General features: G+C 40.2%; 37 protein-coding genes. 12 read left to right on the top strand and 25 right to left on the bottom strand.

Annotation, left to right across the window (positions count from 1 at the left end; all coding sequences use genetic code 11):
• Positions 1-83 precede the first annotated feature (83 nt).
• On the bottom strand, positions 84-611 hold the full coding sequence (locus tag HMPREF9075_RS08950; protein WP_009416227.1) for a hypothetical protein: 528 nt from the start codon (positions 609-611) through the stop codon (positions 84-86).
• A 185-nt stretch (positions 612-796) separates the two neighbouring features.
• Between HMPREF9075_RS08950 and HMPREF9075_RS08945 the strand changes: the two genes are divergently transcribed.
• On the top strand, positions 797-2,371 hold the full coding sequence (locus HMPREF9075_RS08945) for a Na+/H+ antiporter (protein ID WP_034557402.1): 1,575 nt from the start codon (positions 797-799) through the stop codon (positions 2,369-2,371).
• 130 nt (positions 2,372-2,501) lie between these two features.
• Here the strand turns inward: HMPREF9075_RS08945 and HMPREF9075_RS08940 are convergent, their stop codons facing one another.
• From HMPREF9075_RS08940 to HMPREF9075_RS08850, 20 genes are all read right to left on the bottom strand, one after another.
• The gene (locus tag HMPREF9075_RS08940) at positions 2,502-3,212 is read right to left on the bottom strand and encodes an ABC transporter ATP-binding protein (protein WP_009416225.1); all 711 of its coding nucleotides are present in this window, start codon (positions 3,210-3,212) and stop codon (positions 2,502-2,504) included.
• Positions 3,209-4,759 (bottom strand): glycine betaine ABC transporter substrate-binding protein, encoded by a 1,551-nt coding sequence (locus HMPREF9075_RS08935; RefSeq protein ID WP_369797069.1) that lies wholly within the window; start codon positions 4,757-4,759, stop codon positions 3,209-3,211. Before HMPREF9075_RS08935 ends, HMPREF9075_RS08940 begins: the two co-directional genes overlap by 4 nt.
• Positions 4,760-4,763: 4 nt before the next feature.
• Complete coding sequence (locus HMPREF9075_RS08930) at positions 4,764-5,945, bottom strand: efflux RND transporter periplasmic adaptor subunit (RefSeq protein WP_009416223.1); 1,182 nt, start codon at positions 5,943-5,945, stop codon at positions 4,764-4,766.
• A gap of 5 nt (positions 5,946-5,950) precedes the next feature.
• Positions 5,951-10,282 carry a CusA/CzcA family heavy metal efflux RND transporter gene (locus HMPREF9075_RS08925; protein ID WP_009416222.1) on the bottom strand — a complete coding sequence of 1,444 codons (4,332 nt, stop codon included), beginning with the start codon at positions 10,280-10,282 and terminating at the stop codon, positions 5,951-5,953.
• Positions 10,283-10,367: 85 nt separating this feature from the next.
• Positions 10,368-10,688, bottom strand: a complete 321-nt coding sequence (locus tag HMPREF9075_RS14080) for a DUF6660 family protein (protein ID WP_009411032.1) — start codon at positions 10,686-10,688, stop codon at positions 10,368-10,370.
• Between the two features lie 84 nt (positions 10,689-10,772).
• Positions 10,773-11,153, bottom strand: coding sequence for a hypothetical protein (locus tag HMPREF9075_RS08920; protein ID WP_009416221.1), 381 nt, complete (start codon positions 11,151-11,153; stop codon positions 10,773-10,775).
• 235 nt (positions 11,154-11,388) lie between these two features.
• A complete protein-coding gene (locus HMPREF9075_RS08915) occupies positions 11,389-12,036 on the bottom strand; it encodes an NADPH-dependent F420 reductase (RefSeq protein WP_009416220.1) in 648 nt (215 codons plus the stop codon).
• Between the two features lie 115 nt (positions 12,037-12,151).
• On the bottom strand, positions 12,152-12,742 hold the full coding sequence (locus HMPREF9075_RS08910; RefSeq protein WP_009416219.1) for a Crp/Fnr family transcriptional regulator: 591 nt from the start codon (positions 12,740-12,742) through the stop codon (positions 12,152-12,154).
• 279 nt (positions 12,743-13,021) lie between these two features.
• A complete protein-coding gene (locus tag HMPREF9075_RS08905; RefSeq protein WP_009416218.1) occupies positions 13,022-13,369 on the bottom strand; it encodes a hypothetical protein in 348 nt (115 codons plus the stop codon).
• Positions 13,370-13,511: 142 nt separating this feature from the next.
• The gene (locus HMPREF9075_RS08900; RefSeq protein WP_009416217.1) at positions 13,512-14,048 is read right to left on the bottom strand and encodes a DUF4303 domain-containing protein; all 537 of its coding nucleotides are present in this window, start codon (positions 14,046-14,048) and stop codon (positions 13,512-13,514) included.
• An 8-nt stretch (positions 14,049-14,056) separates the two neighbouring features.
• Positions 14,057-14,659, bottom strand: a complete 603-nt coding sequence (locus HMPREF9075_RS08895; RefSeq protein WP_009416216.1) for a hypothetical protein — start codon at positions 14,657-14,659, stop codon at positions 14,057-14,059.
• Between the two features lie 148 nt (positions 14,660-14,807).
• The gene (locus tag HMPREF9075_RS08890; protein ID WP_009416214.1) at positions 14,808-15,281 is read right to left on the bottom strand and encodes a hypothetical protein; all 474 of its coding nucleotides are present in this window, start codon (positions 15,279-15,281) and stop codon (positions 14,808-14,810) included.
• A 7-nt stretch (positions 15,282-15,288) separates the two neighbouring features.
• Positions 15,289-16,233: a hypothetical protein gene (locus HMPREF9075_RS08885; protein ID WP_009416213.1), complete on the bottom strand. Its 945-nt coding sequence runs from the start codon at positions 16,231-16,233 to the stop codon at positions 15,289-15,291.
• 30 nt (positions 16,234-16,263) lie between these two features.
• Positions 16,264-17,202 carry an SIMPL domain-containing protein gene (locus HMPREF9075_RS08880; RefSeq protein WP_009416212.1) on the bottom strand — a complete coding sequence of 313 codons (939 nt, stop codon included), beginning with the start codon at positions 17,200-17,202 and terminating at the stop codon, positions 16,264-16,266.
• A 36-nt stretch (positions 17,203-17,238) separates the two neighbouring features.
• Positions 17,239-19,185: a hypothetical protein gene (locus tag HMPREF9075_RS08875; protein ID WP_009416211.1), complete on the bottom strand. Its 1,947-nt coding sequence runs from the start codon at positions 19,183-19,185 to the stop codon at positions 17,239-17,241.
• A 31-nt stretch (positions 19,186-19,216) separates the two neighbouring features.
• Complete coding sequence (locus tag HMPREF9075_RS08870) at positions 19,217-19,429, bottom strand: hypothetical protein (RefSeq protein ID WP_157049244.1); 213 nt, start codon at positions 19,427-19,429, stop codon at positions 19,217-19,219.
• Positions 19,430-19,744: 315 nt separating this feature from the next.
• Positions 19,745-21,142, bottom strand: a complete 1,398-nt coding sequence (locus tag HMPREF9075_RS08865) for a peptide MFS transporter (protein WP_009416209.1) — start codon at positions 21,140-21,142, stop codon at positions 19,745-19,747.
• Positions 21,143-21,240: 98 nt separating this feature from the next.
• Entirely contained in the window at positions 21,241-23,397 is a 2,157-nt protein-coding gene (locus HMPREF9075_RS08860; protein WP_009416208.1) for a S9 family peptidase, read from the bottom strand.
• A 377-nt stretch (positions 23,398-23,774) separates the two neighbouring features.
• Complete coding sequence (locus HMPREF9075_RS08855; protein WP_009416206.1) at positions 23,775-24,854, bottom strand: hypothetical protein; 1,080 nt, start codon at positions 24,852-24,854, stop codon at positions 23,775-23,777.
• Between the two features lie 286 nt (positions 24,855-25,140).
• Positions 25,141-25,620: a Dps family protein gene (locus tag HMPREF9075_RS08850; protein WP_009416205.1), complete on the bottom strand. Its 480-nt coding sequence runs from the start codon at positions 25,618-25,620 to the stop codon at positions 25,141-25,143.
• A gap of 351 nt (positions 25,621-25,971) precedes the next feature.
• Here HMPREF9075_RS08850 and polA point away from each other — a divergent pair, with 351 nt between their 5' ends.
• The 6 genes from polA (at position 25,972) to HMPREF9075_RS08820 (ending at position 33,409) form a co-directional block, all read left to right on the top strand.
• On the top strand, positions 25,972-28,752 hold the full coding sequence (gene polA / locus HMPREF9075_RS08845; RefSeq protein WP_009416204.1) for a DNA polymerase I: 2,781 nt from the start codon (positions 25,972-25,974) through the stop codon (positions 28,750-28,752).
• Between the two features lie 11 nt (positions 28,753-28,763).
• Positions 28,764-29,597, top strand: a complete 834-nt coding sequence (locus tag HMPREF9075_RS08840; protein WP_009416203.1) for an EcoRI family type II restriction endonuclease — start codon at positions 28,764-28,766, stop codon at positions 29,595-29,597.
• Between the two features lies 1 nt (position 29,598).
• Positions 29,599-30,564, top strand: a complete 966-nt coding sequence (locus HMPREF9075_RS08835; RefSeq protein WP_009416202.1) for an adenine-specific methyltransferase EcoRI family protein — start codon at positions 29,599-29,601, stop codon at positions 30,562-30,564.
• A gap of 15 nt (positions 30,565-30,579) precedes the next feature.
• Positions 30,580-31,101: a bifunctional 2-polyprenyl-6-hydroxyphenol methylase/3-demethylubiquinol 3-O-methyltransferase UbiG gene (locus tag HMPREF9075_RS08830; protein WP_009416201.1), complete on the top strand. Its 522-nt coding sequence runs from the start codon at positions 30,580-30,582 to the stop codon at positions 31,099-31,101.
• A 24-nt stretch (positions 31,102-31,125) separates the two neighbouring features.
• A complete protein-coding gene (locus HMPREF9075_RS08825; RefSeq protein ID WP_009416200.1) occupies positions 31,126-32,427 on the top strand; it encodes a Na+/H+ antiporter NhaC family protein in 1,302 nt (433 codons plus the stop codon).
• Positions 32,428-32,494: 67 nt separating this feature from the next.
• On the top strand, positions 32,495-33,409 hold the full coding sequence (locus HMPREF9075_RS08820) for a hypothetical protein (RefSeq protein ID WP_009416199.1): 915 nt from the start codon (positions 32,495-32,497) through the stop codon (positions 33,407-33,409).
• 123 nt (positions 33,410-33,532) lie between these two features.
• Here HMPREF9075_RS08820 and HMPREF9075_RS08815 read toward each other — a convergent pair whose 3' ends face one another.
• The 3 genes from HMPREF9075_RS08815 to HMPREF9075_RS08800 form a co-directional block, all read right to left on the bottom strand.
• Positions 33,533-34,183: an HNH endonuclease gene (locus HMPREF9075_RS08815; protein WP_009416198.1), complete on the bottom strand. Its 651-nt coding sequence runs from the start codon at positions 34,181-34,183 to the stop codon at positions 33,533-33,535.
• Entirely contained in the window at positions 34,180-35,406 is a 1,227-nt protein-coding gene (locus HMPREF9075_RS08810) for an ATP-binding protein (protein WP_009416197.1), read from the bottom strand. Before HMPREF9075_RS08810 ends, HMPREF9075_RS08815 begins: the two co-directional genes overlap by 4 nt.
• Before the next feature lie 319 nt (positions 35,407-35,725).
• Positions 35,726-36,205 carry an S-ribosylhomocysteine lyase gene (locus HMPREF9075_RS08800; RefSeq protein WP_009416195.1) on the bottom strand — a complete coding sequence of 160 codons (480 nt, stop codon included), beginning with the start codon at positions 36,203-36,205 and terminating at the stop codon, positions 35,726-35,728.
• 321 nt (positions 36,206-36,526) lie between these two features.
• On the opposite strand from HMPREF9075_RS08800, the gene HMPREF9075_RS08795 reads away from it, so the two are divergent.
• From HMPREF9075_RS08795 to HMPREF9075_RS08785, 3 genes are read left to right on the top strand one after another with little or no spacing between them, the layout of a single operon-like run.
• Positions 36,527-37,306: a HAMP domain-containing sensor histidine kinase gene (locus HMPREF9075_RS08795; RefSeq protein WP_009416194.1), complete on the top strand. Its 780-nt coding sequence runs from the start codon at positions 36,527-36,529 to the stop codon at positions 37,304-37,306.
• Position 37,307: 1 nt separating this feature from the next.
• Positions 37,308-38,216 (top strand): restriction endonuclease, encoded by a 909-nt coding sequence (locus HMPREF9075_RS08790; RefSeq protein ID WP_009416193.1) that lies wholly within the window; start codon positions 37,308-37,310, stop codon positions 38,214-38,216.
• Positions 38,216-39,334 (top strand): glycosyltransferase family 1 protein, encoded by a 1,119-nt coding sequence (locus tag HMPREF9075_RS08785; protein ID WP_009416192.1) that lies wholly within the window; start codon positions 38,216-38,218, stop codon positions 39,332-39,334. Before HMPREF9075_RS08790 ends, HMPREF9075_RS08785 begins: the two co-directional genes overlap by 1 nt.
• A 43-nt stretch (positions 39,335-39,377) precedes the next feature.
• On the opposite strand, the gene HMPREF9075_RS08780 is transcribed toward HMPREF9075_RS08785, so the two are convergent.
• Positions 39,378-40,199, bottom strand: coding sequence for a leucine-rich repeat domain-containing protein (locus HMPREF9075_RS08780; protein WP_009416191.1), 822 nt, complete (start codon positions 40,197-40,199; stop codon positions 39,378-39,380).
• Positions 40,200-40,615: 416 nt separating this feature from the next.
• On the opposite strand from HMPREF9075_RS08780, the gene HMPREF9075_RS08775 reads away from it, so the two are divergent.
• Together HMPREF9075_RS08775 and HMPREF9075_RS08770 are read left to right on the top strand one after the other, a co-directional pair.
• Positions 40,616-42,724, top strand: a complete 2,109-nt coding sequence (locus HMPREF9075_RS08775; RefSeq protein ID WP_034557327.1) for a glycoside hydrolase family 97 protein — start codon at positions 40,616-40,618, stop codon at positions 42,722-42,724.
• Positions 42,725-42,831: 107 nt separating this feature from the next.
• On the top strand, positions 42,832-43,185 hold the full coding sequence (locus HMPREF9075_RS08770) for a four helix bundle protein (RefSeq protein WP_009416188.1): 354 nt from the start codon (positions 42,832-42,834) through the stop codon (positions 43,183-43,185).
• Positions 43,186-43,205: the final 20 nt, after the last annotated feature.

Genomic DNA, 43,205 nt, shown 5'->3' with positions numbered 1-43,205 from the left:
TGTAGCTCGTGCCTTATCAATGAGGATTTTACAATACATTTGATATATTTACCCCTCTTGGGTGGTGTTGCCTTCTTATTTCATTAACACAACCTTTTCTTTTCACCCTCCTCAATAACTATCAAGTTAGACTCTTCTATAGAAGCTGGAAAAGGGAAACTATTAATAATAGTTTGATCCAAACCTTCCTTTTCTTTTATAAAATCCTCTGGGGTGAGTTTTTTAGTATAAAGAAGAATGAGCGATGCAAAAACATCGTATATCATTGAAGCACATACATTAGGGGGTGTTTGTCCATCAATTAGTGTAGAGGTAACATCCAAAGATGTTTGTTTCATCGAATTAACAGCTGGTCTAAACTTAAGAACTATATATTTCGTATCTTCTGTATTAAAAATATTATCCTGAAAATACAAATACTCTGGTTTCATTTTTTTAAACCATAAACCAAAACTATAGGTATATTTATCATTTATCCATATTTTTTTAGGAACTAAGAATTTTTCTTCTATGTAATTCCATACATACTCAATAAGTTTATACGAGATTTTAGGAGTATCTCCTAAATCCTCTTTCCAAACATAATACTTGATTTTAAATTTCTGATTCATATACTTTATTAATGATGTTTTTTCACCCCAAACCCAACTTCGTTATCGCAAGTGTTTCGCTTCTACGCTCTCCTTTTCCCCTGCCAGCACATATTCACAAGTGGCACAAAGATACAAAAAAATACTTATCAATTATGATTAAAAAGTATTTTTTACTATTTTTGCCTCTTCATATTGATAAAACTATGGTACAATACTTCCCTTACCTATTACTCCTAATGGTGGCTATTATGCTACTGATAATGTTGGCTAACCGGCTGAAAGTGGCATATCCTATTCTTTTAGTTTTAGGCGGATTGGCGATAAGTCTTATCCCTAATATGCCTGCCATTACACTGAATCCCGATTTGGTACTTATCATTTTCTTACCGCCTCTTCTGTATGCCGATGTTTTTTCGCTATCACTGAAAGAGATGTGGAAGTGGCGCCGCATTATCTTTAGCCTTGCTTTTATTGTAGTGTTTATTACGGCTGCTGCGGTGGCGTGGGTAGCCAATATGGTATTCCCTGGGTTTTCGTTGGCGTTAGGTTTCCTTTTGGGGGGCGTGATAGGCTCTACCGATGCGGTGAGTGCTTCAACGATTATGAAGTTTGTAAAGGTACCCAAACGCATTTCAACTATCATAGAAAGCGAAAGTTTGCTAAACGATGCCTCTTCACTCATAGTTTTTAGGTTTGCGGCTTTGGTAGTAACTACGGGTCAGCTGGTATGGACGGATATGGCACTGAATTTCCTTTGGGTAGTTATTGGCGGAACGCTTATAGGCTTGGCAGTAGCGTGGGTGATGCGTAAACTACACAGATTCCTCCCTACCGATGCTAATATGGATGTTATTCTCTCCGTTATAGCACCTTATATAATGTATATTGTAGCAAACGAAATGGGTACTTCGGGAGTGTTGGCAGTAGTAGCAGGAAGTATGTATATGTCGCTGCACCTTACTAGTATTCTTGCTGCCTCCACACGCAACAAAGGGGTAGCGGTATGGGATATTCTAGGTTTTATACTCAATGGTCTTGCCTTTATGCTGATAGGACTTGCCTTACCTGAAGTGCTGATAGGCATAGAAGCCGAAGGCATTAGCTTACTAACAGCCACGGGCTATGGGCTGCTCATCACAGGGGTTGTGGTAGGGGTACGACTGCTATCGTCATATGGGGCGGTACTCATCACCCAAGTAATGAAACACTTCATTGCAGTAGCCGACAGGCGAAACCCTGGCTTTCGGGTGCCTTTGGTTCTGGGTTGGGCAGGAATGCGCGGGGTGCTTTCACTAGCAGTAGCCCTTTCTATCCCTCTAACTTTAGAGAACGGTGAGCCTTTTCCGCATCGCAGCCTGATTCTCTACATTACTTTTATAGTGATATTAGCAACCCTACTCGTGCAAGGACTCAGTTTGCCAGCGCTTATCCGTTGGGCTAAATTTCCCGATTATGAAGACCATATTCCTGAAGCCGAAGCCGAAAGTCTTATTCGTAAATCTTTGGCGCAAGCTGCTTTAGATTATATGCAAGAGCATTACAAAGAAGGAATAACCGATAGCTTCTTGTTGCAAAATCAAAAAGATATATGGCAATACCAGCTCGATATGCCTAAGTGCAACACTACCCCCGAAGTGCGAAAAAAATACGTTGCTATTTTGCATCATCAGCGGGAGTTATTGCACCAACTGAATAAAAACCCACGTATTGATGAAGAGCAAATACGCAATTTCCACCGACAACTGAACTTAGAGGAAGAAAAATGGGAAGTTAATTAATATTAAAACCCAAACTTACCGTTCTATATACCGAATAACTGGGTAATCTTTTTGGCATTTACACTTCTATTTGTAACTGCTGGGCATCGCCCGCTTGATGGATAACGATAGCTTTCATTTTTATAAATTACTAATTTGCCAATTGTCTTACAAATTCATTAGCAGGATTGCTTTTAATCATTTCGGGGGTGTCGTATTGCTGAATAGCACCCTTGTCCAACACCAATACTTTGGTACCCAGTGTTAAGGCTTCGGTTATGTCGTGAGTAACAAATACGATAGTAGCCCCTGAGAGCTGATGCAATGCTTTTAGCTCGTGCTGTAGCTGCTTGCGGGTGATGCTGTCTAATGCTCCAAAAGGCTCGTCCATTAGTATGATGTTAGGATTAGCAGCCAAGGCTCTTGCAATCCCCACCCGTTGTTGTTGTCCCCCTGATAGCTCGTGCGGAAAACGCTCAGCCAGTTCAGGAGCGAGGTTTACTAACTGTAGTTTTTCAGCCACAATACGGCTGATGTCGCTTTTAGGATAATTTTTTAGCACAAGCACGTAGGCGATGTTCTCTGCCACGCTCAGGTGCGGAAAGAGAATATTCCCTTGAATTACATAACCTATGTTGCGGCGCAAGGCAATGAGGTTTTCGTTCGCAATATTCTTGCCGTCAATGCGTATCTCCCCTTTGTCAGGCAATACTAGCCCGTTAATCATCTTCAGCACAGTAGTTTTACCAGAGCCCGAAGTGCCTATGATGGTGAGGAAAGTACCGCTTTCAATGGTCAGATTCAAATCAGCAATAATTTCCTTACCATTATAACTTTTGTGTATATGAGAAAAAGTAATCATCGTTGTGGGTTTAAAAGTCCTTTTTGTAGCAGAAAGTTCTTAGCCACTTCTTCAGGTCGTTTCCTTTCAGTTTCTACTAAGAAGTTGAGGTGCGCCATCGTGGCATCGTCTATTAGCAGGTTTAGCTTTGCCAAAGTAGTGCGCAGGGTGGGGTAGGTGGTCAGTAGCTCGGTGCGTACCACTGTGCCTGCCTTGTAGGAGGGGTACATATTACGGTCGTCTTGCAGTACCACCACCTCACTTACCGATAGCTGTCCATCGGTAGTGAAAACCACCATAACATCAATTTTTTTATCACGCATCGCTTGGTATTTCAGTCCGATGTCCATATCGAGTACCTTTCTAAAGTGTATCCCATATACCTCTTGTAGTGCTTTGTAACCATCTTCTCGCTCAAAGAAGTCGTATTCAGCCCCCAAGATAAGTCGGTCGCTCACCTTAGACAAGTCGGTAAAGGTTTTGAGTTGGTATTTTTGAGCCATTTCCTTGCTCACTGCCAAGCCATAAGTATTGTTAAAGCCGTATAGGTTAGCCCATTCCAATCCGTATTGCTTTTTGTAGGCAGTTTCTAATTCGGCAAACTTGTTCTCGTTGTAAGGGTCTTTGCGTTTGAGTACTGCTTCCCACGCGGTGCCGGTATATTCGGGGTACATATCAAACTCTCCACGCGCTATGGCAGGGTGAATGTTAGAGGTGCCACCTCCTACACCATTGGTCAGTCGCACCGAAAGCCCCGTGTCTTGTTCAATAAGCAAAGAAAGCATCTGCCCCAGCAAATAGCTCTCAGTCATCGGTTTGGTAGCGATATGTATATCCTTTGTTTTCTTAGGCGAAAGCACAAAGAAGAGAGTGATGAGCAGTGCCAAAATGCCTATCCCTACCAGCTTTAGCGGATTGTGCTTATAGGCAATTTCACGATGCACCAATCGTTGCTCTACTTTTGCCAAAAGAAAATCAAAACCTAAAGCCAAGAGCGCAATCAGCACACTGCCTATGAGGGTCATCGCACTGTTATTGGTAGTGATACCTCTGTAGATAGCCACCCCCAAGCCCCCAGCACCTACAAACGAGGCAATCCCTGCCAGCGCAATGGTCATCGTTACCATATTGCGAATGCCCGACATCAGTACAGGCAGGGCTAAAGGAAGTTTGATTTTCCAAAGCAGTTGCCTGCGGGTGCTACCCATTGCCTCTGCAGCTTCTACAATCAGCGGATTGATTTGGGTAATACCCGTATAAGTACTGCGGATAATAGGCAGTAAAGCATAGAGTATTAGAGCAATAAGAGCCGTGAGGTTCCCTACCCCCGTAATAGTGATAAAGAAACCCAATAAAGCGATAGAGGGGATAGTATAGAGCACATTCACAGCCCCCAAGAGCCAAACGGCATACTTGCGGTACTCGCTGATAAAGATTCCCAATAGCACCCCTACAAGGGTAGCTATGGCTATGGCGGAGAGCGAGATGAGCAGATGCTCAGCAGTCAGGTGCAGGAAGAACGGTGCTTCGTCACGAAGAAGAGAAATAAGATCTGTCAAGATGTTCATTAGTTTAGTCTTCGTCTTCGCCGCTATTGACCAAGGTAGCATTGATAAAAAAGGCGCCTTTGGTAGCGATTGTTTGCTCGGGGGCGATCGGTTTTACTGGGGCGATAGCGGTATAGCCACTTTCGGAAGTGCCTTTGGCTACTTCTATTTTCTCGAAGGTAGTTTCCTTATCGTCAGTGTGGGTGATGACAAAGATATACGATTTGCCACTATCTTCTACGATGGCATCATTGGGTACCGCAGGTGCCGTTTCTTTGTCCAGACTTATGACTCCTGTTACGTTCATTCCGCTGATAAGCCCTTGTTTGTCCCCCTCTACGTGGCAATGTACGATGATACTTTTACTTTCATTCTCAAACGAAGCCGCAATGTTATACACTTGGGCATCATATTCGCGAGAGGTGTTATTGGTAGGGTTAAAGTGCACCTGTTGTCCTACCTTAATGTAAGGCAAGTCGCGCTCATATACTTGCAAGTGCAAGTGCAGCGAACTGTTGTCGATGATCTCCACGATAGGGGTGGAGGCATCTACATAAGCGCCATTGTTAGTATATACTGCACTGATATTCCCACTGATAGGAGCTACTACGGCCAGGGTAGATTGCATCCCCTCATTGGTTAGGGTTTTGGGGTTCAAGCCCATTAGGCGTATTTGCTCTTCGAGGGCTGCTTTTTCAGTGCGTAAGGTACGTAGTTGGGGAGTGGCCGCTTGTAAGTTCTTACCCGTACCGGCATTGCCTTCGTAGAGGATCTGCTGGCGGTCAAGCTCTTGCTGGGCAAGTTCGATTTGGCTATTTACGGTGAGCAAGCGCTGTTGCTGTTGTAGAAAATCGGGATTGGAAATGGTGGCAATTACCTGCCCTTTGCGGACATAGGTGCCTATTTCTACCTTTACACTTTGGATAATCCCTGTATATATGGTCGATACCTTTGCCTGATAATCGGCAGGCACACTCAGTACTCCATTGGCTTTCAGGGTAGCGGTAAGGGCTTTTTGTTCTATATGCCCCAGGCGAATGTCTACCGTTTTGATTTGCGTTTGGGTCAGGGTGGTCGTATTTCCTTCTTCGTGGTGGTGTTCTTCTTCCGCTTCCTGGTCGTCAGTGGTAGAGGTGTTATTATTACAAGCGGATAAAGTGAAGAGTGAGATAAGGATAAAAGCGATTTTTATACTGTATTCTTTCATGTGTGTTACTGATTTAAAAGGGATTGGAGTTCTATTACTTTTTGATTGAGCGCCTCTATACTTTCAAGGAATGCCAAGCGAGTATCTACAGCTGTCTGTAGGGTATAGAGGTATTCTACATAGCTTATTTCACCGGCACTGTAGCCCAATTGGTTGGCTTTTACGATGCGCTGTGCTTCAGGGAGGGCTTCGTCTTTGTAAAACTGATACTTTTGCAAATTCAGTTGGTAGCTCTCCCACAGATTGATCCATCGGGTGTTGAGCTGTTTTTCTGTTTGCTTAGCTTGCTCTAAGGCGGCTTGCCTTTGGTATTCGTAGGCTTTTACTTTGGTGTGAGTGGCGGTAAAGAGCGGAATTGATAGCCCCACGGTGGCAAAGTGAAAGCGCTGGCTTCTATCGGCGTAGGCTTCTACTCCACCGATGGTTTGCATTCCGATGAGGGACTGATTGGTATAGCCCAAAGTAAGATCGGGTAGGGCTTGGGCACGCTCCAAATGCTGATTATTCTGGGCGATGGTAGCCTCTTGGTAGCTTAGCTGTACTAAGGGGTGCTGAGAGAGGCTGGGGGCAGAGGTCTCTTTTAGCAACAAAGGTTCGTATGCAGTGGAGGTGGCGATGGTAAAGTCCGCTTCGGTTTGCATAAGGCTATGCAGGTTGCGATAAGCCGTCTGTGCCAAGGCTTGGTTTTGCTTTAGCAAGAGGGTAATCTCTCCTTTTTTTACCTGTGCGGTGTTGATGTCTATTTTCTTGGTGTCACCTGCCTTAAAACGTACCTGGGCAATACGGATAAAATCATTGAAAAGACTATCGAGTTGCAAGAGTTGCTGCTGCTTGAAGGCTAAGTACTGCAATTGTTGGTATAGGGTACGCACCTGTTGCTTAAGTTCATTTTCCTGAAGGTTTACTTTTCCTTGTTGTAGTTGCGTCTCTGCCAGGTAGCTTTTTTTGCGCGCACTGAATACCGTAGGGAAAGGAATAGACTGGGATATACCTACCGAGAGATCTTTCTCGGGGCTGCTATACTGGCCAAACTGCCCTGTAAGTTCGGTTTTGGGAAGCTCCCAGGCGGTGCGCTCTTTGGCGGTAGCCTCTTGTAGTTTGAGTCGTTCCGCCTTGATAAGCCCATTGTTTTCGAGGGCTATTTGCTCTATTTCAGTTAGGCTGTAAACGGTTTGTGCTTGTAGGGCAATGGGGCTAAGGAGCACAGCGATAATCACCAGTCCTTTGGCTGAGGGCTTTGCCCATTTGAAGCCATTGTTAAAAGCTAAGTAGAGCAAAGGCAATACAAAGAGGGTGAGGAAGGTCGCCGATACCAACCCTCCGATGACCACAGTGGCTAAGGGGCGTTGTACTTCTGCTCCTGCTCCTTGACTGAGCGCCATAGGTAGGAAACCTAAGCTCGCCACCATAGCCGTCATTAGCACAGGGCGTAAACGCATTTCGGCACCCGTAATCACACGATGCAAAAGGTTGGTCATTCCTTCTTTTTTCAGCTGGTTGAAAGTGCCAATAAGCACTATACCGTTGAGCACTGCTACCCCAAAGAGCGCGATAAAACCAATACCCGCACTAATACTAAAAGGCATTCCCCGAAGAAGCAAGGCAAATACGCCCCCAATGGCACTCATCGGGATAGCGCTAAAGATGAGTAAGGATTGTTTTATAGAATGGAAAGCAAGGTATAACAAGAAAAAAATCAAGAGCAGGGCTACCGGTACGGCAATAAGGAGCCTATCGGTGGCTTTTTGTAGGTTCTCAAACTGACCGCCATAGGTAAAGTAATAGCCCGTAGGGAGCTTTACGCCCTTTAATTTTTGTTCTATATCACTCACCACACTCTGCACATCGCGCCCTTGCACGTTGAAGCCAATGACGATACGGCGCTTGCCTGCTTCACGGCTCACCTGTGCAGGACCTAATTCATATTTGATAGTGGCCAATTGGCTCATCGGTACCTGCCCATTTTCGGTAGCTACCATCATATGCTGTACATCGTCAATTCCGGTACGATGGAGGCTATCGAGGCGTACCACAAGGTCGAACCTTCGTTCGTTCTCGAAGACAACCCCAGCCTTCTTACCAGCAAAGGCGGTACTGAGTACCTCATTGACCTCTTGCACCGAAAGTCCGTAGTTGGCCAAGCGTACCCGATCGTAAGTAACATTGATTTGCGGAAGTCCGCTTACTTTTTCGACCTGTGGGGCGGTAGCACCTTCTGTTTTCTGGATAAGTTGGCTTACTCTTTGGGCGTAGTGGGCGAGGGTATCCATGTTTTCTCCAAAGATTTTTATCGTTACATCCTGTCTGACACCTGTCATCAATTCGTTGAAACGCATTTGTATAGGCTGGCTTTTCTCAAAGAAGACCCCAGGAATATCCTTGAGCCGCTCAATGATGGCATCTCCTAATTCCTCATAGGAGCGACCACTTTTCCATTGGTCTTGGCTCTTGAGTACGATCACAATATCGGAGGCTTCCAGCGGCATAGGGTCGGTAGGTATTTCGGCAGAACCTGTTTTGCCTATCACCATTTTCACCTCGTCGAACTCACGAATCAGGCGAGAGGCCTGCATGGAAGTCTCCAAGCTCTGCTTCAGGGAAGTGCCCGGTGGCAGAATACATTCAAAAACAAAATCGCCTTCTTGTAGTTGTGGAATAAACTCACCTCCCATACGGCTGAAAATGCCTACCGCAAGAACGAACAGTACCACGATACTGCCTATTATCCATCCCCTAAGGCGGATAGAACGGACAAAGAGCGGTTGGTAGTGACGGTAGAGCCAGCTTATCATTCGCTCGGCAAAACTGCGCTTGTCACTTACTGTTTTAGGTAGGAGCAAAGCGCTCATGGCAGGGATATAAGTCAGGGAAAGGATCAGGGCACCCAAAATAGCAAAGACGACGGTTTGTGCCATAGGGCGGAACATCTTGCCCTCTACTCCTACCAAGGTAAGAATGGGAATATACACCATCAGGATGATAATCTCTCCAAAGGCGGCACTACTGCGTATTTTGGAAGCGGAATGGAATACCTCCTCATCCATTTGTGCTTGGGTAAGTCGTTGGTGGTTCTTTCGGATCGCCAAGTGGTGCATCACTGCTTCTACCACGATAACCGATCCATCTACGATAATTCCGAAATCTATCGCTCCCAAGCTCATCAGGTTGGCACTTACTCCAAAAAGGTTCATCATTCCTAAGGCAAAGAGCAAGGAGAGCGGAATGGCCGTGGCAACAATCAGTCCGGCACGCAGGTTCCCTAAGAAAAGTACTAAGATGAAGATGACAATCAGCGCCCCCTCTAAGAGGTTTTTCTCTACCGTATGGATGGCGCGTTGTACCAAGTCCGTGCGGTCTAAGAATGGCTCTATCACTACATCTTCAGGTAGGGATTGCTGTATGGTGGGCAGTTTTTCTTTGATCCGACTGACTACCTCGTGGCTGTTTTCGCCCTTGAGCATCATCACTACCCCACCTACGGCATCTACTTCACCATTATAGGTAAGGGCACCATAGCGGATGGCACTGCCCAAGCGTACCTCGGCTACATGCTTGATAAAGAGGGGAGGGGTGTGCTTGCCTACCGCTATATTGCCTATGTCTTCAAGGGAGCGAGCCATGCCTATTCCTCGGATAAAGTAGGCATTGGGGCGCTTGTCGATATAGGCACCTCCTGTATTTTGGTTGTTCTGCTCCAAAGCAGTGAAAATATCACTGACACTCACCCCCATGGCACGGAGGCGATCGGGGTCTATAACCACCTCATACTGCTTGAGTTCGCCTCCAAAGCTGTTGATTTCGGCTATTCCTTTGGTACCATAGAGTTGGCGAGCCACGATCCAGTCCTGCATGGTGCGGAGGTCTTTGGCGGAATATTTGTTTTTGCTCTGTTCCGTAGGGCGAATGATATACTGATATACCTCCCCCAGTCCGGTACTCACGGGTGAGAGTTCGGGCGAGCCTATGCCTTGAGGGATTTGCTCCTGTGCCTCCTTGAGCTTTTCATTGACTAGCTGGCGGGCAAAGTAGATGTCCATATCCTCGCTAAAGACGGCTGTGATGACCGAGAGGCCAAAGCGGGAAATACTGCGTGTTTCCTCCAGCCCAGGAATATTGGCGATGGCTTGCTCAATAGGAAAAGTAACCAGTTGCTCTACCTCTTGTGAGGCCAAAGTAGGGGTAGAGGTGATGATTTGTACTTGGTTGTTAGTAATATCTGGAACGGCATCAATGGGGAGCCTTGTAGCACTCCATACGCCCCAAAAAATAAGCATAAGGGTCATGAATCCTACAAATAGCTTATTTTTGATGCTAAATAGTATGATTTTGTCTAACATTTCTAATAAGAATTAATGATTAGTTAATGACTAATGATGGGTGAGATGACTAATGAACAATCACTTGAGATGAAGAAAGAAAAGACTATATCTTGGGAGGAGTCCAGATATTCCCATAGTAGTTCGAAGACCATACGGTCAGGGGATAGCTATAGGAGGGAATGGTTGCGGTGGCTTGAGCAATGGTTAAGGCCTCATAAGTAGTGGGCGTGCTGATTACCATTTGGCAGCAAGTGCAAATGCAGAAAGGTGAACAGCTATCCAAATGAAAATGAGAGTGTTCCCCAGTTGGGGCTGTTACAAATTCATAAGAAGCTGAAGACTCCTCACCTTCAAGCATATCCGTACAGGGCAGCCCAGTGAGTGCCAACAGATATAAGCTGAGTATGAAGGTGAAAAATCTCATATTGGGAGCAAAGATAGTAAAACAATGACATATAGCAATCAATCAATGATAATTTTTTTGCTAATTCCCAAATTTGCTAATTACCTAATTAACATACGGGTTTATTCTTTCAAATTCTTCAATACTTATAGGCTCGGTACTGCGGATAAGATAAATATAAGTATCATACCGAAATATCCTTAAGGTTGTTTCTTCATAACAAAAGATGTTGTAAGAAAAATCGTATAAATCGTATTTGCTCTCCAACAAACCTTTGCGTTTAGTAAGTTCATAAACTAATTGATAAATGTAATACACGGTTTCTTGCGAAGACCCAAAAGAGGCTTGTTCGTATATAAAGGTACGACCACCTTGCTCAAATTTTCGCAAGATGTGGTCTTTGCCAAAAGGAAGCCAGTGCTCTTCGCGTTTGCGAAAGAGTACACTAAAGAGGATAATACCGACTATTAATATAAAAACTGCCATACTTTTACAACGTTTAATTTCACGCTGCAAAGGTACGGCAGGTTAGGGGCGAAAAACATTGAAGTAGTTCAATAAGTGCGAGCCACATAAGCAATTTGCCAATGTGTTGATGTGTTAATTTGCCAATGTGATAATGGCGCAAAGATAAAAATAATTAGCCAATTAGCCAATGTGTTATCGACACATTGGCTAATTTATAGGAGGTAGAAAAAATTCTGTTTTCTTTACTAATCAACTATTTAACCAATTGTCTTGCTTCTTCTAAAGTAACGGTTTTGCCTACAGCTCCTGCTTCGTGTAGCTCGCCGAATACTTCTATACGGATAGACTGATTGAGACCGCCTACACGTACAGGTTCAAAACCTGTGTCTTTGATAAGTTGCTCCACCACTGGGTTGATACTTACTTCATCAGTAGCGTAGAAAAGCACCTTGTGAGGGGTTGCAAAGGCATCTGCACTCAGCGACCCTGCCATTAGCGTACCTAAGGCTTTTGCTAAGTGCGCTCCTTGTGGCAAGTGTGAGGCGTTGATTTCACCTGCTGAGGCTTCAGCAGCAATTACTTTTTTAAAACCTCCGTTTTCATCGGGAGCGATAGGGTTAGATACATCTACAATTGCTTTTCCTTTGAGTGCCTCAGCGTGTTCTTTTAAAAACTCGCCTACAAGTGGAAAATAAATAGCGGGGATTACGATGTCGGCTTCTTTTACCGCAGTAGCGATGTCGGCTACTTGTACGTTTTGCCAAGCTTTAGCTACTTCTTTTACTTTGGCGGTATCTCTACCTGCTACTATAAATTTGCGACCTGATTTGTTAAGGTTTTCGGCTACTGCCTTACCAATGTTTCCTAAGCCTATAACGGCAATTTTTTCTGCGTTTTTCATTGTGATAATACGTTTAAAATTCTGGTGCAAAGGTACGGCAATACGGCAGGCGAAAGCAATAAAGTATTTTAAGAAATACCCTTAAAATACTTTAAGGTCGTAGCACGATAGGTAATTATCCATTTCTTAGCAATTCGGCTTTTACGTTGCTAAGCGATACGGGAGTGATTCCTAGAAAAGCAGCAATTTGCGTCTGTGGCAACCGCTGAAGCAGGTGGGGGTAGGCTTGGGTGAAGTAACGATATTTTTCTTGTGCCGAAGCGCTGATACTCAATAGGAAACGTTGTTGAAGCTGGGCATAGGCTTCCTCTATCAGCACGCGGAAGATGCGGTTGAACTTAGGCGAATAGCCATAAAGTTGAAATAAATCCTCTCGTTTTATCTGTAGTACAGTAGTGTTTTCGAGGGCATCGATACTGAACTCTGAAGGTGTTTCTTTATAGAGGCTCATTAGGTTGGATATCCACTCGTTTTCAGGTGCGAAATGTACAATATGCTGGGTACCTTTCTCGTTGATGGTGTACATCCGCAGGCAACCGCTCACTACAAAATTGAGCACGTGGCACACATCGCCTTCCTGCAAGATATATTGCTTCTTGCGGTACAAACGTGGCTGAAAAGCCTCAGTTACATAGGCTTTCTCTTGGGCGTTAAGCCGAATAATCTTCTCAAAATGATTGATAATTGGGGTGATATAAGGTTCCATAGTATCGTTTTAAAAGACAAAGGTACAAAATATTCATCATTAGCTCATTATTCCAGTAGCCACAATTCGTCAGTAGCCCCTTAGTCAGAAGATTATCAAGTGCAAAAGTAGTAAATAATCAGCCAACTAACAAATGTACTCATTTGCTCCGCCAATTTCCACCGGCAATTGAATTTAGAAGAAGAAAAATGGGAAATGAATTAGTTAATTTGCCGATTTGCGAATTTGTCTTGTAGGTACGAGCGTCTCGCTCGTACCCTCAGAACATATTGTTTTATATTAATCAGTTTCTTTTTCGTATTTGCCTCCGTGAAAGTAATCGTAAGCACTCACTTCCAATTCCCCCCAATCAGAAATAAGACACCCTTCTTCATCGTATATACTATAAACTTGCTGTATGTTGCCTATGGGGCATTCACCGTCTAAGCCTAATAGCACGCTGTAAAACACATCGTTTAACAACAGGTCAATCACTTCTTCTAATTGTTCTTTTTGAGTACTGCTCAGTGCCATTTCTTTTATTTTGGTATTTACAGCTGAAGGATAGTCTGGTTGTACCTGAAAGCACGACTTTAAAAAATTTAGCTTTTCAATATAAAAATTCTTTGCAAATTCGTCTGAGGTCATAATGTTAATTTGTTAATTAGCTGATATGTCTATTTGTTCGGTTTCTCCCGAAATGTATTTAGCAAAATGTTATTGTAAAGACATAAATCTATTTATAATTAGCTTATATGGGCAAAAGTTTTAAAATGTTATAAAAGAAATATCAGCCAAAAATACCAAGCCATTCCTCTATATTTTCAACCTTATTAAAGTATAACGCTCTTTCTATATCGGTATCATCAGGGGGCATCAGTTCTACATTTATATACACTTGTTCTCGTACTTGGTTGAGGGCAAAAATACCCGAGGCATCGAGTTTTTTCATCGCATATACCATAGCAGCAAGTCGGAGGTTGTATTCCTCGTCCCATTGCTCTTCATCGTTGTAATCCATAAGAGAATCACGCTCCTCAAAAAACTGCTTTACCTGCTGAAAATATTCCTCATAACCAAAAGCGTAATAAGGGCTATCGGCAAATGAGTATTTGTAGTATGGTATTTCCTCTTCGGGGATAGCATTTTCATTTACAAATCGTTCTAAAGCTTCCACCGACCATGCTGCAATACAAGGAGGAAGCGCCTCCCCCGTAGTGAGTAACACACAATAGTAATAATGCTCTCCGTTTTCAAAGAGTTTTAAAAATGCTTTTTTGGCAGCCTCAAAAATAGCTTCGCCTAACGGTTGTAGTTCAGGGGACATTTTGTTTATTAAAAAAAATCTTCTACTTCTTCTATTAAATCATCTAATTCACTTTTGAAAATCTCTTTATAGCGCTCCTCACTCTGTATCATTTGGAGCAGGCTTCTCAGTTGTACTTCGTCATCAAGTTCATAAGTGTAAGCAAGAAAATAGATTTCTCTAAGTACTTTTTCATCTAAATAATAATCTCTAAAAGGGAAGGTTGATATCTTTGTAACTACAATGTATTTTAATGTATTTTCTCTGTCTAATAGAAAGAACAAATTATCAGTTACTTTTTTAACATCCAGATTAAATATTGTACTTTGTGTGGTATAGCTAAAAATAAGCATATCATCACATAAATACTGACGAATATTGTCAATCTCCTTTCCTTCAAAGCTAAAATCTCCTCTTTTTATCTTAGAAATGGGTAGATTCTCATCTATTTCAGTATAGAAAGGTGGTATGGGAAGAGATAAAGAACCTATATTATGCAATAACTGTATTTTTAGATAGCATAATTGTTGTTCGCTGTCAAAAGCAAAGACATCTTGAAATGCTTCCACATAGTTGGTAGCTTTTCCCCATTCCAAAATGATATTTCTGTATATAATCTTATTGGTTATCATACTATCTTTAATAGTTTCTCAAAGCCATTTCTCAATATACCCCTTCCGCATTTTGATAACCTTTTAAGTATTTTATCATCAGTACTTTCCATACGATATAAGCTATTATTTTGTCGCAAAAATACACTTTTTTTGCGACAAAACAAGTTTATTTTATCGGTATAATTATCCCTACTGAAAGGCGAAATTTTCCCGTCTCAAAAGGATAGTTATCATTTGTATTGCCCCAAGGGAAAGCGTAACCTGCTTTTATGTAAAGAAAGAGAATTTGTATGCCTGCTTCAGGGGCGAAGTAGTAAGGCGAAAAATTCAGCTGTGGGCGCAATAGCAAGACAGGAATATCAACAAAGCCTCCACGCTCATTATCGGCTCTTATCCACGCCGAGAGTTGTGCTTCGCCTATAGCGATAAGCTGTTTGTTCTCACTGCGGAAGTTTCCCGCAATCCCTGCCAGTAACGCTACATTATCGCTGTCGTAATAGTTGTAATGCAACCCCAACTGCCCATAAGTAGACCCTTGTTTGAGGTAACTAGCATCTATTACGTATAGAAGTTCTTTAGAAGTTTGGGCTACAGCAGGAAGTGTAGCCCCTATCAATAGAAATAAAAAAAGTTTTCTCATTAAGCTGTTATTTTTTTAGCATCAGCATATTCACTTCTTGTATAAAAAAGTCTATATTTTGATGAAGCGAATGTATTACCGACTGCATTTGGTCGAACATCTCAGCACGGGTATGCAAATCGCCTGCATAATAGATACCCCCATCGCTGAAAAGCACTGCTTTTAGAGCCTCTTCTTTGTCGTTATCAAAAAGATTCTTCACCCACCTTTGCTGCATATGCTGCAAAATAGAACCTTCTCCTGAATTGGTAAAGCGGTGTTCGTTAATCATATACCACACAAAAGGAGGAAACTCACCATTGTTCTTTTCAGTCATAAACGAGCGCAACAAGTTGCGCGGGTGTTTTAGCATTACCTTTTTTCCTTTCGGATTAAGGGTAAGGAAACTCAGTCCAGCCCCCAGCACTCCTCCTCCTGCGGCAATAGCTTTATCCCAACCATCGTCTGCTATATAAGCTCCTGCTACCGAAACGGCAGCTCCTATAAGAATAGAAGCAACTGTAAGCCTGCTGATATTTTTATCGTTGAGGTTGCTAATAGTAGTCGCTATTTGGTCTATCCGTTCTTCTTCGCAATCCAACTCTGCAGTTACAGCATTCATTTGCGAGAAAATAGCCGTAATCTTGCTGTGGATTTCCAATTGCAGCGTGTTGCGCTTTTGTTGCGCTTCGTTAGAGGGGGCATCGTCTAAGGCCATCAGTGCCAATAAAGGTTTGTCTATATGCGAAGCGTAGGCAATAAGAATGTTTCTGTCAGATAATTTTCCGTTAAAAAGCTTTTTATTCAATGCAAATTCTTCAGCATCTATTTCTATAGGAGCTTCTTTATCCGAAGTTATGGTATATGCTGGAGGAACACAATAATCCTCAGGAACTATAATTTTCTTAGGAGAAGCACAGCCCACACAAAGCAGCAGGAAAAACAAACAAAAGAGTTTAAAGCTGTTTTTCATAACTATCTAATACTTTTTTACTTTAATATTTTAAGGAAGATTTAGTTTTTTAAGTTCGCCTGTGGGCGTTAAGAACATCACCTCTTTGTTTTTGTTTCTTTCAGGGCGATTTACACTCATTTTCATCTCGTAAACAATTTGTATAACAGGCTCGGTGATAATAGGGTTCAGTACTACATCAAAATCTTTATCAGCAATAGGCTGGTAGTACTGCGTTACCGATTTGTTAGCTTGCAGTATATTGCCTGCGCGTTTGCCTTGCAGCGAAGCACTGTTGTAGGCTTCGTAGCTTTTGTATTGCTGTGAGGGTGAAGTCTGTACAAAACCATCAATTACTTTCTTTTCAGCAGTAGCAAAGCTTTCGCCAAGGGTCGTTTCATAGAGTTTTTGCTTGTCCGCAAAAGCAGCTTTCACTTTGCTCATCAGCTCTTTTTTTACCGACTCGAGGTTGCTGGCGTAGTAATCCATTCGCACAAGGTCGTAAATCTCACTGTTAGAGAGTAAGATGATAAGTTCATTTAGCTGAGAAGCCTCTTTTATTCTGATATGGAGGTTTTGCTTCAGTTCAAAGCCCACCGGCAGTTCGTTGTAAGTACGCTTGCTGAACACTTTTTTCTCAGTTTCGTATTCGTACATAGGCACAAACGAAATCATATCTACAAAAAATTCAAAGTTTTTAGCCTTAAGAGCAGACAAGGCAGACGAAAGACGCTGAACCATCAGTTGCGTAGCTTCTTCAGCCGTTTTGCCTACTTGCACTATACTAAAAATAGCTACAAAGGCATCAGCTTTTACATTCGCCAAGCCTTTAGCCGTTACCACCATTTCGTAATTGAGCGGAAAATCAAGAGTCGTATCATCGCTATTCCAGCTATTGCGGCTTCTGTCTTTATAATTTACATTGCCAGAGGCTTGCCCAAAAGCAAAGGAAGAGCATATTATGGCAGCAGTCAAAAATAAATCTTTCATATCGTTTTCTGTTTTTATATGATTGTCCTATCAAACTTAATATACTTCTGTGTTGAAGTATACCTTGTATTCCCTGCCGTTTTCTTCTATCAGCGCATAGCCATCAAGTTCGTTATCTACTTCGTTACAAGAATCTTTGTCTAACTTGGTAGTAAGTATAGTGTTAGTATATTGCACAAGGTTAGCAATCCTGATGTTGTGAGGATACACTATTTCCTTCACACGGGCACTGCCAAAAGCTTCGTTAAAGGTGAGCTGTACTTGGCAAGGAAAGTATTGGTTGTATTTGCTGTAAATTAGAGCTTTCGTTACACGCAATCGTGGGTGCGTACTTTCAGGCATACGCACTCTTATAGTGCCCTCATATCGCTCCGATTCGGTGTCTACATTCAACAGCCTTACCCAAAATTCATACTCTCCAGCAGGTACTTCATCGTTAATTTTATAGGTTACACTTCTATCCCTATCAGCACGCACTTTATCTACAAAAACACGCTTCATGGACTTTTCTAATACCAACATATTCGGTAGACTTTCGTGCATAAAGTCAAAGTTCAAATTCCTGCCATAAACGGTTATCTCTTGTCCCTTATCTACTACGTTTCGCGAGATAGAGGTAATCACAGGCTTGTTAGCAACAAGCACCTCTATAGGTTCTTGCTTGTGATTTACAAAAGGAAATACGTATTCGCGCCCGTTTACTTTTATCACAAAGTAAAAATCACGCCCACTTTCTATGGGAGTACTAGGCAGGTTAGGCATTTCCAAATACTCTACGTTGTATTTTCGTATAAAAGGATAATCTACACCATTTTTGCGCAAGAAGAGTTCGTATTGGCGCATATCTTTGCCGTATAGGTATACTTGAAAGTCTTCTTTAGGGAATACCAATGTTTTATAAGCTTTCCCACCAGAATACGATTGTACCCCCGCAAAGTAAGGCAACCCATTGTTGAGTAACACAGAAGGTTTTTCATTAGGAGTTTTGCCGTCATAGCTTACGTTTAGATAATAGGTACAGCTGTAGTAGGTACTGGGAACTTCAGCGGTGATTTTATTGCTTGCCTTGTCTATGCTCACCACTCGCAGAGGGTAATTCAGTTGCGGGTTGATCACAGAGGTAATAGTAAGGCTTATATCCTCTTTTTTGCTCGGCAAGTAGTTCGTTTTTATGATTATCTCGTCTGCCTTTGCGCCGTTGTTGTCGATTACATTCACTTGCGAAATCGCTATATAACGAGGTAGTAGCTTGCGTACCACCACTATAAAGTCCCGCTTGTTGCCTTCAGTGTCAGTAACGGTATAGCGCACAGGCTGCGAGAAATCCACTATGCTATCATCGGCAGGGTGTACCGTAGCGCGCTTGTCTTTCAAACGGATAATAGTACGTAGCCGCTTGATGTCGTATTCGTCGTCTATTTCAAAGGTATAAGTTGTAATCCCCCCTGCAGTAGCTTTTGTACCAGTAAAATAATGACGGTCGTCTTCGGTTCTAAGTGAAAAGTGCTCCACTTCGGTAGAAGTATCAATCTTTACGGTAGCGTAATATTCCTTTTTGCTGCCATCTTCAGCCGTAACCGTATACGTTACAGGCGGATGCATAAAATTCACCTCTTGTAATGAATACGGACTTACATCTGCCTTTGGCGACACTTCTACCATAGGTTTGAGTCCCGTCCAATACTTTTCAGCATTTACAGGCACTACTACTGTAATGTTCGTACCGCTAATAGTACCAGCAATCTCACCATACTGACCAAAGTGTATTTTAAAGCTAAGAATATCTTTCTCGCTGCTCAGTTGCGTAGTCCCCGATTGTGTAGTGGGGGTAGTAGTTCCCGTTTGTGTAGTAGAGGTAACTTGTCCCGTTTGTGTAGTAGGCGATGAGGTATTAGCAGGCGTAGGCGCTGGCGTTTCCTCTTTGTTACAAGCGATAAAGATTACAAATATCGCCAATAAGATAGTTAAAAGTTTCTTTGTCATATTTTTATTTTCATTTATCTTGGATTGTGAATTACTTTAGCCCCTTGCTCCCCTCTTCCTGCATTAGTCGTGTCCACATATTAGGACCAAAAACCAAATCTTCATCTAAAACCCTAATCAAAGGTTTTTCTTTAAATTTCAAAACGTAATCCCACATCGTCATTTTTTTCTCAGGGGTCTCGTTTTCAGCTGTTGTTACTTTATTTTCAACAGCTTCTTCTTTTTTTTCAACAAGTGTGTCCATAATCATTGAGTATTTTTTCATTCTTACTGCAAAGATACAAAATAATTGCCATAATACAAAAAAATAAGGTGTCCGAAAAGTTTTAAAAGTATGATTGCGCCACACACTTTGTCAAACTTTCAAAGTTTGACAAAGTTAATTGCTCCGATAATCAATGCGCCACACACTTTGGCAAACTTTCAGAGTTTGCCAAAGTTAATTGCTCTGATAATCAATCGTTTTCAATCATATTGTAGGACAATTCGCCCTCACAAAAAAACTTTTCGGACACCCGTTGCGTACTATTATAGTACTTTTAATTTTTTATATTGCTTGTTATTTCACACCGTGCATCATCTGTTGTAGCTTCTTGTTTAGCAAGATCATTACCAATCCACAAAGAATTACAAATGCCGAAATAGCAGTAAAGATAACACTTGCACCTAATTTTTCTACATATGAAGCAATGAAACCTCCTGCTGCATTAGCAAAAAATGCCGCTGTCATCCACACACCCATTAGCAAGCCTGCCAATTTTGGTGGTGAAAGTTTCGTAACAATAGAAAGCCCCACGGGCGATAGGCATAGCTCACCTATAGTGTGTATTAAGTAAGTGAGTACCAGCCACGCAAGACTTGCTTTTACGGCTACATCAGTAGGGTCATTGCCTATAGAGCCTCCGCGTTCGTATACAGCTCCCAGCATAAAGAAGAACCCTACCCCCAAAAGAATCATACCCATACCCATCTTGAAAGGTGTAGTGAGCGTTTGCCCAAACTTACTGCTCCAGATACTTGAAAACACTGGTGCTAATAACACTATAAACAGCGGATTCACCGATTGGAACCAAGCTGTAGGAATTTCATACCCCAATACATTCCTATTGATATAGTTATCAGTGTATAACGTAAGTGAAGACCCCGCTTGTTCAAAGCCTGCAAAAAAGAATATCGCAAAGAAGAAATACACAAAAATTACCACAATACGTTCTTTTTCTTCTTTAGTAAGTGGTCTGTGAGCTTCAGCTTCCGATACATTAGCTGTTTTCTTTCCTCCTTTAGGGTGCAAACCTAAGTCGCCTAAATATTTTTGAGCAAATAGAATAAATATCACTTCACTCACAAGCATTCCCACAGCTGCTGCCGCAAATCCGTATTTATAACCATACGATATTATCACCTCGCCCGTTTCGGGATTAGTAACGTTGCTCGCAAAGATGTTATCAGTAAGCAACCCTGTAAGTAGCGGTGCCAAGAAAGCCCCAAGGTTGATACCCATATAGAAGATAGAAAATGCCGAATCTAAACGCTTGTCACCTGGCTCGTAAAGTCCACCTACAAGTGCCGAAATATTAGGTTTGAAGAACCCATTACCAATAATCAGCAGGAACAGACCTAAGTAAAGCCCAAAATGAGAATGTATCGCAAAGAGCGCAGCCTCTCCCAAGAACATTATAAAGCCCCCTAACAATACCGATTTTCGCTGACCTAAGAAATTATCAGCTATCCATCCACCTATCAGTGGCGTAAAATAAGTAAGACCTGTGGCAAATCCATAAATAAGTGAGGCAAACTGAGGGTCAAAAGCCAAACCACCCTCCAGCCACGTCTTGGTAAGGTATAACATTAGGATACCACGCATACCGTAGTAACTAAAACGCTCCCACATCCCAGTCAAAAAGACTAAATAAAGCCCTTTGGGATGCTTCTTTTTCTCATTTGTTACATTTTCCATCGTTTATAAATCTATTTTAATTAATTTTATTTGTTAATCATATTCCCAAATTTCCCAATTTGCTAATTTCCCAATTTTCTAATTTTCTAATTTCCAAATTACCTCATCGCCTCTTCCCAAAAGCGTGTCATTTGCTGGTATAGCAGCCAGCGCGTATTGCCCGTATAATCGTAAATGCCGTGATTTTTGTCAGGGTAGATACGCCAGTCAAATGTTTTTTGTTCTCCAATAAGCGTGTTTATCAGTACCATAGCATTTTGCACGTGTACATTATCATCAGCACTGCCGTGTATCAGTAAGTATTTACCCTTAAGTTTGGCAGCGTGCGTAATAGGCGAATTGTCGTCATAACCTGCCGCATTTTCTTGTGGTGTACGCATAAAACGCTCTGTATAGATAGTATCGTAAAAACGCCAATTGGTAACAGGAGCTACCGCTACGGCAGCCTTAAATATATCGCCGTGCTGGAATAAGCAGTTAGACGACATAAAGCCCCCAAAGCTCCAGCCCCAAATACCTATGCGCGAAGCATCTACATAAGGATAGCCCCCTACAATTTTAGCCGCTTCCGCTTGGTCTTCCACCTCGTATTTGCCTAATTGTTGGTAAGTGCATTTCTTGAAGTCAGCTCCTTTGAAGCCCGTACCGCGCCCATCTACGCACACCACTATATAACCGCGTTGGGTGAGCATACTATGCCAAAAATCATCATTTCCCCACCATTTGTTAGCCACCTGTTGCGACCCTGGTCCCGAATATTGGTAAAACAACACAGGGTAGCGCTTGTTAGCATCAAAGTCTACCGGCTTTATCATATAAGCATTCAGGGTAGCCTTGCTTGTTTTTAGTTCAAAAAACTCCTTTTTGGGGAGGTTGTATGCTTTTAGCCGTTCCGCATAAGCCTTATTGTCAATGATGTTATGTTGCACTTGCGCCGTTTTGCTATCTCTCAGCACGTATTGTGGTGGCGTTTGTGCATCCGAAAAACTATGGATATACCACTTATAATCGCTGCTAAAAGTAGCCCCATTAGTACCTGCTGCTGCCGACAAGGCTCTTTTGCCCTTGCCGTTTAGCCCTGTTGCATAAACGCCTCTGTTTATAGAACCGTTTTCGGTAGATTGATAGTATAATTCCTTGCTGGTAGTGTCATAACCATAGAAGGCTGTTACCTCCCACGACCCTTTGGTAAGCTGGGTTAGCAATTTGCCTTCAGAGTTGTAATGGTACAAATGCCTATAACCATCGCGTTCCGATAATCTTATAAATCCCCCGTCTTCCAAAAATGTTATAGGAGTATCTTCTATTTCCACATAAGTCTTGCTTTTTTCCTGCAACAGCAGGGTGGTACTTCCAGTAGTCCCTATTCGTAGCAGCTGCCAGTCATTTTGGTGCCTGTTGAGTGTCTGCACTACAAAATTCCCTTTTTTATCGGCTTGCAAACGCGGAATGTAATAAGCCGATATGGGCGATACAAGCGTTTTACCACTTGCCACATCGTATAAATGCAAGCTCACTACCGAATTAGCCTCTCCTGCCTTAGGATATTTAAATCGATCTTGCGTAGGATATAACCCATCGCCATATATATCCATAGAAAATTCAGGCACTTGTTGTTCGTCTGAGCGCACAAAAGCCAATGTACTACCATCAGCACTCCATTCAAAGAGGCGCACCACCCCAAATTCCTCTTCGTATACCCAGTCGGCAGTACCATTGATGATTTTGTTTTTAGCACCATCAAAAGTAATTTGTCGTTCCTCTTTAGTAGCGATGTTGTAGTAATAAAGGTTGTTACCACGAGCGTAAGCCAGCAGTTTCCCGTCAGGTGAAAAGTGAGGCTCGCCAATCTTTTTGTTGCTGATGCGCTGTAGTGTTTTGTTCTTGAGGTGGTATAAGTAATAATCGGCTACAAATGAATGTCGGTAAATGTACTCGCTGTTGGTAGCAATCAGCAGAGTAGTTTCATCAGGTGAGAAGCTATAGTCGTCTATGCGTTGTATTTCTTGGTTCGCAGCATAAAGCCTACCCACTTTTTTAAGAGAGGCAAAATCGTATAAGTTGATTTCTTGTAGATTATTTTGATTGTATTCCAAAATAGTATATTCAGCACTATGGTTCAGTGCCTTAAGGCTGCGAAGGCGTTCAGGATAAAAAGTCCCCTCCTTCCATATATTTTCTAAAGTAATTTGTTGCGCTTGTTGCGCCTGCAAGTAAAACCCACAAAGAGTGAGTACAATAAATAGAAACCGCATAAAATACAAGTAATTTAGCTACAATAATTGCATATAGTGCGCAATATTATGAAATATTTTTAATATAATCGTAATAAAATCCGATTTATTTTCTTTGATTTTTCTTAATACATTGATTATCAGCAAGAAATAGTCATTAATACAAAGCCATTAGCTTGCACCACACACTTTGGCAAACTTTCAGAGTTTGACAAAGTTAATTGCTCTGATAATCAATCACATTGTAGGGGCGATTGGCAAATAGCCCTCACAGAACAAAACTTTTTGCTCCCCCCTCTGAGCCGCACAAACATAAAAAAAAGAGGCTGCCCGAAAGGTTTTGTTTCTGGCAGCCTCTTTTCATTAGCCATTCTTAATTGTTTAGATTGAGGTATATACTAAAGAGTAAAATCAAAAGTAAATGTCTTACTTTGGCAGTTTAGTTGGCAACCATAGTATTTATTCACTTCTTTGCCATCAACAAAAAGATGCGCATCGTAAATACCCAAAGTCAAGCCTTTCACTACCTTGCTTTCACCCGCATTTAGTTGGTATTCCTTGCCGTTCATTTTCACTACACAAGCTTTGCCTGTATTGTTTTTCAAGGTAATTTCACCACGTTCAGCTACTGTAAATTTTACTGTAAATTTAGCACCATCTTTAGTTTTTATAGTGCCTTTTGCTTCGCTGCCACAAGGCATCTTTGCCACGTATGCAAAGTCAGTATTATCTTTAAGCACAAAGGTAGCTACTCCTTTTTCGTTAGTATAACGTGTTTGCTCGTCTACTGTAATTGTAGCATCTTTCACAGGTTTGTTTTCGCTGTCTACCGCTGTAAATGATACCTGTACTTTGGTAGCCAAGGCAATAGTACCTTCTTTAGGTTTGCCGTCCAAGGTCAAAGTAATTTCTTGTACAAAAGGTTCTTCAGCAGTTACCACAAAAAAGTAGTAATCAGGAATATTTTGGTCACGTTTAAAGGTAAAAGTAACCATACCTTGCGCATCAGTAGTGCCTATGAGCGATACACTACCCTCAAAAGCAGGATTTTGTCCCTGCCAGTTGGCTATTTCAGTTTTAACTCCTTGGAAAGCCAAGTCTCCAGCAATGCCATATACTTTCCTGTCTGCCAAAGGCTTACCTCCTTCGGTAACCTTTATTTTTACCACTTGTTGGGCAGGCTGAGCAGGTTGGGTAGTGCCTGTTTGTGTGGTACCTGTTTGGGTAGTAGGCGTTTGTGTAGTCGTACCCGATTGTGTAGTGCCTGTTTGCGTAGTACCTGTTTGGGTAGTAGGCGTTTGCGTAGTCGTACCCGATTGTGTAGTGCCTGTTTGGGTAGTACCCGTTTGTGTAGTAGGCGTCTGGGTCGTAGTGCCCGTATTAGGCTTTTCAGGGGTAGGGGTGTCGTCTTTAGAACATCCCAATACAAAAAGAACGGTTAGGCACATTAGTGCCAAAATAGAATAAAAACTTTTCATTGTATGAATAATAATTGATTAATTTTCAGTTTTATAGCGTTAGTCGTAGTCTTTTTGTTTTTACACTACAAAAGTAATACATTTTTTAATACCCACCAAGAAAAATCTTAACTTTTTTTATAATTTCTTTAGCAGGCTTTAATTTTTTGTGTGTTGGTATAGATAAACTACAAAAAAACTTTGGCAAAGTTCATAGTATTGCGCTATGAGCTTTGCCAAAGTTTTAGTCCTTACTCGTTAAAAAACACCACAATCCAGCGACTAACGACTAAATGCTAACTACTAATTAAATAACTTCGTTTAGGTATGATTTAAGCATCCATACGTTCTTTTCTTGTTCCACAACAAAATCACTGATAAGTGTATTAGTACCCTCATCGTTTATTTCGTCAGAGAAAGTAAGGAGTTCCCTTTCCAAAGGTAGTAAAGCACTAATAGTGTCAATTACCAAGCGTACTGTTTTCTCATCGTCAAAGATGTTTTCACCTACAGGTACAGTAGCGTGCTGTACATAGCTGCTTAGGGTATGGAAAGGCACGCCTCCAAGTGTAAGGATACGTTCTGCAATTTGGTCTACTTGTTCTTGAGCAGCTGTGTAAAGCTCTTCAAACTTTACGTGTAGTTCAAAAAAGCGTTTCCCTTTGATGTTCCAATGTACTCCACGAAGGTTTTGGTAATACGTTTGGTAGTTCGCCAACAAAATGTTTAGCAATTCCACTTCTTTTTCTACTTTGGCTTTGTCAAGCCCTAAGGTATTTAAACTCATAATTATGTTTTATTTTTTAGTTTTACGCTGCAAAGATAATAAGTTTTTTAGATAATAAAATTAAAAACTAATAGATTTTTTTGATTTTAATATAATGATTTGATTAATAGCTCAATTTTAGTCTTTAGTAGTTAAAATGTATGGTGAAGTCTGTTTATACTAGTCATTCGATTAGCCTCACATACTCGGCTACTTTCCTTCGATTATCCTTCGCTCAACCTTCGCTCAACCTTCGCTCGCATTCTTGCCTGCTTTTGTTGGCTGAAGGCTTAGTGAAGAGGTTAATGGTGAATGATAAATTGCCAATTACCATTATTTTACTACCTTTGCGCTCTAAAAAACGTTACGGCTATGAAAAAACGTCTCTTCTTACTCGATGCTTATGCCCTTATCTTTAGGGGCTACTATGCTTTTATCAAGAACCCTCGTATCAATTCCAAAGGACTGAACACTTCTGCTATTTTGGGTTTTATGAATTCTCTTTTTGATGTAATGAAAAAAGAGCGACCTCATCATTTAGCAGTGGCTTTTGACAAGGGGGGAAGTGTAGCTCGTACAGAACTCTTTACCGACTATAAGGCTAACCGCGAAGAAACCCCTGAGGCTATCCGTATAGCTATCCCTTACATACATCAAATTCTCAACGCTCTGCATATCCCTATTATAGAAAAAGAGGGCTACGAGGCGGATGATATTATCGGTACACTTGCCAAACAGGCTGAAAAACAAGATTTTGAAGTCTATATGGTTACCCCCGATAAGGATTATGCCCAGCTGGTGAGCGACAATATCTTTATGTATCGCCCTGCCCGCAATGGCAATGAGGTAGAAATATGGGGGGTGAAAGAAGTACAAGAGAAATTTGAAGTGCAAAACCCCTTGCAGGTGATTGATTTTCTCGGTATGATGGGCGATGCGGTCGATAATATTCCTGGGCTTCCTGGGGTGGGCGAAAAAACCGCTAAAAAACTCCTTGCCGACTTTGGCTCTTTGGAAAATCTTCTTGCCAATACCGACCAACTGAAGGGTAAGCTACGCGAAAATATAGAAAACAACAAAGAAAAGGGTATCCTTTCCAAGCAGCTGGCTACTATTATGCTCGATGTGCCCGTAACTTTTGATGCTGAAGATTGTAAGGTCTCTACTCCTGATTTTGAAGCGGTAGGAAAACTTTTTGACGAACTGGAATTTCGTCAGTTATTAGTCAATTTTCAGAAAGTGTACCAACCAGAAGTGGTAGCGCAACCCAATCAGAAAGCCACTGCTATGACTGCAATGCAGTTAGACCTTTTTGCTGAACCACAAATGGCAGCAGTAGAGAGAAAAACCGCTGCCAATACAGAACACTTGTATCAGTTGGTCGATACGCCTATGGCTTGTCAGTTGCTTTTGCAGAGCTTGTTGCAGCAAAAAGAGGTGTGTTTTGATACCGAAACTACTGCTATTGATGCTCTTGAGGCTGAATTGGTAGGTATTTCGTTTTGTTGGTCGGCTCATAAGGCTTATTATGTGCCTTTTCCTGCCGAAAAAGAGGCGGCTACTGCCTTGCTAAACGTTTTTCGCCCGTTTTTTGAACATAAAGATATCGCTAAGGTAGGTCAGAATTTGAAATATGACTTGAAGGTACTGCAAAATTATGGTCTTGAGGTACAGGGGGCTTTGTTTGATACGATGATAGCACACTACCTTATCAACCCCGATATGCGCCATAATATGGATTTGCTGTCCGAGACTTATTTGGGGTATACACCCATTGCTATTGAACGCTTGATTGGCAAGGGGAAATCGCAGCGCTCAATGCGTACTGTCCCTTTGAATGAGGTGAAAGAATACGCTGCCGAAGATGCCGATGTAACTTGGCAGCTGAAAGATATTTTTAAGGCTGAACTGCCTAAAGTGAACGCTCAGAAAATATATAACGACTTGGAAATGCCTTTGCTGAAGGTGCTTGCAGCTATGGAACGCGAGGGGGTAAATCTAGACGTGCCTTATCTGAAAGAATACGCCAAAACCTTAGATGCCGAAAGTGCCCAATTGGAAACTGCCATAGCCGAGCAAGCGGGAGAAGCCTTCAACTTAGGGTCGCCTAAGCAATTAGGTGATATTCTTTTTGAAAAGCTGAAAATAGATAGCAAACCGAAGAAGACCAAAACGGGGCAGTATGCTACTTCCGAAGAGGTGTTGGCGCCTTTTGCTGCTAAGCACAAAATAGTAGCCGATATATTAGAATGGCGACAAGTGCAGAAGCTAAAATCTACCTATGTAGATGCCTTGCCTTTGGAGGTGAACCCTCGCACAGGGCGGGTGCATACTACTTATATGCAGACGGTGGCTGCTACCGGTAGGCTTAGTAGCAACAATCCCAACTTGCAAAATATTCCTATTCGTACGCCTCGCGGTCAGCAGGTGCGCAAAGCGTTTATTGCCCGTAATGAAGATTATGTACTCCTTTCAGCCGACTATTCGCAAATTGAATTGCGCATTATTGCAGCTTTGAGCGAAGAGCATAATATGATTGAATCGTTCTTGCACGGCGAGGATATTCACAGAGCAACAGCCGCAAAAGTGTTTGGCGTGCCTTTAGAAGCGGTAACGCGAGAGCAGCGCAGCCACGCCAAAACGGTGAATTTTGGGATTATCTACGGAGTGTCGGCTTTTGGGCTTTCGGCTCAAACCGACCTGAGCAGGTCGGAAAGCAAGGAGCTGATAGATACGTACTACGCTACCTACCCCAATTTGCGCAATTATATCAATAAACAGATACGTTTTGCTCAAGAACACGGCTATGTAGAGACGGTATTGGGCAGACGCCGTTATTTACCCGATATTCACTCGCGCAATCAAGTGGTGCGCGGGGCGGCTGAGCGCAATGCGGTGAATGCACCTATACAAGGGTCGGCAGCCGATATTATTAAAATTGCTATGATTCGCATTTATGAGCAACTGCAAGCGCAGCAATTGCAAACGCGTATGCTGCTACAAGTGCACGATGAGTTGGTGTTTGATGTTCCTAAAAATGAATTAGAAGTGGTAAAACCGCTTGTAAAAGAAGCTATGGAAAATGCCTTTAAACTTTCGGTGCCATTAGTTGCCGATTTAGGTATAGGCAACAACTGGCTCGATGCGCATTAAAAAAATGTAATATGTCTAAAAAGAATCAATCAAACCGATTAACAACCCAACATACAGCATCAAAAGGAGTAGTAGGTATATTTGGTGCTGAATCGAAATGGCACGATATAGCCGTAAGTGAGGTTTCTCAACTTGTAATGGAACAGCTTCAAAAAGATTTTCCATTACTCTCTTTTCGATATAGAACAAGTGTAAAAAAGGAAGAAATAAATGCGGCTTTAAGAAAAATAGATGCGGCTTTAGGACAAACACTCTTTTTGCCTAATGCTAGTATTATTCCCGATGGGGGCTTGATAGAAGTGAAAGATGATAAAGGTAATTGGAGAATAATCTTAATATCGGAAGCTAAACATCAGGGTAAGGATATAGAGAATATTAGGGCAGGAAAATTGGTAGGAGTGAATGATGACCAAGACTTAATGCGTGCGGGGAATGCTATAGAAAGAGCTCATAAGAATATAGCCGAAATGGCTAATTTGATGTTAGCAGAGTCTCATTTTCCGTATGTATTGTTTTTAGAAGGTTCTAATTTCTTGACTGAAACTATTGAAGTAATACGCACTGATGGAAGAGTGGTAACACTTGAATATAATTCGGCTAAACTCAATAGATTGGATAAACTTACAGCAGCTAATTACGGAATGCCCATCAACACTAATTTATGTGAAAATAAATTTGTAAAACACAAAGATAAGTTGATTATGTTACAAGCAGCATCAATATATACACAAGGGAATGGTGAAAAATGGAATCCCCAAGCAATGTTTGATGTGATGCTTGAGGTCTCTAAAACTTCTTTGAAAGTATTAGGAAGTGAATTGTTTGCTCAATTAACTCAAAAATAAAATGGCACGAAAAGCGACAAATATCTTGTTACAAAAAGCTAAGAAATCTAAAAATGACGAGTTTTATACCCAACTTTCGGATATTGAAAAAGAGTTGCAATATTACAAGAGTCATTTTCAGGATAAGGTAGTGTTTTGTAATTGCGATGACCCATATACAAGTAACTTTTTTAAGTATTTTGTTTCAAACTTTAAGGAATTAGGGCTTAAAAAAGTTATAGCGGCTTGTTATAAGGAACAAACACTTGATTTGTTTCAGCCTAAAGAAAAAGAAAGGGGTTTTTTTGCTGAATATAGCGGAGATGAAATAGAGGTGAAACAGTTTAAAGGAGATGGTGATTTTCGTAGCAAAGAAAGTATTACATTACTTGAAAAAGCTGATATAGTAGTAACCAATCCTCCGTTTTCGTTATTTCGCGAATATGTAGCACAATTAGTAGCTTATAACAAGAACTTTTTGATTATAGGTAATATCAATGCGATTACTTATAAAGAAATTTTTAAGTTGATACAAGAGAATAAAGTGTGGCTGGGCGTACATTTTGGCAGAGGAATTTCAGGTTTTATAGTGCCTGAATACTATGAACTTTATGGTACAGAAACCCAAATAGACGCTTTTGGTAACCGAATTATATCTCCTAATAATTGCTTATGGCTTACAAATTTGGATAATTTTAAACGACACGAAGATTTAGTACTTACTAAAAACTATTTTGGCAATGAAAGCAATTATCCACAATACGACAATTATAATGGTATTCATATTGATAGAACGGAAAATATACCATTAGATTATACGGGGGATATGGGAGTGCCGATAACTTTTCTGCATAAATTCAATCCTAATCAGTTTGAAATTGTGAAGTTTAGAAAAGGAGATAATGAAAAAGATTTATCAGTAAATGGTAAAAGCCCTTATTTTAGAATATTAGTAAAGAATAAACGTCTTTCTTTTGTTAATTGTTAATTATCAATTTTATTTATGTACAAAACCTTTCCTAAAAAACGCTATCAAAAAACTTTGAGTATTTTAAAAGAATATGCTCCTCAGGGGAGTACGATTCTAGATGTAGGGGTGAAAAATCCTTTTACAGAGGTTATGCTCAAAGAGGGCTATAAGGTGCTGAATACTTCGGGGCAGGATTTAGACTTTCAAGCCGATACGCTACAGGCTTTTGAAGCCGACTTTACGGTTGCCTTAGAGATATTAGAACATTTGGTGAATCCGTTGGCGGTGTTGCAACATATCCCTACTAAAAAAGTGCTTATCACAGTGCCTTTGCGCTTGTGGTTTGCTAAGGCTTATCGCAATACTTCCGACCCTCGCGACTGTCATTACCACGAGTTTGAAGATTGGCAACTGGATATGCTCCTAGAAAAAGCAGGCTTCCGCATTATTTATCGCGAAAAATGGACGCACCCCGTAGGTAAAATAGGCTTCCGACCTTTGTTGCGTTATTTTACTAACAGATATTACGCTGTAGTGGCTGAAAAACTAAAATAATCACATCTATATAAATATAAAAAAATGACAAAAAAACTAACAATTGTAAGTATTATCCCGCTACTGATATTTGTAGCTATTTTCTTGAGTAGTGGTTTGTATTTTGATAACTTTTACTCGCTACCTGCTCCTATTATTGCACTTTTTGCAGTGGTGATAGCGCTTCTTATTTACAAAGCGCCTATGAATGAGAAAATAGCGCTTTTCTTTAAAGGTGCTGGCGATAGCAATGTGTTGCAGATGTGTGTTATTGCTCTTTTGGCTGGGGCATTTGCATCGGTAGCTAAAGCCTCTGGTAGTATTGATAGTATTGTGAATATGGGTATGTACTATATTTCGCCTCAATACTTTCCTGTAGGTATATTTGTTATAGCATCGTTTTTGTCGTTTGCTACGGGCACTTCGGTAGGTACTATAATGACACTTTCGCCAATAGTTTTCAATTTGGCTACTGAAAGCCACTCCAATACGGCACTTATAGGGGCTTCATTGCTTTCGGGGGCTATGTTTGGTGATAATCTTTCGCTGATTTCCGATACTACTATTGCCGCTACTCAGTCGCTGGGGTGTAAAATGAATGAAAAGATGAAAGCCAATGGTAAAATAGCCCTGCCAATGGCGTTACTTTCAATGGTAATACTCATTTTGATAGGCAACCCCGAAGCGCAAAACTTCACCCATAGCGAAGCCTACAACAACTTCAATGTAGTGCTTATCCTGCCATATATAGCGGTAGTAATCATTTCGCTTTTTGGGATAAATGTGTTTGTCTCGCTTTTCTTGGGGATACTCTTTGCTGGGGTAATAGGAATGGCTTATGGCAAATACGGCTTTTTAGACTTTACGCAACACACCTATAAAGGCTTTATGGATATGGCTGATATCTTCTTCCTGTACTTTATCATCGGTGGATTGGCACTGCTAGTAGAGCATTTTGGAGGCATTCAGTACCTGATGAACTTGATTGCGAAGCGTATCAGAGGGGCATCTTCAGCATTGCTCGGTATGGGCTTTTTGGTAACCGTAGCCGATGTGTGTGTGGCTAATAATACGGTGGCTATACTTATTGTTTCGAAGATTAGCAAGCGCATCAGCGAGGAGTTTAAAATTCCGTTGCGCAATGCGGCTTCGGTGTTAGATATTTTTTCGTGTTACGCACAAGGGCTCATACCCTATGGAGCCCAAGTAATTGGTTTGTACCAATTTGCTCATACAATGGACTACGGAGAGCTGGTAATGTACTCTATTTATTTGCATCTGCTGCTGATAGGTACATTAGTATATATCAAGCTAAACACTCAGAAACCTTCTAAAACTAATCTTTAACTATTGTTTAACAACGAGAAATATAAAAGAGTATTACATTTGCAGGAAATTTAAAAAAAACGAACAGATGAAAAAGATTTTACTAAGCTTTTTAGCCACAGCTACAATTTTGGTGAGCTGTAACAAAAATGACGACACACCCAACAATCCCCAACAGAGCTCAAGCTTGCTAAAGAAAATCATTGAAAAAGATGAAGAAGGCAAGATAGACGAAGTGCGTGCGTTTACCTATAAAAATAACCTCCTTACTACAATCGCTACTGATGAATACAATAATGGTGTACAAACAGGTACTACTATGATTGCCACTTATAGCTATGAGGGGAACCTTTTAAAAGAAGCGAAGACAGCAGGAAGTGAAGTGAAATACTACTATGAAAATGGGAAGATTTCAATAAAGACTGAAAAGTATACAGAGCGTACTGGTTATATTAGTAGCTATACCGACCAATACACCTATGAGGGCAACCAAATTGCTACTATATTGCGAACTCAGTCGGCAACTGTATTTGTGAATGGTGGTGCGCAAAGCGGTACAGCCCATTGGAAAAAACAATACACTTATAGTGGTAATACTATAACCGAAGTAGAAACCCATTATACTAAAGATAAAAATGGAGCTGTTATACAAAATTACTATGGTTCTCAAACTAAAACTACTGTTTATACCATTGCTAATGGTAATATACTAAAAGTGATAAATGACGAAGGGACTACAGAATATGAGTATGACAATCACCCTAATCCTTTATATGAAATACAACAGTTGGCTACTATAGCAGATCCAGAACTATTGCTTGATGAGGAGAATACTAAAAATAACATTACAAAAGTTATTAGAACAGAGCAACGTTTATCAAAGAAGGAGGTAACAACTTGTGAATATCGTTATAACGCTGCTGGATACCCTATTGAAAAGAAAGTATATAAAGAAGATAATGGGGTGCGAGAATTTGAAGGTAGTGCCGAGTATCAATACTAAAAAGAATTACGCCAAAGGCTCAGAATAAAGAAATCCCCGTGCTGGTTAAGTGCGGGGATTTTTGTTTATTAAACCTAAAGTTTTGTGTTTTGGCAATAGTGTTGTAGGTTATAAGGTTGAGTTTTAGGAGTTTTTATTCCAAATAATATCTTGAGCAAATTCACTGAGGAGCTTAGGATTATTTTGTATGATCCAATACTTAAAACCCAAAAACTCTCGATTTATGGTTAATTCCTCTTGTAAAACAAGCCTTGTTTCTTCATTATCAGCCATCAAGAAGTTATTGATGGCTTTCTGAAAAGCATTCATTTTACTGAGAAAATCTTCAAAAAAGCGTTCTTCTTTTGTTTTTCTCATTTTATGAGTGCCATTAAAAATTCTCTCTAAAAGAGAGAGCGTTTGTTGTACTTCTGTAGAAGCTGAAGTACCCACCTGCTTAAAGACTGCTTTTTTATTGAGATAATCTAACTCTTGAGTAATAAGACTTTCTATAGGCTCTTGGGCAGGATTCAATATATCATCAAAGAGATTACTTTTCTTGCCATTACAATAACTACAAGATAAAAAAAGATTATGCCAATCGTATTTTTCTTCGGGAAAATGTTCTTGGCTATGAAGGTGTTCCACTTGAAAATCAGTAGTTAGCACTCGCTCACACAGATAACATTTACCCTGATGATCGGCGATAAGTTGCTGTTTTACCTCTTCAGAATCATATTTTTTTTGAGCAGATAAGGATTCAGGCGGTGTTGTTTTTTTGAATACTTTTATCATACTTCCAAAGAGTTTATAACAGCTATATATTGGTTCTTCAAGCGAAGGTATTCGCCTACTATCAAGGGAGAAACAACTTCGGGGATTTTATCAAAATCATTGATAAGGCTTTTTAGTTCGCTTTTTTCACTGCTCAGAAGTGTTTCTTTTTCTAAGAGTTTTTTGAGCTTATCCAATTGCATTTCGGCATAGCTAGAAGAGGTTCTTACCCCAAAATATCCCTCCGCCAAAGATTCATACGAATATTCGGTAAGATCATCTACCAACTCTTGGTGCTCTAAATCAAAAGCAATGGCATTACCTATAGAGTTTAGTACAAAAGGAGAATGGGTAGTAACGATAAATTGTATGTTGGGGAATAGCTGGGTGAGCAAAGGTAATACCAAGCGCTGTAGTTCTAAGTGCAAATGCGTTTCTACCTCATCTATCAGCACAATTCCTTTCTGCTGGTAAGCTCTGGTGAGGGTGTCCTTACGCTGCATTTTTAGGATAAGGTCTATAATGATTTCCAGCACAGCCGCAAAACCATCAGACATTTCAGTAAATTTAAATGTTTTGCCTTGGGTAAGTATCTGAAAAGAATAATCTTTATAATTAAATAGCAACTGAAGTGCTTCATCTTGAAATACTTTCTTTAGAAGTATTTCAAAATCAACAAACCAAGTTTTTATGATATCAGCTTCGCTATCTAATTTTTCATTACGAGCTAAGGCTTCTTGTATTTTAAGGTCGGACAAAAAGTTTAAAAACTCTATGGTAGCGATTTCTTTAGTGTTCCATACTTCTTTAATAGTCGGTTTGGTAGGGTTTAGGGGTTCATTAATCACTACTTTTCGGGTGGCTTGATAGAAAGCAATGATAAATTCCCCTTTTTGGTATTTACTTATAAAGTCATCTATATTGTAGAAATCAACTTTTACTTCGCCAAAATAAAAAGCGCATTGTTCTTTGTAAGATGCTAACCATCTCTCATTTTCAACACCATTATCCCCATTGTTTAACTTATCTTCATAGTATTTTATATTCTGTTCGAGGTCTAAAAAATTATAAGAGTTATATACTATATTTTCCAAATGATTAGCTATAGCCTGAAGTACAGATGTTTTCCCGCTCCCATTTTTTCCTGTAAGGATAAGATGAGGGTAAGTGTCATTCTCTATAGGAATGTCTATATTCTGAAGGTGTCGTATCTTATTGATATGTATTTTATGGATATATCTCATAATAGGCTGAAAAATGTTTGTTTTTGCAAATGTACAAAAATATATTAACAAATATGTGTTTTATTGCTTTCTAAATTATAATAATCTAATTGTTACCTAACTTCTCGGTTGCCTTCTTTTTGATGAGGCTGTCCAAAAAGTTTTAAAAGTATGATTGCACCACACACTTTGGCAAACTTTCAGAGTTTGCCAAAGTTAATTACTCTGATAATCAATCACTTTTATTCACATTGTAGGGGCGATTGGCAAATCGCCCTCACGAAACAAAACTTTTCGGACACCCTCATTTTTTTTATTGCTGATGAATATGTTCTTTTCGTTAAGCAGGATAATTAAGATTCTCATCAGTAAGGTGATAGAGTGTTTCTTCTAAATACTTTTTAGCTTCGTACTTTGCCATAGGCAAATTGTTGTTGTAGAAATTGCCGCATTCCATAGCCGAAGCACCAGGGATTTCCCCTTCAAAGGAAGCGATATACTCAAAAAGTTCGGTGATGAGCGGGGCAATATCTCGTGAAGTATAGTCGCCAGCAAGGATAAGATAGTTACCTGTCATACAGCCCATTGGTCCCCAGTAAATAATTTTATCTTTCCACTGAGGGTTGTTGCGCAGCCAAGTGGCTGCAAGGTGTTCAATCGTGTGTATTTCGGGGCTGCCCAATACAGGTTCTCGGTAGGGTAATTTCATACGAATATCAAACGAAGTAAGCACTTCATTGCCTACGTAATCTTTACGTGATACATAAATGCCACGAGCGAGTCTCAAGTGGTCTATACAAAAGCTTGCAATTCTATCCATATAGTTTGATGTTTAGCGTTTAAGGCACAAAAGTAGTAAATTAATTGGTAAAATTAGTTGTTTCAGGCTACAAAGATAGGAGAAAATTAGGAAATTAGCAAATTAGCAAATTAGGAAATTAGCAAATTAGAAAATATACCTTCAAACGCCATATCCCCAGCGAACCTTGAGCGAAGGTTCAGCGAAGGTTCAGCGAAGGTTCAGCGAAGGATGAGCGAAAGATAACGCACCGAAGATAAGCGCACCCTAGCTATTAAGTAAATTTGCTCGTATAAAATATTATTTGTAGTTTTGTAGCCGAAAAAATAAATCTTTTTCACAATGTCACCAAAATCCAAAAAACCAAACAAACCATATATCCCTCATAAGCACCCTAACCTTGTAGCTTTAAGTAAGAAAATAGAAGATACCAAAGAAAAACACATACATAATATAAATGCACTTTCTAAATCACTAAATAACCATATCGCTATACTTAGCAATTTTGTAAGCCACGATATTAAAAACTCAGTGCAGAGTATAGATAGTATTATTTCTTCTAATACCTTAGAAGAGCTTACCGAAAAAGATATAGATAATTTGAAACTAAATTTGCAAATGATAAGGGATACCATTGATAATTTATCAAAGTTAGCCCCTTATGGCAAAGAAGAAAGTTTTGAATTTAAAGAAGTTATAAATGCTATAGAATTACTAAATAGAGAAAATTTCCGAGACATTCACTTTGTTAAAGAAATCCCAAAGCAAGATATTTATTTTCATCTATCTTTCCAAACAGTTCTACAAATGATAAACAATGTAGTTATCAATGCAGTAAAAGCACTTGAAAATACAAAAAATATTACTGAAAAAAGAATAAAAATCTCGGCTCGACAAGAAAATGATAAATTTGTTTTACAAGTATATGACAATGCACACCCTATTACCTTTCCCAACCCTAAAAAAATATTTGATTATGGAGTATCATCTACAGGAGGTTCGGGCATAGGGCTCTATCACGTTCAGTGGTTGTGCACTTCATACAAAGGAGATATACAAGTACACCCATTAGCCTCTGGCGGTCTTTATACTAAATGTTTTACCATAACACTCCCTTTATAATATGAAAAGAAGCGTATTAATTATAGAAGATATAGAAACACAAGCAAAAGCTCTTAATAAAGAATTAGGAAAATTACTCCCCCATACCGATTTTTATTACGCTTATGATGAAAATGAAATTGATAATGCTATTGAAAGCCGATACTTTTCAGTAGCCATTGTCGATTTGCGTATGGACGGATTTAAAACCGATGGGGTGGGATTTATCAAAAAAATAATAGAATACAACCCCTTTGCAAAAGTTATAATCGTTTCAGCTTTTAAAGCCGAATATTTTTCTCATATAAAAGACCTGCTCTTAACAGGAAAAATTATTGATGTAGTAGAAAAAAAAGACTTTGATGTTTTTACTAAAGAATTGGCATCTCTTATTGATAATTATCACAATGAGACCATAGCCAACCTTAGCGAAATAAATACTGCCTTGTTAGAGTATTACGCCAAGGCTAAAAACGAACCCGATACCTACAAAAAAGGAGAACTTTTTGAGCACTTCATAAGTATGCTCTTTCAATCAATTGGCTTTAATAATATCAGTAAGCGTGTGAAAGATAAATCGCTAAATGAAGTAGATTTAATTGTGAGAAATGAGATAGATGATAGTTTTATCAATAAGTTTGGTAAATATATTTTGGTAGAATGTAAAAATAAGCCGAATGAAAAAGTAGATAAAAATACGTTCATTGTATTTAAAGAAAAACTATCGGCTACTAATGGGCTTGCCGAGCTGGGTGTTTTAGCCACTACGGGCTATATCGCTCGCAATACCTACATAGAAGCGGTGAGGACTTCGCACGAACAGCGCAAAATTATCTTTTTTTCAAATGTAGAAATAGAAAGGCTTATTCTATCGTCATCTAAATTAGAGACTTTTAAAAAAATAATTGATAACCAAGTGAAAGATAATTAATGAACATCGCTTTAGACGCTAAACGCGCTTTCCACAACACACGCGGGCTCGGTAACTATAGTCGTGACTTGATTCGTATGCTCCAAGAGTATAAGGTGGGACATTTGTACCTATTCAATCCTCAAAAACGCAAATTTTTAGGGGTGAAAATTGATGAAAACACTACTGAAATCACGCCTCAATCTTTCTTCTGGAAAAAGCTTAAAAGCCTGTGGCGCAGCCTGAAAATTACAGCAATAGCTCGTGATTTGCCTATTGATATCTATCACGGACTTTCGGGCGAAATTCCTCGCAATATCCATCGCTACATTCCCACAGTAGTTACCATTCACGACCTTATCTTTATGCGCTACCCGCAGCTCTATTCCTTTTTTGACAGAAAAATGCACTACCGCAAGTTTCTGTACGCTGCCCACAACGCCCAGCATATCATCGCCATTAGCGAACAAACCAAGCAAGATATCATTCACTATTTAGGCGTCCCCGAAAATAAAATAAGCGTTGTTTATCAAGGTTGCCATAAAGCCTTTAAGCAAACCTATACCGAAGCCGAAAAAGCAGCAGTACGCACCAAATACCAGCTGCCCGAACGCTTTGTGCTAAATGTAGGCGCGATAGAGCCTCGCAAAAACGCTCTCGAAATAGTAAAAGCAATTGCTCCTTTGCCGGACTTCTCATTGGTGCTGGTAGGCAAGCAAACGGCTTATTACCAGCAAATAAGAAACTATGCCCAGCAACACCATATGGAACACAGAGTGCAAGCGCTCACAGGCGTAACGATGGAAGAATTGGCGATTATCTATCAGCTATCTGAGGTGTTTTGTTATCCTTCGGTATTTGAGGGTTTTGGTATTCCTATTATTGAGGCGCTCTTTTCGGGCGTTCCCGTAATAACCACACAAGGCAGCTGTTTTCCCGAAGCGGGGGGCGAAGGGAGTATTTACATTTCGTTGGATAATGCAGCTGATGAGATATGCGAGGCGATAAAGCGCATCAGTAGCGACCGTGTTTTGCGAGAAGAGATGATAGAGAAAGGCTATGCCCACGCGCAGCATTTTACTGACGAAGCCGTATATCAGCAGCTAATGGCAGTATATAAAAAAAACGAACAGCTATAAACTGTTCGTTTTTTTATGTTTTAAACTTTTGGGGAGTACCCGTTTATGGTTTAGGGTGTATTTTAGCAGCGTAAGTACTCCATTTAGCGGCTGTTTTGTAATCGTTCACTGATATAGCAGGTACATAGATATTAGGGATTTGGTCTGCATTCAAGCCAAAGAAGATATCATCACCTAAAGTAGGAGGGTTGAGCGCATCAATCGTAATGCTTTGCAATGCGCTACAGTATCCAAAAACAAGGTCATCAATCTTTTCTACAGAAGCAGGTAAGAATACTTTAGTAAGAGCTCTACAGCTAGCAAAAGCTACTTCGCCTATTTGCTTAACTTCTGAGCCTCTTAAGTCTACTTGTGTAAGAGCCTGACAAGAGTGAAATGCACCTCTACTTATAACCCCTACTTTCCCAAAAGTTACTTCTTTTAGGTCGTAACAATTAGAAAACATACCGTTAGAAATTTCAGTAGTATAAGGCAATTGTACAGATACTATATGCGAGCGACTGAAAGCATCTTTGCCGAAAACTACATTAGAGGTAGTGTTAAACTTTACACCTCCTGTAAGTTTTGTGCCTGCAAAAGCACTTTCACCTATTTCTTTTAAGCTATTAGGTAATACAATAGAGGTAAGATTTGAACCTTTGAAGGCTTCAAATCCTATAGTGTTTACTCTTTGCAGCTTGCTGTCAGCTTGCATATCAAGAGTAGTGGTGCTGCTGTTTGTCCATTTCACTAAAGTAAGTCCGTCTGCGTTTAATTGATAATCGCTGGCAGGTACATCGTTTTTGTTTTCATTGTCATCGCTTTTACTACAACTTGCAAAAGCCAAAACAGCTAAAGAAGCTGCTAAAAAAATGCTTTTTTTCATATTGATTTATTTTTTACAATAAAATTTGCAGCAAAAGTACAGCTTATCCCCCAAACTTGCAGTTAAACAAAAGTTAAATTTGTGTTTTGATGTACAAACAATTTTCTCTTTTTTATAGAAAAAATTTCTGCCTACACTTACCCTATACAAACGATATAAGAGCAATATAAGAAGAGCGAAGAATTGCCGAAGTATAAACGCCTATTCGCGCCACTCGCCTTAATAATTAATTGCTTTTACTTACATTGTAAGAGAATTGTTTTTCACCATCACAGAGTAGAATTTTGTTAATTACTTAATTATCAAATCAGCAAATTGACTAACTATTTTTTTTCTTAAAAAATATATAAAATTATTTGGCAGATAAAGAAAAATATCGTAACTTCGCAACCAAATAAACAAAAAGAAGAAAAAAGATGAGAAGAATAATTTTATTGCTGAGCTTTTTGATGCTTCAGCTTTTAATGGCACAACAACAAGCTTCACCCAACGGTGATGTACAGCTCTCTTTTTCGCTTTCAGCTAATGGCACTCCTACCTATAAAGTTAGCTATAAAGGAAAAGAGGTAGTAAAAGAGAGTACGTTGGGGTTCCTTCTAAAAGAAACAGACCCTCTTACTGGTGATTTCAAAGTAGTAAATAGCAAAAAAACTACTTTCAAAGAAACTTGGAAACCCGTATGGGGTGAAGAAAGCGAAATTCTAAACCACTACAACGAACTTTTGGTAGAGCTACGCCAAGAGAAAACCAATCGCTTGATGAATATACGCTTCCGCGTGTATGATGAAGGGGTGGGTTTCCGCTATGAGTTCCCTACACAAAAAGAGCTTACTTATTTTGTGATAGAGGAAGAATTGTCGCAATTTGCAATGGCAGGCGACCATACTGCTTGGTGGATACCCGGTGATTACGATACCCAAGAGTATGATTATATGGAAAGCAAGCTATCTGAAATACGCGGCTTGATGAAACAAGCGGTTACTGAAAACGTATCGCAGTATGCTTTTTCGCCTACAGGCGTACAAACTTCACTAATGATGAAAACCAATGATGGCTTGTATATCAACCTCCACGAAGCAGCATTGGTAGACTACTCGCTGATGAACCTCAATTTAGATGATAAAAACTTCATCTTCCAATCGTGGCTAACCCCCGATGCTAAAGGTGACAAAGGCTATCTTTATACGCCTACCAAAACTCCTTGGCGTACTATAATGGTGAGCGATGATGCTCGCAAAATATTGGCTTCACGCCTTATCCTCAACCTCAATGAACCTTGCGCTATTGCCGATACTTCGTGGATAAAACCCGTGAAATATATAGGTGTATGGTGGGAAATGATTACAGGCAAAAGCTCTTGGGCTTATACCAACGACTTGCCTACCATAAAATTGGACGAGGTAGATTACAGCAAAGTAAAACCTAATGGAACTCACGCTGCTAATAACCAAAAAGTACGTGCTTATATTGATTTTGCTGCCAAACACGGCTTCGACCAAGTGCTTATAGAAGGCTGGAATATAGGCTGGGAAGACTGGTTCGGGCACCGCAAAGATTACGTGTTTGACTTTGTAACGCCTTATCCCGACTTTGACCTCAAAGGGCTTAACGACTACGCGCATTCTAAAGGCGTAAAACTGATGATGCACCACGAAACTTCTGGTTCTACTCGCAACTACGAACGCCACTTGCACCAAGCTTACCAACTGATGAAAGATTATGGTTACAACTCAGTGAAAAGTGGTTATGTAGGTGATATTTTGCCTATAGGAGAGCATCATTATAGCCAATCTACAATTAATCACTATCTTTATGCAATAAAAGAGGCAGCCAAATACAAAATTATGGTAAATGCTCACGAGGCAGTGCGCCCTACGGGTCTATGCCGCACTTATCCTAATATGATAGGTAATGAGTCAGCACGCGGTACTGAATACGAGGCTTTTGGAGGTAACAAACCTTTCCACACTACTATTTTGCCTTTCACCCGCTTGCAAGGGGGACCTATGGACTATACTCCTGGTATCTTCGAAACCGAGATGAAATACGTAAATCCTAACAATAATAGTCAGATACGCAGTACCTTAGCAAAGCAATTGGCGTTGTATGTAACAATGTACAGTCCGTTGCAAATGGCAGCCGATTTGCCTGAAAATTACGACCGCTTCCTCGATGCTTTTCAGTTTATTAAAGATGTACCTGTAGACTGGCAAAAAAGCGAATACTTAGAAGCTGAACCTGGTCGCTACATCACTATTGCGCGTAAAGACAAGCACAGCGATGATTGGTATATAGGCTGTACTGCTTATGAGGGCGGACACGCTTCAGAATTGTTGCTCAGCTTCTTAGATAAGGATAAAAAATACGAAGCTACTATCTATGCCGATGCTAAAGATGCTGATTATATGAAAAATCCGAAGGCATATACGATTACTAAGCAAAAAGTAAATGCTAAAACTAAGCTCAAAATCACCGCTGCACACGGTGGTGGCTATGCTATAAGAATTAGCAAATTAGGAAATTAGGAAATTAGCAAATGAGAAAATTAGCAAATTAGCAAATGAGTAGTATGAGTATTTGCTAATTTTCAAACTTTCAAATTCTCAAATTCTCAAATTAACCAATAATTGTTATGGAAAAACCTAATGTGATTTTAGAAAAGACTTTTTCATTTTCTTTAAGAATTGTGGAGCTTTGTAATGTTTTGGAAGAACGTAGAAAGTATGCTATTGCAAATCAATTATTAAGATCGGGCACTTCTATAGGAGCTAATGTGAGAGAAGCGCAGAATGCAGAAAGTCAGCAGGATTTTATCCATAAGTTTAAAATTGCAGCTAAGGAGGCTGAAGAAACAATGTATTGGTTAGATATATGTTTATATTCAAGAGATTACCCTGATACTCAAGTAGAGAAACAGGAATTACGGAATATAATCTATATAATGAATAGTATAATAGGAACAATGAAAAAGAAAATTAGCAAATGAGCAAATTAGCAAATGAGCAA

Source organism: Capnocytophaga sp. oral taxon 332 str. F0381, from assembly GCF_000318275.2.
In the GTDB taxonomy this organism is placed as follows: Bacteria; Bacteroidota; Bacteroidia; order Flavobacteriales; family Flavobacteriaceae; genus Capnocytophaga; species Capnocytophaga bilenii.
This window is presented reverse-complemented; position numbering and strand designations above follow the sequence as displayed.

Bases quoted from the DNA above. Each gene is read 5' to 3' on its own strand.
- HMPREF9075_RS08840 (WP_009416203.1), top strand. From the start codon at position 28,764: ATGTCTAAAAAGAATCAATCAAACCGATTAACAACCCAACATACAGCA.
- HMPREF9075_RS08865 (WP_009416209.1), bottom strand. From the start codon at position 21,142: ATGGAAAATGTAACAAATGAGAAAAAGAAGCATCCCAAAGGGCTTTAT.
- HMPREF9075_RS08785 (WP_009416192.1), top strand. From the start codon at position 38,216: ATGAACATCGCTTTAGACGCTAAACGCGCTTTCCACAACACACGCGGG.
- HMPREF9075_RS08790 (WP_009416193.1), top strand. From the start codon at position 37,308: ATGAAAAGAAGCGTATTAATTATAGAAGATATAGAAACACAAGCAAAA.
- HMPREF9075_RS08820 (WP_009416199.1), top strand. From the start codon at position 32,495: ATGAAAAAGATTTTACTAAGCTTTTTAGCCACAGCTACAATTTTGGTG.
- HMPREF9075_RS08930 (WP_009416223.1), bottom strand. From the start codon at position 5,945: ATGAAAGAATACAGTATAAAAATCGCTTTTATCCTTATCTCACTCTTC.
- HMPREF9075_RS08935 (WP_369797069.1), bottom strand. From the start codon at position 4,759: ATGAACATCTTGACAGATCTTATTTCTCTTCTTCGTGACGAAGCACCG.
- HMPREF9075_RS08910 (WP_009416219.1), bottom strand. From the start codon at position 12,742: ATGGAACCTTATATCACCCCAATTATCAATCATTTTGAGAAGATTATT.
- HMPREF9075_RS08775 (WP_034557327.1), top strand. From the start codon at position 40,616: ATGAGAAGAATAATTTTATTGCTGAGCTTTTTGATGCTTCAGCTTTTA.
- HMPREF9075_RS08925 (WP_009416222.1), bottom strand. From the start codon at position 10,282: ATGTTAGACAAAATCATACTATTTAGCATCAAAAATAAGCTATTTGTA.
- HMPREF9075_RS08835 (WP_009416202.1), top strand. From the start codon at position 29,599: ATGGCACGAAAAGCGACAAATATCTTGTTACAAAAAGCTAAGAAATCT.
- HMPREF9075_RS08890 (WP_009416214.1), bottom strand. From the start codon at position 15,281: ATGAGAAAACTTTTTTTATTTCTATTGATAGGGGCTACACTTCCTGCT.
- HMPREF9075_RS08810 (WP_009416197.1), bottom strand. From the start codon at position 35,406: ATGAGATATATCCATAAAATACATATCAATAAGATACGACACCTTCAG.
- HMPREF9075_RS08880 (WP_009416212.1), bottom strand. From the start codon at position 17,202: ATGAAAGATTTATTTTTGACTGCTGCCATAATATGCTCTTCCTTTGCT.
- HMPREF9075_RS08895 (WP_009416216.1), bottom strand. From the start codon at position 14,659: ATGATAACCAATAAGATTATATACAGAAATATCATTTTGGAATGGGGA.
- HMPREF9075_RS08795 (WP_009416194.1), top strand. From the start codon at position 36,527: ATGTCACCAAAATCCAAAAAACCAAACAAACCATATATCCCTCATAAG.
- HMPREF9075_RS08850 (WP_009416205.1), bottom strand. From the start codon at position 25,620: ATGAGTTTAAATACCTTAGGGCTTGACAAAGCCAAAGTAGAAAAAGAA.
- HMPREF9075_RS08780 (WP_009416191.1), bottom strand. From the start codon at position 40,199: ATGAAAAAAAGCATTTTTTTAGCAGCTTCTTTAGCTGTTTTGGCTTTT.
- HMPREF9075_RS08945 (WP_034557402.1), top strand. From the start codon at position 797: ATGGTACAATACTTCCCTTACCTATTACTCCTAATGGTGGCTATTATG.
- HMPREF9075_RS08855 (WP_009416206.1), bottom strand. From the start codon at position 24,854: ATGAAAAGTTTTTATTCTATTTTGGCACTAATGTGCCTAACCGTTCTT.
- HMPREF9075_RS08885 (WP_009416213.1), bottom strand. From the start codon at position 16,233: ATGAAAAACAGCTTTAAACTCTTTTGTTTGTTTTTCCTGCTGCTTTGT.
- HMPREF9075_RS08770 (WP_009416188.1), top strand. From the start codon at position 42,832: ATGGAAAAACCTAATGTGATTTTAGAAAAGACTTTTTCATTTTCTTTA.
- HMPREF9075_RS08905 (WP_009416218.1), bottom strand. From the start codon at position 13,369: ATGACCTCAGACGAATTTGCAAAGAATTTTTATATTGAAAAGCTAAAT.
- HMPREF9075_RS08860 (WP_009416208.1), bottom strand. From the start codon at position 23,397: ATGCGGTTTCTATTTATTGTACTCACTCTTTGTGGGTTTTACTTGCAG.
- HMPREF9075_RS08830 (WP_009416201.1), top strand. From the start codon at position 30,580: ATGTACAAAACCTTTCCTAAAAAACGCTATCAAAAAACTTTGAGTATT.
- HMPREF9075_RS08920 (WP_009416221.1), bottom strand. From the start codon at position 11,153: ATGGCAGTTTTTATATTAATAGTCGGTATTATCCTCTTTAGTGTACTC.
- HMPREF9075_RS08950 (WP_009416227.1), bottom strand. From the start codon at position 611: ATGAATCAGAAATTTAAAATCAAGTATTATGTTTGGAAAGAGGATTTA.
- HMPREF9075_RS08940 (WP_009416225.1), bottom strand. From the start codon at position 3,212: ATGATTACTTTTTCTCATATACACAAAAGTTATAATGGTAAGGAAATT.
- HMPREF9075_RS08900 (WP_009416217.1), bottom strand. From the start codon at position 14,048: ATGTCCCCTGAACTACAACCGTTAGGCGAAGCTATTTTTGAGGCTGCC.
- polA (WP_009416204.1), top strand. From the start codon at position 25,972: ATGAAAAAACGTCTCTTCTTACTCGATGCTTATGCCCTTATCTTTAGG.
- HMPREF9075_RS08915 (WP_009416220.1), bottom strand. From the start codon at position 12,036: ATGAAAAACGCAGAAAAAATTGCCGTTATAGGCTTAGGAAACATTGGT.
- HMPREF9075_RS14080 (WP_009411032.1), bottom strand. From the start codon at position 10,688: ATGAGATTTTTCACCTTCATACTCAGCTTATATCTGTTGGCACTCACT.
- HMPREF9075_RS08825 (WP_009416200.1), top strand. From the start codon at position 31,126: ATGACAAAAAAACTAACAATTGTAAGTATTATCCCGCTACTGATATTT.
- HMPREF9075_RS08870 (WP_157049244.1), bottom strand. From the start codon at position 19,429: ATGGACACACTTGTTGAAAAAAAAGAAGAAGCTGTTGAAAATAAAGTA.
- HMPREF9075_RS08815 (WP_009416198.1), bottom strand. From the start codon at position 34,183: ATGATAAAAGTATTCAAAAAAACAACACCGCCTGAATCCTTATCTGCT.
- HMPREF9075_RS08875 (WP_009416211.1), bottom strand. From the start codon at position 19,185: ATGACAAAGAAACTTTTAACTATCTTATTGGCGATATTTGTAATCTTT.
- HMPREF9075_RS08800 (WP_009416195.1), bottom strand. From the start codon at position 36,205: ATGGATAGAATTGCAAGCTTTTGTATAGACCACTTGAGACTCGCTCGT.